The sequence below is a fragment of the Cytobacillus sp. SAFR-174 genome (assembly GCF_051964675.1).
Lineage (GTDB): Bacteria > Bacillota > Bacilli > Bacillales > Cytobacillaceae > Cytobacillus.
In genome coordinates this window covers 115,343-171,739 of the sequence record NZ_JBQCMZ010000005.1, presented here as the reverse complement: position 1 = coordinate 171,739, position 56,397 = coordinate 115,343, and the positions used below count along the sequence as shown (strand labels likewise).

58 protein-coding genes, 1 tRNA gene, 1 other RNA gene and 1 riboswitch (2 of these 61 only partly in view) are annotated in these 56,397 nt (G+C 43.8%); of the genes, 9 read left to right on the top strand and 51 right to left on the bottom strand.

The features are described 5' to 3' along the window. The 4 genes from ACTHRG_RS07505 to ACTHRG_RS07490 form a co-directional block, all read right to left on the bottom strand. Positions 1–3,063, bottom strand: partial view of an MMPL family transporter gene (locus ACTHRG_RS07505; protein WP_076258900.1) — the 5' portion only. 66 nt of this gene lie to the left of the window's left edge; only the first 3,063 of its 3,129 coding nucleotides appear in the window; it begins with the start codon at positions 3,061–3,063; its stop codon lies beyond the left edge, outside the window. Positions 3,064–3,139: 76 nt separating this feature from the next. Further along, the gene (locus ACTHRG_RS07500; RefSeq protein WP_076258903.1) at positions 3,140–3,589 is read right to left on the bottom strand and encodes a MarR family winged helix-turn-helix transcriptional regulator; all 450 of its coding nucleotides are present in this window, start codon (positions 3,587–3,589) and stop codon (positions 3,140–3,142) included. 231 nt (positions 3,590–3,820) lie between these two features. After that, the gene (locus ACTHRG_RS07495) at positions 3,821–4,456 is read right to left on the bottom strand and encodes a DUF4352 domain-containing protein (protein WP_076258906.1); all 636 of its coding nucleotides are present in this window, start codon (positions 4,454–4,456) and stop codon (positions 3,821–3,823) included. A 67-nt stretch (positions 4,457–4,523) separates the two neighbouring features. Next, positions 4,524–5,900, bottom strand: a complete 1,377-nt coding sequence (locus ACTHRG_RS07490; RefSeq protein WP_440230946.1) for an alkaline phosphatase — start codon at positions 5,898–5,900, stop codon at positions 4,524–4,526. A 171-nt stretch (positions 5,901–6,071) separates the two neighbouring features. Between ACTHRG_RS07490 and ACTHRG_RS07485 the strand changes: the two genes are divergently transcribed. Then, positions 6,072–6,608, top strand: coding sequence for a flavodoxin family protein (locus ACTHRG_RS07485; protein WP_440230945.1), 537 nt, complete (start codon positions 6,072–6,074; stop codon positions 6,606–6,608). A gap of 35 nt (positions 6,609–6,643) precedes the next feature. Here ACTHRG_RS07485 and ACTHRG_RS07480 read toward each other — a convergent pair whose 3' ends face one another. From ACTHRG_RS07480 to ACTHRG_RS07455, 6 genes are all read right to left on the bottom strand, one after another. Beyond that, complete coding sequence (locus tag ACTHRG_RS07480; RefSeq protein ID WP_440230944.1) at positions 6,644–7,744, bottom strand: mechanosensitive ion channel family protein; 1,101 nt, start codon at positions 7,742–7,744, stop codon at positions 6,644–6,646. A gap of 100 nt (positions 7,745–7,844) precedes the next feature. After that, on the bottom strand, positions 7,845–8,213 hold the full coding sequence (gene crcB / locus ACTHRG_RS07475) for a fluoride efflux transporter CrcB (RefSeq protein WP_440230943.1): 369 nt from the start codon (positions 8,211–8,213) through the stop codon (positions 7,845–7,847). Further along, positions 8,210–8,587, bottom strand: a complete 378-nt coding sequence (locus tag ACTHRG_RS07470) for a fluoride efflux transporter FluC (RefSeq protein WP_440230942.1) — start codon at positions 8,585–8,587, stop codon at positions 8,210–8,212. Before ACTHRG_RS07470 ends, crcB begins: the two co-directional genes overlap by 4 nt. 60 nt (positions 8,588–8,647) lie before the next feature. Continuing rightward, positions 8,648–8,708, bottom strand: a riboswitch (Fluoride riboswitch). 59 nt (positions 8,709–8,767) lie between these two features. Further along, positions 8,768–9,205 carry a hypothetical protein gene (locus ACTHRG_RS07465; protein ID WP_440230941.1) on the bottom strand — a complete coding sequence of 146 codons (438 nt, stop codon included), beginning with the start codon at positions 9,203–9,205 and terminating at the stop codon, positions 8,768–8,770. A gap of 41 nt (positions 9,206–9,246) precedes the next feature. Then, positions 9,247–9,396 carry an anti-repressor SinI family protein gene (locus ACTHRG_RS07460; RefSeq protein WP_083675351.1) on the bottom strand — a complete coding sequence of 50 codons (150 nt, stop codon included), beginning with the start codon at positions 9,394–9,396 and terminating at the stop codon, positions 9,247–9,249. Between the two features lie 46 nt (positions 9,397–9,442). Next, positions 9,443–10,048, bottom strand: a complete 606-nt coding sequence (locus tag ACTHRG_RS07455) for a TetR/AcrR family transcriptional regulator (RefSeq protein ID WP_440230940.1) — start codon at positions 10,046–10,048, stop codon at positions 9,443–9,445. 160 nt (positions 10,049–10,208) lie between these two features. Here ACTHRG_RS07455 and ACTHRG_RS07450 point away from each other — a divergent pair, with 160 nt between their 5' ends. After that, the gene (locus ACTHRG_RS07450) at positions 10,209–10,616 is read left to right on the top strand and encodes an LAGLIDADG family homing endonuclease (protein WP_076258923.1); all 408 of its coding nucleotides are present in this window, start codon (positions 10,209–10,211) and stop codon (positions 10,614–10,616) included. 107 nt (positions 10,617–10,723) lie between these two features. Here ACTHRG_RS07450 and ACTHRG_RS07445 read toward each other — a convergent pair whose 3' ends face one another. From ACTHRG_RS07445 to rpoN, 14 genes are all read right to left on the bottom strand, one after another. Beyond that, a complete protein-coding gene (locus ACTHRG_RS07445; protein ID WP_076258925.1) occupies positions 10,724–10,972 on the bottom strand; it encodes a PepSY domain-containing protein in 249 nt (82 codons plus the stop codon). A gap of 538 nt (positions 10,973–11,510) precedes the next feature. Beyond that, positions 11,511–11,847: a transfer-messenger RNA gene (gene ssrA / locus ACTHRG_RS07440) on the bottom strand. A 152-nt stretch (positions 11,848–11,999) separates the two neighbouring features. Further along, the gene (gene smpB, locus ACTHRG_RS07435; RefSeq protein ID WP_440230938.1) at positions 12,000–12,467 is read right to left on the bottom strand and encodes an SsrA-binding protein SmpB; all 468 of its coding nucleotides are present in this window, start codon (positions 12,465–12,467) and stop codon (positions 12,000–12,002) included. Between the two features lie 149 nt (positions 12,468–12,616). Then, positions 12,617–14,941: a ribonuclease R gene (gene rnr, locus ACTHRG_RS07430; protein WP_076258928.1), complete on the bottom strand. Its 2,325-nt coding sequence runs from the start codon at positions 14,939–14,941 to the stop codon at positions 12,617–12,619. Between the two features lie 36 nt (positions 14,942–14,977). After that, positions 14,978–15,724 (bottom strand): alpha/beta hydrolase, encoded by a 747-nt coding sequence (locus tag ACTHRG_RS07425; protein WP_076258930.1) that lies wholly within the window; start codon positions 15,722–15,724, stop codon positions 14,978–14,980. A gap of 178 nt (positions 15,725–15,902) precedes the next feature. After that, positions 15,903–16,136, bottom strand: coding sequence for a preprotein translocase subunit SecG (secG, locus tag ACTHRG_RS07420; protein WP_035329304.1), 234 nt, complete (start codon positions 16,134–16,136; stop codon positions 15,903–15,905). A gap of 185 nt (positions 16,137–16,321) precedes the next feature. Then, the gene (gene eno / locus ACTHRG_RS07415; RefSeq protein WP_048008419.1) at positions 16,322–17,617 is read right to left on the bottom strand and encodes a phosphopyruvate hydratase; all 1,296 of its coding nucleotides are present in this window, start codon (positions 17,615–17,617) and stop codon (positions 16,322–16,324) included. Between the two features lie 64 nt (positions 17,618–17,681). Further along, positions 17,682–19,217: a 2,3-bisphosphoglycerate-independent phosphoglycerate mutase gene (gpmI, locus tag ACTHRG_RS07410; protein WP_440230937.1), complete on the bottom strand. Its 1,536-nt coding sequence runs from the start codon at positions 19,215–19,217 to the stop codon at positions 17,682–17,684. After that, the gene (gene tpiA, locus ACTHRG_RS07405; protein ID WP_440230936.1) at positions 19,210–19,971 is read right to left on the bottom strand and encodes a triose-phosphate isomerase; all 762 of its coding nucleotides are present in this window, start codon (positions 19,969–19,971) and stop codon (positions 19,210–19,212) included. The genes gpmI and tpiA overlap by 8 nt, the downstream gene beginning before the upstream one ends. A gap of 73 nt (positions 19,972–20,044) precedes the next feature. Then, positions 20,045–21,229: a phosphoglycerate kinase gene (locus tag ACTHRG_RS07400; RefSeq protein ID WP_440230935.1), complete on the bottom strand. Its 1,185-nt coding sequence runs from the start codon at positions 21,227–21,229 to the stop codon at positions 20,045–20,047. Between the two features lie 263 nt (positions 21,230–21,492). Further along, the gene (gene gap / locus ACTHRG_RS07395; RefSeq protein ID WP_440230934.1) at positions 21,493–22,500 is read right to left on the bottom strand and encodes a type I glyceraldehyde-3-phosphate dehydrogenase; all 1,008 of its coding nucleotides are present in this window, start codon (positions 22,498–22,500) and stop codon (positions 21,493–21,495) included. 45 nt (positions 22,501–22,545) lie between these two features. Further along, positions 22,546–23,568 (bottom strand): sugar-binding transcriptional regulator, encoded by a 1,023-nt coding sequence (locus tag ACTHRG_RS07390; protein ID WP_076258943.1) that lies wholly within the window; start codon positions 23,566–23,568, stop codon positions 22,546–22,548. Between the two features lie 135 nt (positions 23,569–23,703). After that, positions 23,704–23,952 carry a glutaredoxin family protein gene (locus ACTHRG_RS07385; protein WP_076258945.1) on the bottom strand — a complete coding sequence of 83 codons (249 nt, stop codon included), beginning with the start codon at positions 23,950–23,952 and terminating at the stop codon, positions 23,704–23,706. Positions 23,953–23,969: 17 nt separating this feature from the next. Next, on the bottom strand, positions 23,970–25,301 hold the full coding sequence (gene rpoN, locus ACTHRG_RS07380; protein ID WP_440230933.1) for an RNA polymerase factor sigma-54: 1,332 nt from the start codon (positions 25,299–25,301) through the stop codon (positions 23,970–23,972). Positions 25,302–25,349: 48 nt separating this feature from the next. Here rpoN and ACTHRG_RS07375 point away from each other — a divergent pair, with 48 nt between their 5' ends. Beyond that, complete coding sequence (locus ACTHRG_RS07375) at positions 25,350–25,580, top strand: hypothetical protein (RefSeq protein WP_440230932.1); 231 nt, start codon at positions 25,350–25,352, stop codon at positions 25,578–25,580. Positions 25,581–25,625: 45 nt separating this feature from the next. On the opposite strand, the gene ACTHRG_RS07370 is transcribed toward ACTHRG_RS07375, so the two are convergent. Next, positions 25,626–25,697, bottom strand: a tRNA-Arg gene (locus tag ACTHRG_RS07370). 306 nt (positions 25,698–26,003) lie between these two features. Between ACTHRG_RS07370 and clpP the strand changes: the two genes are divergently transcribed. After that, positions 26,004–26,609: an ATP-dependent Clp endopeptidase proteolytic subunit ClpP gene (gene clpP / locus ACTHRG_RS07365; RefSeq protein WP_440230931.1), complete on the top strand. Its 606-nt coding sequence runs from the start codon at positions 26,004–26,006 to the stop codon at positions 26,607–26,609. A gap of 42 nt (positions 26,610–26,651) precedes the next feature. Here clpP and ACTHRG_RS07360 read toward each other — a convergent pair whose 3' ends face one another. From ACTHRG_RS07360 to ACTHRG_RS07300, 13 genes are all read right to left on the bottom strand, one after another. Continuing rightward, on the bottom strand, positions 26,652–26,909 hold the full coding sequence (locus tag ACTHRG_RS07360) for an HPr family phosphocarrier protein (protein WP_009331822.1): 258 nt from the start codon (positions 26,907–26,909) through the stop codon (positions 26,652–26,654). A 29-nt stretch (positions 26,910–26,938) separates the two neighbouring features. Beyond that, positions 26,939–27,889: a DNA-binding protein WhiA gene (whiA, locus tag ACTHRG_RS07355; RefSeq protein ID WP_048008414.1), complete on the bottom strand. Its 951-nt coding sequence runs from the start codon at positions 27,887–27,889 to the stop codon at positions 26,939–26,941. 118 nt (positions 27,890–28,007) lie between these two features. Continuing rightward, positions 28,008–28,985 carry a gluconeogenesis factor YvcK family protein gene (locus ACTHRG_RS07350; protein ID WP_197247033.1) on the bottom strand — a complete coding sequence of 326 codons (978 nt, stop codon included), beginning with the start codon at positions 28,983–28,985 and terminating at the stop codon, positions 28,008–28,010. Continuing rightward, entirely contained in the window at positions 28,982–29,875 is an 894-nt protein-coding gene (gene rapZ / locus ACTHRG_RS07345) for an RNase adapter RapZ (RefSeq protein ID WP_048008412.1), read from the bottom strand. The genes ACTHRG_RS07350 and rapZ overlap by 4 nt, the downstream gene beginning before the upstream one ends. A gap of 27 nt (positions 29,876–29,902) precedes the next feature. Beyond that, positions 29,903–30,361, bottom strand: coding sequence for an 8-oxo-dGTP diphosphatase (locus ACTHRG_RS07340; RefSeq protein ID WP_035329286.1), 459 nt, complete (start codon positions 30,359–30,361; stop codon positions 29,903–29,905). A gap of 336 nt (positions 30,362–30,697) precedes the next feature. After that, a complete protein-coding gene (gene trxB, locus ACTHRG_RS07335; RefSeq protein ID WP_061791823.1) occupies positions 30,698–31,648 on the bottom strand; it encodes a thioredoxin-disulfide reductase in 951 nt (316 codons plus the stop codon). A 127-nt stretch (positions 31,649–31,775) separates the two neighbouring features. Then, positions 31,776–33,275, bottom strand: a complete 1,500-nt coding sequence (locus ACTHRG_RS07330; RefSeq protein ID WP_440230930.1) for a tetratricopeptide repeat protein — start codon at positions 33,273–33,275, stop codon at positions 31,776–31,778. Between the two features lie 462 nt (positions 33,276–33,737). Beyond that, positions 33,738–35,201: an alanine/glycine:cation symporter family protein gene (locus ACTHRG_RS07325; RefSeq protein ID WP_440230929.1), complete on the bottom strand. Its 1,464-nt coding sequence runs from the start codon at positions 35,199–35,201 to the stop codon at positions 33,738–33,740. 143 nt (positions 35,202–35,344) lie between these two features. After that, positions 35,345–36,847, bottom strand: a complete 1,503-nt coding sequence (locus ACTHRG_RS07320) for an aldehyde dehydrogenase family protein (RefSeq protein WP_394580709.1) — start codon at positions 36,845–36,847, stop codon at positions 35,345–35,347. 20 nt (positions 36,848–36,867) lie between these two features. Further along, entirely contained in the window at positions 36,868–37,761 is an 894-nt protein-coding gene (gene dapA / locus ACTHRG_RS07315) for a 4-hydroxy-tetrahydrodipicolinate synthase (protein WP_048008407.1), read from the bottom strand. 31 nt (positions 37,762–37,792) lie between these two features. Then, positions 37,793–38,746 carry a proline racemase family protein gene (locus ACTHRG_RS07310; RefSeq protein WP_163142479.1) on the bottom strand — a complete coding sequence of 318 codons (954 nt, stop codon included), beginning with the start codon at positions 38,744–38,746 and terminating at the stop codon, positions 37,793–37,795. Continuing rightward, the gene (locus ACTHRG_RS07305; protein ID WP_440230927.1) at positions 38,743–39,780 is read right to left on the bottom strand and encodes a proline racemase family protein; all 1,038 of its coding nucleotides are present in this window, start codon (positions 39,778–39,780) and stop codon (positions 38,743–38,745) included. Before ACTHRG_RS07305 ends, ACTHRG_RS07310 begins: the two co-directional genes overlap by 4 nt. Continuing rightward, positions 39,780–41,006, bottom strand: coding sequence for an NAD(P)/FAD-dependent oxidoreductase (locus ACTHRG_RS07300; protein WP_440230926.1), 1,227 nt, complete (start codon positions 41,004–41,006; stop codon positions 39,780–39,782). The genes ACTHRG_RS07305 and ACTHRG_RS07300 overlap by 1 nt, the downstream gene beginning before the upstream one ends. 164 nt (positions 41,007–41,170) lie before the next feature. Here ACTHRG_RS07300 and ACTHRG_RS07295 point away from each other — a divergent pair, with 164 nt between their 5' ends. The 4 genes from ACTHRG_RS07295 to ACTHRG_RS07280 all read left to right on the top strand — a co-directional run bounded on the left by ACTHRG_RS07295 (position 41,171) and on the right by ACTHRG_RS07280 (position 44,693). Next, positions 41,171–42,781: a sigma-54 interaction domain-containing protein gene (locus tag ACTHRG_RS07295; protein WP_076258973.1), complete on the top strand. Its 1,611-nt coding sequence runs from the start codon at positions 41,171–41,173 to the stop codon at positions 42,779–42,781. Positions 42,782–42,857: 76 nt separating this feature from the next. Next, positions 42,858–43,133 carry a (2Fe-2S)-binding protein gene (locus tag ACTHRG_RS07290; protein ID WP_061793390.1) on the top strand — a complete coding sequence of 92 codons (276 nt, stop codon included), beginning with the start codon at positions 42,858–42,860 and terminating at the stop codon, positions 43,131–43,133. After that, a complete protein-coding gene (locus tag ACTHRG_RS07285) occupies positions 43,126–43,458 on the top strand; it encodes a (2Fe-2S)-binding protein (protein ID WP_076258977.1) in 333 nt (110 codons plus the stop codon). The genes ACTHRG_RS07290 and ACTHRG_RS07285 overlap by 8 nt, the downstream gene beginning before the upstream one ends. Continuing rightward, a complete protein-coding gene (locus tag ACTHRG_RS07280; protein ID WP_440230925.1) occupies positions 43,455–44,693 on the top strand; it encodes an NAD(P)/FAD-dependent oxidoreductase in 1,239 nt (412 codons plus the stop codon). Before ACTHRG_RS07285 ends, ACTHRG_RS07280 begins: the two co-directional genes overlap by 4 nt. A 31-nt stretch (positions 44,694–44,724) precedes the next feature. Here the strand turns inward: ACTHRG_RS07280 and hisIE are convergent, their stop codons facing one another. The 13 genes from hisIE to hprK all read right to left on the bottom strand — a co-directional run bounded on the left by hisIE (position 44,725) and on the right by hprK (position 55,742). After that, a complete protein-coding gene (gene hisIE / locus ACTHRG_RS07275) occupies positions 44,725–45,366 on the bottom strand; it encodes a bifunctional phosphoribosyl-AMP cyclohydrolase/phosphoribosyl-ATP diphosphatase HisIE (protein ID WP_341081261.1) in 642 nt (213 codons plus the stop codon). Next, positions 45,363–46,121, bottom strand: a complete 759-nt coding sequence (gene hisF / locus ACTHRG_RS07270) for an imidazole glycerol phosphate synthase subunit HisF (protein WP_206840175.1) — start codon at positions 46,119–46,121, stop codon at positions 45,363–45,365. The genes hisIE and hisF overlap by 4 nt, the downstream gene beginning before the upstream one ends. Then, entirely contained in the window at positions 46,115–46,852 is a 738-nt protein-coding gene (gene hisA, locus ACTHRG_RS07265) for a 1-(5-phosphoribosyl)-5-[(5-phosphoribosylamino)methylideneamino]imidazole-4-carboxamide isomerase (protein WP_341081264.1), read from the bottom strand. Before hisA ends, hisF begins: the two co-directional genes overlap by 7 nt. Further along, complete coding sequence (hisH, locus tag ACTHRG_RS07260; RefSeq protein ID WP_341081266.1) at positions 46,849–47,487, bottom strand: imidazole glycerol phosphate synthase subunit HisH; 639 nt, start codon at positions 47,485–47,487, stop codon at positions 46,849–46,851. The genes hisA and hisH overlap by 4 nt, the downstream gene beginning before the upstream one ends. After that, positions 47,488–48,075, bottom strand: a complete 588-nt coding sequence (gene hisB, locus ACTHRG_RS07255; protein ID WP_341081269.1) for an imidazoleglycerol-phosphate dehydratase HisB — start codon at positions 48,073–48,075, stop codon at positions 47,488–47,490. Positions 48,076–48,090: 15 nt separating this feature from the next. Further along, positions 48,091–49,362: a histidinol dehydrogenase gene (hisD, locus tag ACTHRG_RS07250; RefSeq protein ID WP_440230924.1), complete on the bottom strand. Its 1,272-nt coding sequence runs from the start codon at positions 49,360–49,362 to the stop codon at positions 48,091–48,093. A 15-nt stretch (positions 49,363–49,377) separates the two neighbouring features. Continuing rightward, the gene (gene hisG, locus ACTHRG_RS07245) at positions 49,378–50,022 is read right to left on the bottom strand and encodes an ATP phosphoribosyltransferase (RefSeq protein WP_335686993.1); all 645 of its coding nucleotides are present in this window, start codon (positions 50,020–50,022) and stop codon (positions 49,378–49,380) included. Continuing rightward, the gene (locus ACTHRG_RS07240; protein ID WP_076258989.1) at positions 50,019–51,203 is read right to left on the bottom strand and encodes an ATP phosphoribosyltransferase regulatory subunit; all 1,185 of its coding nucleotides are present in this window, start codon (positions 51,201–51,203) and stop codon (positions 50,019–50,021) included. Before ACTHRG_RS07240 ends, hisG begins: the two co-directional genes overlap by 4 nt. 219 nt (positions 51,204–51,422) lie before the next feature. Next, positions 51,423–51,974 (bottom strand): acyltransferase, encoded by a 552-nt coding sequence (locus tag ACTHRG_RS07235; RefSeq protein ID WP_076258991.1) that lies wholly within the window; start codon positions 51,972–51,974, stop codon positions 51,423–51,425. Next, positions 51,971–52,618, bottom strand: a complete 648-nt coding sequence (ppaX, locus tag ACTHRG_RS07230) for a pyrophosphatase PpaX (protein WP_076258994.1) — start codon at positions 52,616–52,618, stop codon at positions 51,971–51,973. Before ppaX ends, ACTHRG_RS07235 begins: the two co-directional genes overlap by 4 nt. After that, on the bottom strand, positions 52,608–53,555 hold the full coding sequence (locus ACTHRG_RS07225) for a nucleoside recognition domain-containing protein (protein WP_076258997.1): 948 nt from the start codon (positions 53,553–53,555) through the stop codon (positions 52,608–52,610). The genes ppaX and ACTHRG_RS07225 overlap by 11 nt, the downstream gene beginning before the upstream one ends. A 19-nt stretch (positions 53,556–53,574) precedes the next feature. Continuing rightward, positions 53,575–54,399, bottom strand: a complete 825-nt coding sequence (lgt, locus tag ACTHRG_RS07220) for a prolipoprotein diacylglyceryl transferase (RefSeq protein WP_076258999.1) — start codon at positions 54,397–54,399, stop codon at positions 53,575–53,577. Between the two features lie 407 nt (positions 54,400–54,806). Further along, positions 54,807–55,742, bottom strand: coding sequence for an HPr(Ser) kinase/phosphatase (hprK, locus tag ACTHRG_RS07215; protein ID WP_061793405.1), 936 nt, complete (start codon positions 55,740–55,742; stop codon positions 54,807–54,809). 353 nt (positions 55,743–56,095) lie between these two features. Between hprK and ACTHRG_RS07210 the strand changes: the two genes are divergently transcribed. Continuing rightward, positions 56,096–56,397, top strand: the 5' portion of a protein-coding gene (locus ACTHRG_RS07210) for a PTS transporter subunit EIIC (protein ID WP_076257473.1). 1,078 nt of this gene lie beyond the right edge of the window; only the first 302 of its 1,380 coding nucleotides appear in the window; the start codon lies at positions 56,096–56,098; the stop codon falls past the right edge of the window.

Sequence of the window (56,397 nt, the reverse complement as noted above, 5' to 3'; positions counted from 1 at the left end):
AAATAGCGGAAGCACGACCAGTGCGTAAAGCATCAATCCGATCAGAACGATGGACGCGATCTGCAATAGCGACAGCATTCCGGACGGCATCATAGCAGCGAATGTTCCGCCCAGGATTACAGCAGCTGAAATAATAACAGTACCCATCTTTTTCATGGATAACAGCATTGCATCTGCGATTGAAAGGTCACGATATTCATTAAATCGGTCCATTAAGAAAATGCTGTAGTCAACCCCAAGCGCAACGAGAATAACGAAAGCAAAGAATGGAACCGCCCAGCTGATGCCTGTATACCCAAGCAGATTCACAAAAATCGCTTCGTTCATTGCCATACTTGTATAGTAGGTCAGAATCAATGAACCAATTAAATAGATTGGCATGATGATAGACCTGAAAAGGAACACAAGGATGATGGAAATGCCCAGCAGCATCAATACGACTGTACGGGAATAATCCTGATCAGACATTGTGCTTAAATCAGCATTGGTACTTGTAATCCCGCCTACTGCGACAATCGCATTTTCAAGCTTAGTCCCCTTTGTCGCTCTTTCCACAGCTTCCTTAATTTCATCTACCTGGTTAATGGCTTCATTAGAATAAGGATTTGCTTCAAGCACAACATCCATTGTCATGACTTTACGGTCCTCAGACAAATAGACATCAAACACCTGGGCAAACTCTTCATCCTCCAAAACTTCAGGCGGCAGATAGAAACCATCCATATTATCTGAGTTTGAAAGACCTGCCAGGTAATTCTGTGCAGAACCGAGTCCTTCAGATACCTGCTCAAGCCCATCTGCACTCTGGCCAAGGCCATCTGTCAGCTGGCTGATTTGTCCGCCAAGATCGCCAAATCCGGCAAGAAGCTGTTCCTGCCCGCCATTGATTCCGGCTAAACCATTTGTCAGCTTTGGAAAATTATTAACAATTTGTCCCTGGCCGTCTGCAAGCTGATTAAGTCCTGCCTGCTGGGCTTCGATTCCATCGATCAGCTGCTGGAGTCCCGAAGCTAATTCCTTTTGGCCGGATATGGCGGTTCCGAAGTTTTTATTTGCTTTTGCCAAGCCGTTTTGCAGCTGTGTTAAGCCCCTATTAGCAGCATTGATACCCTCTGAAACTTTTGGAAGCTGCTGCTGCAGGCCAGCTACTTGACCTTTGATTGCTTGATATTGAGGGTCTTGGGCCAGCTCAGGGTCCTTGGTTTCAACATAGCCAAACAGTGCATCATTCGCCTGTTTAATGCCATCCGATAGCTGATTTAAATTCGTCTGGATTTCTGTATAGCCCGCCATTAAGGAAGGAATGGCCTCTTCTGCTGACTGATACCCAACTAGCAGCTGTTGATAACCGGCAAGAAGCTCTTCGGCACCAGCTTTGGATTTTTCCAAACCATCTTTAATTTGATCTGAACCTGCCGACCCTTGACGTATACCATCTTCGATTTTTGCCAGGTTCGTCTGAATTTCACCTAGACCCGACTTGATTTCATTGGTGCCGGAAATCAAATCATTAATTCCTTTTGTGGCATCCTGCAACTCAGGTTCTGATTTGGATAGTTCGCTGCTTGCTTCATTCAAGCCATCCGAAATTTTGTTCAGTCCATTTTTCCCTTCCCCGAGGCCTTCTTCAAGCGTTTCAGCTTGTTTGGCAACAAAGAAGTCTTCAATGGGCTCACCAGTTGGTCTTGTAACAGAGCGAACCGTGTCCACTAAATCTACTTTTTCAACCTCTCGGCTGATTTTCTCAGCCAGGCCTACATATTCTGCTGAATCCATTTCCTCATCGTTTTTCAAAACGATCTGCGTTGGCATGGATTCTCCCGGCCCAAAGCTGTCAGCTATTGCATTAAACGCCTTAATGGAATTAACATCTCCGCCGATTTCCTCAAGGGAGTTGTAGGAAAGTTCTCCGTCATATGTTACCAGGAATGGCACACAAACAGCTGCCACGATAAGCAATGCCAGGAATGGACGCGCCAGCGAGAATCGGCCGACCGTACCCCATAGCTTGCTTTCCCCATGCTCGGCACTCTTTTTCGAAGGCCAAAAAATTTTCTGTCCCAGCACTGCCATAAAGAATGGCACAATGGTAAATAAAGCAATTAAGAGAATGGCTACACCAATAGCAACAGCTGCAGCTGACTGGTAGAGAATAAACTGTGAGAAGCCAATTGCCGCAAAGCCAATCATAACAGCAAGGCCGCTGAAAAATACTGTGCGCCCCGCATTTCGATATGTTGCCACAATGGCGTCTGCTGTGCTTTCGTTATAGGAAAGTTCTTCTTTAAAACGGCTAAGCAGCAGGATACAATAGTCTGTTCCAATCCCAAACAGAATCGCTACAAGGAAAATCTGGGTATAGTTCGAAATTGGAAAATCAAGTCTATCCACTAAAAATGCCACAATGGATTGTGAAGCAAGATAAGTGAATCCCACTGTCAGGAGCGGAATAATTGGCGCAACCACTGATCGGAATACCAGCAGCAAAACGACTAGAATAAAGACAACTGTGATTCCTTCCGTCTTTTTCAGCCCTTCCTGCGAACTGTTCATAAGATCTTCATTGATCAGCCATTCACTCGTATAATAATGATCTACCTTTGCATCATCAATAGCTGAATAAAGCTCTTCACTAAGTTCAGCTGGCTCTCGGTCGTTCCAGCTTACGTTGACAGAAGCTAGAATCGACTTGCCATCCTCTGAAACAAGCTGGTCTTTCAAGCTTTCTTCATTAAAATGGCTAAGAACTTCTGTAATGCCCAATTCGCTGCTTCTGTCTTCAAGAATGCGGATAGCTTTCTCCGCTTCTTTGATTTCTTCTCCTGTGAGCTTTTTATCATTATGAAAAACAAGTGCGATCTGGGTCTCGTCCCCGCCGCCTTCCTGTTTCTGCACTTCTTGCATGATATCCCCGGCAAGTGTGGATGAATATTCTTCAGGCACAGTAATCTGCCCTTTATCACGGACCAGATCTGTCATGTTTGGTGCTGCCATAAACAAGCCGGCAGCCACTGCGATCCAGACGACAATGACAAGCCATTTTCTTTTAATAATTGAATACACTATTTTATCCCCCGCTTTGTTTTCTGATAAAGTGAAAGCTCAATCATCGGAAACTTTCCCCCGCTGATTGTTAGTCTTACTGCCCGGTAGACTGTGATAGTACTTTATCCAATTTTTCAAAGGTTTCAATGAACTGCTGGATTTCAGCCTGATCAAATCTGTTTATCAGTGACTCTACAAGATTATGAATCTTTTCTTCTGCTTTGACGTACAGCTCATTTCCCTTTTCGGTAAGTGTCAGATAGACTACCCTGCGATCATTTTCATCACGTGTCCGTTGAATCAGACCCTTTTCCCACATGCGCGTAATCATTGCGGTGATCGCACTCTTTTTTACATCAAACACTTCCGCAAGCTCTGACGAAGTACAGGAACCTGCCTGATTTATGTACCTCAGAGTAAAATGCTGATCATTGGTCAGATCGCTGCCAATCTGATTTTTTACAAGTGACGCAGCCTTTTTCTCAACAGAAAAAGAAACGGCAATATACCGGTCGACCAAATCCTTAATGTCTGGCACACTCACTTATATATTCACCTCACAGTGTGATTATTCTATCGTTTAACTGTTCAACTACTTAACTATTAACGTAGTTAACTTTAATATAGGGAAGGATTGTTGTCAATTTAACTTTATCAACTGGAATAAAATAAAGTTTACCTTGCTCATTTGCGATAACAGCGAAGTTTTTCTAATTCATTGAGTTTGAACTTATCGGCGAAACTAAAAAAAGACCCCATCTCTGGAGCCTTGTCCTTAAAATTCGATTTTAATCTTTTCTGCATCTTCAATCTTGTTCTTATCACCACCAAACACGTCGCTGGTAGTTATTTCAATACTTTTCAGATCCGATTTTTCAATAATAAAGCCAACATTGCCGGCTTTGGTTTCGTTAGGCTCCATTTCTTCGTTAAGCCCATCAAGATAAATATCTTTCTCCCAGGTTATTTGCTCGCCTTCGCTTGTTTCCAGGATGGCTGCCGGGGCAAAATTCACTTTTTGATCAGAGGTGTTCTTTATTTGCACAAAAACCTTAACAAAATCGAATTCCTCGTCATGGGTCAAGGTGTGAAAATAGTCTACCAGACTGTAGTCAGGCTTCAGATGCATCACTTTGGCATCAGTTATTTTCATTTCGATTGGGCCAATCTTATAATTTCCGTCTACAGTTTTTGCTTTTTTTAACGTGATTTCACCTTTTTCATCTATGTGAGTCTTCCCTTCTTTCCACAGCTGCCGGTCGTCCGGAACCTGAGGGTTTGGGGCATAATTTTTCACCGTTTCGTTTTCCGCCGGAACTTCTGCCTTAACCTCAGCAGGCTGTTCCGGGGAATTTGAGCAGCCGAACAGGACAATGGATAAGAGAGTAATCATTGTAATTAGTTTTTTCATGATGATCCCCCTTCAGTTGGTGTAAAAAAGTTCCCGCTGCATTCCGAAAGCAGCGGGAGATAAAAATTTATTTATCTTCAATCTTTACTTTAGACTTTAATATCTCAAAGATCAGTTTAGCCTGGTCAGTATTCTCAATTTGCCCTGCAAATCGGTCGCTGGCTGGGCCAAATGCGTAGACAGGCACATCTTCACCTGTATGTCCTCCTGTTGTCCAGCCCGTATGGGAGCGCTGGTTGAAAATTTCTTCAATGGCATTATCGATGTCAGATGCCTTTTTTGTTTCAGCAGCTTTTTTAACAGATTGAATTTCTTCTTCTTTTAAATCAAGATCAATATATTCCTTTAACGTTTCTTCCACACCGGCTCCATTGGCAATTTCCTGAGCCATGAAATCTGGTGTGCGCTTCGCTGCTTTAACTGGCTCGCTGAACCAGTTGTAGTTGCCATCTGAACCGATGGAATAGCCGCCAGTTGAATGATCGGCAGTTGCCACAACAAGGGTGTGCTTGTCCTTCTTGGCAAACTCGATCGCTGCTTTGAATGCTTTCTCGAAGTCTTCCATTTCACTCATTGCGCTGACGATGTCATTATCATGGCCTGCCCAGTCTACCTGACTTCCTTCTATCATCAGGAAGAAGCCGTCTTTATCTTTGTTCAAACGCTCGATTGCAGAAGCAGTCATATCTTTCAATGAAGGTGTGTCTTCTGTGCGGTCAATCATTTTTGGCATTCCGCGTTCTGCAAACAGACCAAGGACTTGTTCATTTTTATCTGCCAATAATTCTTTACGGTCTGTTACATAGCTGTAACCGTCCTTCTTGAATTCCGCCGCGATGTTTCTGTCTTTGCGGACAAGCAGATCAGTTCCTCCGCCAAGAAGAACATCTACCTTGTGCTTGCCATTGATAAGTTCATCATAATAATCATCGGCAATGGCATTCATATTCTGCCGGCTTTCGTCATGCGACCCGAATGAGGCAGGAGTGGCATGCGTAATTTCTGATGTAGCTACAAGACCAGTCGCTTTTCCTTGCTCTTTCGCTGCTTCCAAAACAGTTTTTACCTCAGAACCGTCATTATCAACAGCAATGGCATTGTTATATGTTTTAATACCCGCAGACATCGCTGTCGCTGCAGAGGCAGAGTCAGTTACATTTTGTTCAGGATCTTCAGGGTAAGTCATTTGCTGGCCAACCAAATATTTATCTAACTCAGTACGTTCAACAAATTTTGTGGTGGGATCGTCTTTTAAATAGCGGAATGCAGACGTGTAGGAGACGCCCATCCCGTCGCCGATAAGGAAAATAACATTTTTGATTTCTCTTTTATCTGATTGTCCTTTAGCTTCTGTTTGCTGTACTGAACCCATAAGTCCGCCAAGCGCAACTGCAGAAGCAGCAAGGATTGGAAGCGTCTTTTTTGTAAATTTCTTATATTTCATTCTATGAACCTCCCTTTGTTAACTTACACGTAGTAGTATAGAATCCTAATGTAAATGAGAGATTAATAGAATGTAAAAATGAATTAACACTTATGTAAAGATGCTTTTTTTGCTTCCACAAATATTTTTATGTAAAATTCATACAAAGAGATAGTCGAAGGAGAGATTTCAATGAAAGTATTGGCTTTGCTGGGCAGTACCAGAGAAAATGGGAACTCAGAGTATTTGGCAAAGAGGATTGTGGAAGGGACTGATTACACCCTGGTAAAATTAGCAGACCTGCATATCGAACCGATTGTGGATAAAAGGCATGCAGATGGCGGCTTTACAACGGTTAATGACGACTATGAACAATTAGTGAAACACATGCTGACACATGATGTTTTCGTATTCGCCACCCCTTTATATTGGTATGGAATGAGCGGCCCCATGAAGGATTTCTTTGATCGCTGGTCACAGTATCTAAGGGATGAGCGCTTTAATCTGAAAGAAGAGCTGGCAAAGAAGAAAGCTTACGTTGTTATTACCGGCGGCAGCAGTGCGAAAGTAAAAGGACTTCCTCTTGTTCAGCAATTTCAATACATTTTTGATTTTGTCGGGATGGAATTTGCGGACTATATCATCGGGAGCGGAGTAAAGCCGGAAGAAGTGAAAGAAGATTCTTTAGCATTAGCGAAGGCCGAACAATGGAATAAGATATTTTCATAATAAGAAGGCGGACTCAAGGTCCGCCTTCTTATATATTACGATTCCTGTCTCACCCTGGAATCTTTTTTCAGCTGATTTTCCCCATCAGGGTCTAAATACAACTTCCTGCTTGGCATAGCAACATAAACACGCTCATTTTCAAGAATGTCCATGATCTCAAAATTGATTTCTTCCTTAATTTTAAGGAATTCGCCCCAATTTGTCGTTTTGGTGAAGAAGTAAAGGAAGATATCGAGCCCATTTTCTTTGTAGTCGTCAAAAGTAACAAGAATGGTTTCCGGATGAATATCCGGATGATTTTTTAACAGATACTCAATCTGCCCGACGACATTTGCCAATTGATCTTTGGTTGTATCATGGGTAACACGCAATCTGAAACTGATTTGCCTCTTCCCCATTTTGCTCCAGTTGGTAATGGATTCATTTGCTAAAGTTGCATTAGGAACAGTAACAAGCGCCTGGGAGAAGGTTCTAACCCTGGTGCTTCGAAAAGAAATGTCTTCAACGGTTCCCTCGACACTTGGTGTCATAATCCACTCACCGATTGTGAACGGCTTTTCGGTAATAATGACGAAGCCGCCTAACAAATTGCCAAGTACGTCCTTAGCGGCAAAAGCAATGGCAACTCCGCCTAACCCGAGTCCTGCCACAAAACCATTCACATCATAGTTAAATTCTTGAGCAACAATGCTGATGCTAATAGCCACAATTACGAATCTCAATGCCTTTGAAATGAACGGAATGAGAATATCATCAATTTCCAGATCGTACTTAACCTTTAGGCTTGTGAAAAGGGCTGAAGATGCCGATGCCATATTGTACAAGCCCCATGTGAGCATGATAATGACAGATGCTCTAATAATATCCAGGAACAGTGAATTATGCTGATTCAGATAAGGAAAATAACCAACAGAAACATAGATTCCTATAATAATGAATAAAAACTGAATCGGCTTTTGGAATGAAACAAATACGTGTGAGAAAAAGTCATTTGGGGCTTTTCTGCTAAGCCTTAATAATAGTGTAAATACATATTTGGCAAAAAGCTTCCGAAAAATTAAAAACAGCAGGAAAATTCCAATTGATATTCCCAAGTCCACTAATATATCTTCTTTCATGTAAGTCTCCCAGAACATATGAATAACCTCCTTGATGCTATTTGTTATCATAACATAATTCTGTAAGACAGGTTATCATACGATATTCCCTAAAAAACGCATTGGAAAAACCTTCTCTTCATCCGAGGAGCATTCCCAGTTCAATACCGAGAAAAGCCAAAAGAATTCCTCCGCCATAACTCAATATATTATATAGAATAAACTCCTTTTTCCTTTTCTCCATGTGCAGCTGTATCGCTTCCAGCTTAAAGGTAGAAAAAGTAGTGAAAGCCCCCATAAATCCTGTGCCAAGCAGCATTATAAGGCTGCCTTTTATCCCTGAGCCCACCATGATTCCGAGAAAGAGTGAACCCATTAAATTAATTATGAGCGTGGCAGCAGGGAAAACCGACACCAACCTTTTACTAATAAACTGACTGACCCAAAGCCGGGAAATCGCTCCAAAGAAACCGCCTATCCCCACTAGAAGAATATGAAATGAACTCATCCCGTTTCTTCTCCTTTCCTGACCCTAAAACCCAATCGGCTCATCCATAATCCGCCAATGATGCTGGCTGCGATATACAAAACGGCCAGGGCTGTTTTTCCATCGAGAAAGAGTGCTGCCGTTTCAACGCTTAATGTTGAAAAGGTGGTAAAGGATCCCACAAAACCAGTTCCGAGTGCTGTTTTTATATGAGCCGGCAAAGAAAAACGAACCATCAGCCCCGTCGTCAGCCAAGCCAGGAGAAAACTTCCCAGAAGATTAACCGTCAAAGTGGCGAAAGGAAAAACGGCACTTTCCTGAAAAAGAAAAACACCCATGCTGTAACGTAATGCGGCACCTAAAAACCCTGCTGCGCCAACCAGTATATAAACCATCCAGAACCCTCCATTTCCCTTAGTTTACCCAAAACAAAAAGACTCCTGCCAGTTACCACATAACTGACAGGAGTCATTAGCCAAAAGGCGGTTAAAGGTGAACTCCATCACCTAATTAGACGTATCTTTACTAACACTATAAAACATATTAACAAGGATTAAAAGACCTTTATCCCTAATTCAGTAAGAATTCCCCTTTTTTATAAACAGCAAAGAAAGCAGCAGACCATATAACAGATGGCCTAGAAGCCAGAAAAATAGGGCAGGTAAAGATGTAAGTTCAGGGGTTCGATCGGATAATGCAGTTGTCGGATAAAGCAGAACTCCTATGGAAAAGGTGATGAATAATGTACGGACGATGATTCGGGTCCTGTTCCAGCGGTATTTTTTTATTATTAATAATAAGCTGATTGCCACTATAACTGAAATGATCAGATGAAATCCAAATTCGATTAATTCGGGAAAATGATAGTTTTTTAAAATCGGAAAGTAATCCACATTTAATAGCAATGTGTACACTTTTATACCAGTGGATATCTCAATCATTTTCAAGAATAACCCCAGAAAAATACCAGATAGCAATCCTGTAAATGCACCCAATACCCAAAGTCTCCGCATTGATCCTATCCTTCCCATTAATCGCAGGATAATCAAGCTATTTATGATTTTTCCTGAATCCTGCCTTTATTAGACCCACTTTTGGATTGTTTAATAAAGTCCTGTATTTCCTCAATTGTTAACCCCAGCTGTTTGGCTGTCAATATGAGCTCTACCCATTCTTTATCAATTTTCCCCTCACAGGTTTCCATTCCCTTTTCCACTCTCCCGTAAAGATTCTGTTCCCCTAAGAAGTCTTCATTGAGTGCTGCTTTTATTAATCATTCCATATAGGAATAAATGGACAACTTCTTTTGCTAAATCTTCTGGAGCCTTTATCCCTTTAAATAATCTGGTTAATGTCAGACGTTCAATAATCCCCGTCAGACTCTCTGCGACAGTTCCCATATCAATATCTTCCCTGAAGTATCCTGCCTGCTGCTCTGACAAGAGGTTGGCTTCAATTTGACCAGCAAGTATCTCCTTAAATTCGTCGGCATCCGAAGCCATAAAAAATCCGATGCGGGTCAAATGCTGATTTTCCCTAAAAAATGAAAAGATAGCAGACAGACCTGAGGTTATTCGTTCAGGCAATGATGACAAATCAACACCTGTTTCCACGCGGCTCCTGGAAGTAAGCTCAGAAATCCGTCTGCGAAACAGGTCGACAAGCTCCTGGAAAATAGCATCTTTGCTTTCAAAGTAAAGGTAAAAAGAAGGCTGTGTCAAACCTGCCCTTTTCACAATATCGCTGATTTTTGTATGAAAATAGCCTTTCTGCGCAAATTCCTCCGCGGCAACTTCAAGAAGCAATGCGCGGCTCTGCTCCCCGCTGGCTCCTATTTTCCGTCCTCTGTGCCCCATAAATAACAGCTCCGTCTGCATTATATTACTCAGAAGTATTATCTACCATCACTATTGGGAAAGTCAACCAATTATCTGAATTTTTTATTAATAAACAGAGAAAGTTATGTTATACCCAAAAAGGGAACGTACATTCTTATTTTACACTGGGGGATGGGAAATGGAAAGTTTTGAAGCAGCTTATATTGCAGGAATTATCGATGGTGAAGGAACAATTACTCTAACCAGAATGCATGCGAGTGAGCATCGCCGACCTTGCATAACTATAGCATCTACTGATAAGGAGCTGTTAGACTATTTACAAACATTAGCAGGCGGGACAATTATAAATAAAAAGAATTACAAGCCAGGTATTCACAAAAATTCCTTTTCTTTGAATATAAAACAAAAGGAAAAAGTTATGTACTTGTTAAAACAAATATCACCTTATTTAAGAGTGGACAAAAAGAGAAATCGGGCTTTTTGGATCCTTGATAATTATGATAGAGTAACTCCCAGAAATGGAAAATATAATGTAAATAAGTTAAAACAGAAGATTTTATTTGAAGAAGATTTTTTTAAGATATAAAAACAGTCATACTAAAAGGCAGCAAAGGCTGCCTTTCTTCACTCCTCTTGAATATAAAATGAATGCCGGATGCAATTTAAACCTAAAGTCCAGCCTATAGGGGAGTATTAATCAAAATCATTTTCTTCTTCAATCTTTAATACTTTTCCTGTTTTTGCAATAATCTCTACCTCGAATATTCTGTTATCGGGTGTTAAAATGAAAACTTCATAAACTAAGACACCATTTTCTAAATCCATATCTACATGTTGAATTTTTCCCGGTACATTTTTAAGGGCAATTTCTTGAGCTTGTTCCTTCGTAATTCTTTGTCTATACATGGGTATTTGGTTGCCATAATAATAATTTTCATACATTAACATTTCCCTCCTACATAGTTCAACCTTATTTATCCGTATGTATTGGACAAACTCTATGTGCTTTTCCATAATTTCCTTTTACTAACCTGAATTTTAAAGAGGTGCGGCAATCCTTTGATACATTGGCTCTTCAGCTTAATAAGGAATTAGTTACTCCGAAAAATAAATTAAAGCATAAGCTTTCCAAAAGGAAAACTTATGCTTTACATTAAAAGACAAATAAAAAACCACCAAATATGTATTTGGTGGAGACGGTGGGACGTGCACTTCCATGCTTTCGTCATGGCACTGACTATATCTTGAACCTGTCTTAACAGGTCCTTCGGCGTATTATGCGAAATATATATTTACCTGAGATCAGGCAGGATTTCGCATCCTAGTACTACCACTTCTGTGGCAGCCTATAAGTCGATACACGGCTGTTGGATTGCTCCACATACCGCTCGGCATTGCCTTATCGCCAGTCAGGCGACTTAGGTTTCACCGATAAAGCCGAATTTTCACTTGTGTGTTGCCACACAAGGCGACTAATAATTAATCGAACCCACGTCCAGAAATATCGGCACTTAAGCTTCTACGAGTGTAGTCGATATATTCGCGATTCACTGATCCTTATGCCTATCGACGGGCGTCCGGCCAGCTAGCCTGGTTGTTCTCTTCCTTCATCCTCAGGCGGTGGAATCCGGCGTAGCCCACTAAGAGTGAGTCCGCTACCCTACCACATGGGCGATGGAGGGGCGAACCGCTAAAGGCCTATTAGGCAGCTAAAGCGAAGTTGTTTTGAGTTTTGCCAGTTATAGGCTTTGACGTTTTAACGAGGCCGATCCCCTCGACTCGCAACCTAAGCTCGAACTATCCCTGTCGAATCCGTAGCGTCCCCATTATAATAGGTCTGCGCCGAATCTTATTCAGCACGCTGACGTTCGGATAAGCTCGAAATAGATGAGCTAAAGTTTGTGTCACTCGCTGTGACAATTACTATTATAGCACACTGAGCAAATTTTTCAATTGTAAGGTTCTGGATTTACATTTTCTGCCTTTCGCGGAAAGCACGCTCAACTTCACGCTTGGCTTCTTTCTTCTTCAGATCCTCACGCTTGTCATATTTCTTTTTACCCCTTGCCAGGCCAATTAAAACTTTTGCATAACCATTCTTGAGGTACATTTTTAATGGAACGATCGAGTAGCCGACTTCCTTCGACTCACCAATCAGCTTGCTGATTTCTTTTTTGTGAAGTAGAAGCTTTCTGGTCCTTAGCGGATCGTGATTGTAGCGGTTTCCCTGCTCATAAGGACTGACATGCATGCCGAAAAGATAGATTTCATTGTTTTGAATTCTGGCATATGAGTCCTTCAGGTTCACCTTGCCCGCTCGGATCGATTTAATCTCCGTCCCCTGCAGAACAATTCCCGCTTCATATGTTTCTTCTATAGCATAGTCATGATAGGCCTTTTTATTTTGCGCAACCATTTTGCCAGTTCCTTTTGGCATGTTGAATCCCCCTTTGCTCCCCTTTCCTGTTATCAGGAAATGCAGCATCCGTTCTCTAGCGGTTCCTCTATTATAGCAAAATTGCGTGCCCCTCTCAACGAGGAGCCCTGCCGGGAAGGAAAGAGAGAGCCTTTAAGGCCCTCCCGCTTTTACCGCTTCTTTTTCTTCCGCTTTGCTTTTGGCGCATTTTCGTAATGCTTTTTCTCTTTTTTCTTTCTTGGGCCGCCTGAACTGTTTCCTTTGCCCTGATCAGACTTCCCTCTGCGCGGCTTTTTCTCGGTGCTGCCAGTCTTGAACACTTTTGGCGCTTCCCGGGTTTCCCGTCTGCGGGTTCCCTTCATGCCGACGATTTCGAAATCAATCGAGCGTTCATCTTTGTTTACATTAACGACACGGACTGTAATCTCGTCGCCAATGCGGTAGACATTGCCTGTACGCTCCCCGATCATCGCCATCTGGCGCTCGTCATAGCGGTAATAATCGTCTGTCATATAGCTGACATGAATAAGTCCTTCAATCGTGTTTGGAAGCTCAACAAACATGCCAAAGTTTGTAACAGAGCTGATGATCCCATCATATTCCTCGCCGATTTTATCAGCCATATATTCCGCTTTCTTCAGTTCATCTGTTTCCCGTTCTGCTTCAACTGCTCGGCGCTCCATATTGGAAGAGTGCTCGGCAATATCAGGCAGCTGTACATTCCATTTTTCCCTTGTCGCCTGATCCAGCTTGCCTTCAATTAAGTAGGTGCGGATAAGTCTGTGGACAATTAAGTCCGGGTAACGGCGGATCGGTGATGTGAAGTGTGTGTAAAACTCTGTTGATAACCCGAAGTGCCCAAGGCTCTCTTCAAAGTATTTAGCCTGCTGCATAGAACGCAGCATCACTGTGCTGACAACCATTTCTTCCGGTTTTCCCTGAACCTCTTCAATGATTCCCTGTAGGGCACGCGGGTGAACGGAATTAGCTGTTCCTTTTACGATATAGCCGAAGTTTGTAATAAACTCAAAAAATCTTCTAAGCTTATCTTCTTTTGGATCTTCATGGATACGGTAAATGAACGGTACTTCCATCCAATGGAAGTGCTCAGCAACCGTTTCATTGGCTGCGAGCATAAACTCTTCAATCAGGCGCTCTGCAATCGAGCGCTCGCGCAATGCGACTTCTGTCGGGTTGCCCTCTTCATCCACAATGACCTTCGCTTCTTTAAAATCAAAGTCGATGGCTCCTCGATGCATTCTCTTTTTTCGCAGGATTAGTGAAAGTTCCTTCATCAGTTCGAACATCGGCACAAGCGGCTGGTACCTGTTGATAAGTTCTTCGTCCTGCTCTTCTAAGATCTTATTCACATCTGAATAAGTCATTCGTTCCGTTGTTTTAATCACACTCTGGAAAATCTCGTGGTTGACCACTTCCCCATCCGATGTGATTTCCATCTCACAAGAAAGGGTAAGCCGGTCCACTTTCGGATTCAATGAACAAATGCCATTTGATAAGCGATGCGGGATCATCGGGATTACCCGGTCCACTAAATACACAGAGGTTGCCCGCTCTTCCGCTTCCCTGTCAATCGGGGAATCCTCACGGACATAGTATGTGACATCGGCAATATGAACGCCAAGCTTGTAATTGCCGTTATCCAGTTTTTTAACCATTACTGCATCATCAAGATCCTTTGCATCCGCACCGTCTATTGTGACAATAACTTCATTTCTCAAGTCACGGCGGTTTTCAAGCTCACTTGGATCAATTGTATCCGGCGTTTCTTCAGCCTGCTTAAGCACCTCATCAGGAAACTCAAGCGGAAGGCCATGCTTGTGAATAACAGAGAGAATATCCACACCGGGGTCGTTTTTATGCCCAAGTATGTCGATCACTTCTCCTTCTGCACTCTTTCTGCCTTCTGGATAAGTGGTCAGTTTCACAACGACCTTATGCCCTTCAACCGCACCTTTTGATGCTGCTTTGGGGATAAAAATATCGCTGGCAAACTTTTTGTCATCCGGGATAACAAAACCAAAGTGCTTGCTTTCCGTATACGTTCCAACAATTTGTGTCACACCGCGCTCTAAGATGCGGACAATCGTGCCTTCCCGCCTCTGGCCGGAACTCTCAGACGTCACACGCGCGAGAACAATATCTCCATTTAAGGCATTATTCGTTTCATTGGGCGGGATAAATATATCATCCATTCCCTGCTCTTCCGGAATGACAAACGCAAATCCCTTTGCATGGCCGGAAAGCTTCCCGCGGATCAGGTTCATTTTTTCAGGCAGGCCATAGCGATTGCTTCTCGTTCTGACGACAAGCCCTTTTTCCTCCATGACAACAAGCGCCTTAACGAAATCTTTGAAGCCTGTGGAATCCTCTATTCCAAATGCGGCTTCCAGCTCCTGGACCGTCAATGGCTTATAGGCTTCATCCTTCATATAATGAAGCAGCTTGTCGATCAGCTGTTGTATATTATTTTCCATATCTTCATCCCTCCTCAGGGAGATTTTCTTTTGTTATTATTCTTCCCACTCAAGCTTTTCTAAAAACTCATATACATCTTCATGCAGCTGGTCACGCTCTTTATCAAGAGTAATGACGTGGCCGGATTCTTCGTACCACTTGAGCTGCTTTAGGTCATTCTCCACTTCATTAAAAATGATATTCGCGCTGTCCGTGTTGATCATATGGTCATGTCGTGCCTGAACAACAAATGTCGGGGAGTAAATCATATCCACATGATTGCGCACATCCGCGATCAGCTCCTGGAGTGCCTTTAATGTATTCATCGGTGTTTTCTGGAATTCTTCCATTTCCTGCTCAATTTGGTCTTCCGTCTTTCCTTCAAGTCTTTTATATTCTCTTGCGTAGCTCAGAATTCCTTCATACATGACTTCTTCGCTTTTTATGTACATAGGTGCGCACATCGGGACAATACCCTTTACAGGTACAGTGTAACCCAATTTAAGGGAAAATACGCCGCCAAGTGAAAGTCCGGCCACTGCAATTTCTTTATGCCCCTTATTTTTCAGAAATTCGTACCCTTCCATCACATCTTTCCACCAGTCTTCCGGGCCTGTATGAACAAGCTCTTCGGGCGGAACCCCATGCCCCTTATATTGCGGTGCATGGCATGTGTAGCCCTTCGTTTCAAGAAACCTTGCCATCATTCTGACATCTGCTGTATTTCCGGTAAAACCATGCAGCAGCAGGACTGCTCTTTTTCCATCTCCAAATGTAAACGGTTTTGGTGCAACAACTCTCATTGATAAAACTCCTTTTACCTTATGATTCCTATAATTTTATTAATCAAACGTTTGATTGAACCTGCATTCCTTATTTTTAGCAAACAGCGGGGGAACATGCCAATAAAAAGCTTTCTTAGCCAAAACTGCCGAAGAAAAATAAAAGCCTGACCTTCTGAAGGCCAGGCGCTGCGTTCATTTATATCGCAAAATAAGAAACTAACACAGTAAGCACAAAGAATAAGACAGAAAGAACAACCGTGATGCGGTGAAGAACCAGATCAATACCGCGTGCTTTTTGCTTTCCAAAAAGCTGCTCTGCTCCCCCTGAAATCGCACCGGATAGACCTGCGCTTTTACCAGATTGAAGGAGTACAACTACAATAAGGCCAATCGAAACAATGACTAAAAGGGTAATCAATAATGTATGCATGAAGCCACCTCCTGAAAACGTACAATCACATTATTCTTAATTTATCACATTTTGGTGGTATTCACAATAAGATTTTGAGGTTCGCACAAGAGCTGAAAATAAAATCTTTTTTTGTGTGTTCAGGCAGTCTTGACCAAACCATCAAAAAAGCAGCCGCCCCACCCGGGACGGCTGCACAAGCAAGATTACTTGCTCAAGTTATAGAAAGATTTTAAGCCATCGTATACAGCTAAGTCGCCAAGCTCGTCTTCGATGCGAAGAAGCTGGTTGTATTTAGCGATACGGTCAGTACGGGACATTGAACCAGTTTTGATCTGGCCAGCGTTTGTTGCAACAGCGATGTCAGCGATTGTCGCATCTTCTGTTTCACCTGAACGGTGGGATACAACTGCAGTGTAGCCGGCACGCTTCGCCATTTCGATTGCTTCGAACGTTTCTGTTAATGTACCGATTTGGTTTACTTTGATCAGGATTGAGTTGCCTACTCCCTGCTCGATTCCTTGAGCAAGCTTCTTCGTGTTAGTAACGAACAAGTCGTCACCAACAAGCTGAACTTTTCCGCCGATGCGATCAGTTAATAGCTTATGGCCTTCCCAGTCGTTTTCGTCAAGACCATCTTCAATTGAGATGATAGGGAACTCGTTTACAAGCTCTTCGTAGAAGTTAACCATATCTTCTGAAGTTAAACCAGTGCGGCCTTCGCCTGCAAGATCGTATTTGCCAGTTTCTTTGTTGTAGAACTCAGAAGAAGCAACATCCATTGCAAGATAGATGTCTTTGCCAGCTTCGTAGCCAGCGTTAGAGATTGCTTCGATGATAACTTCAAGAGCTTCACGGTTAGAACCAAGGTTAGGAGCGAATCCGCCTTCGTCACCTACAGCAGTATTAAGACCTTTGCCAGATAAAACTTTTTTCAATGAATGGAATACTTCAGCACCCATGCGGATGGCTTCCTTGAAAGTAGGAGCTCCTACAGGCATGATCATGAATTCCTGGAAGTCCACGTTGTTGTCAGCATGAGATCCGCCGTTGATGATGTTCATCATTGGTGTTGGAAGCTGCTTCGCGTTGAAGCCTCCAAGGTAACGGTATAAAGGAAGTCCTACAGACTCAGCAGCTGCATGTGCACAAGCCATGGATACGCCAAGGATTGCGTTTGCGCCAAGCTTTCCTTTGTTTTCAGTTCCATCTAACGCGATCATTGTGCGGTCGATGCCAACCTGGTCTGTTACATCCAAGCCGATTACAGCTTCTGCAATCAGGTTGTTCACGTTGTCTACTGCTTTTTGAACACCTTTTCCAAGATAACGGGACTTGTCGCCGTCACGAAGTTCTACTGCTTCGTGCTCACCAGTTGATGCTCCAGAAGGAACAATCGCGCGTCCAAAGAATCCTGATTCTGTTAAAACTTCAACTTCAACTGTTGGGTTACCGCGTGAATCCAATACTTCACGTGCATATACTTGTTCGATAAATGGCATAGTAATTCTCTCCTTTATGATAAAAAATTGTAATCGACAATATTCGGGTGGTGCCTGTCACCAGTTATTTTTTCAGTAATGAGGTTCCTGTCATTTCAGCCGGTTTTTCCAGTCCAAGCAGGTCCAGAACTGTTGGAGCAAGGTCTCCTAAAATTCCGTCTGTACGGAGTTCTGCGCCGTCCTGTGTGACGATGACTGGAACCGGGTTTGTTGTGTGGGCAGTCATCGGGCCGCCTTCTAGCGTAACCACCTCATCGGCATTTCCGTGGTCAGCTGTGATGATCGCTTTTCCGCCTTTTGAAATAATCAGGTCAACAATTTTGCCAAGGCATTCGTCAACCGTTTCAACCGCCTTAATCGTTGGCTCAAGCATGCCTGAGTGCCCCACCATGTCCGGGTTGGCAAAGTTCAGGATGATTGCATCGAAATTGTCAGCTTCCACTTCCTTCAGCAACGCGTCCGTCACTTCATAAGCACTCATTTCAGGCTTAAGGTCATAGGTAGCTACTTTCGGTGAGTCAATCAGGATCCTCTCTTCGCCAGGGAATTTCTCTTCCCGTCCGCCGCTCATAAAGAACGTTACATGAGGGTATTTCTCTGTCTCTGCAATGCGGAGCTGTGTTTTTCCGTTTTGCGCTAAAACCTCACCCAGGGTATTATCAAGGTTTGTCGGTTTGAAGGCAACATATCCGTCAACCGTTTCACTGAAGTGGGTCAAACATACGAAATATAAGTTTTCAGGATGTCCAGGCCCTCTATCAAAGGAGCGGAAGTCTTTATTTGTAAAAGTATTCGAAATCTGTATTGCCCTGTCCGGACGGAAGTTATAGAAAATAACTGCATCATCCTTCTTAATTGTTGCAACCGGCTTCCCATCTTCTGCAGTAATGACAGATGGAATGACGAACTCATCAAAGATACCATTTTTATAGTTATCTTCAACTAAATCCATGGGATCGCTATAAGCAGGGCCATCGCCATACACCATGGAACGGTAAGACTTCTCAACACGCTCCCAGCGTTTGTCGCGGTCCATGGAATAATAGCGGCCGGAAATCGTCGCAAATTCGCCGACTCCGTATTCTTTCATTTTTTCCTGCGCTTCTTTAATATAGCCTGCTGCGGTTTGCGGGCCAACATCACGTCCATCCAGGAATCCATGAACATAGACATTCTTCACGCCTTCCTCAGCAGCCATACGAAGGAGCGCAAATAAGTGCTGGATATGGCTGTGTACGCCTCCATCTGAAAGAAGTCCCATCAAATGAAGATCCGTGCCATTCTTTTTCACATGATCAATCGCAGAACGGAACGTTTCGTTTTTCTCAAACTGTCCTTCACGAATGGCCACGTTCACTCTTGTTAAACTCTGATATACAATCCGGCCTGCACCGATGTTTAAATGTCCTACTTCCGAGTTTCCCATTTGCCCTTCCGGAAGACCTACTGCTTCGCCGCTTGCTGTCAGCGTTGCGTTAGGGTAGGTATTCCAGTAACGTTCGAAGTTTGGCTTCTTTGCCTGGGCAACGGCATTTCCCATCCGCTCGCCCCGCAATGCGAAACCATCTAAGATGATTAATGCAACTGGAGATTTACTCATTCTTGCCTGCCTCCAATAATTGAAGAAAGTCTGTAGGCTGTAAGCTTGCGCCGCCAACAAGAGCTCCATCAATATCAGGCTGGCTCATATATTCTTTAATGTTTGCAGGCTTTACGCTGCCGCCGTACTGAATGCGGACTGCATCTGCCGCAGCCTGTGAAAATTGCTTAGCAACAACAGAGCGGATATGTGCACATACCTCATTCGCATCTGCTGAAGTTGAAGATTTGCCAGTTCCGATTGCCCAGATTGGCTCATATGCAATAACAGTCTGCTTTACCTGCTCTTCAGTTAAGCCATTTAACGCCTTCTCAACCTGTGAGCCTACAAGATCCATTGTTTCGCCGTTTTCCCGCTGTTCTAGCGATTCACCGACACAAACGATTGGAGTTAAGTTGTGTTTGAATGCAGCCAAGGTCTTTTTATTAACAGCCTCATCAGTCTCATTAAACATCTCACGGCGTTCTGAATGGCCAAGGATTACGTATTTCACCCCAAGATCTTCAAGTGCCACAGGGCTGATTTCACCTGTAAAAGCGCCGTTTTCTTCAAAGTGCATGTTCTGGGCGCCGATTTCAACATCTGAATCCTTTGAGTTTTCGACAAGACGCTCAAGGAATAAGGCAGGAGCACATACAACTGTATCTACCTGCTCCTTCCCAGGAACTAAGCCGTTAATTTCTTCAAGAAAGACTTTCGCTTCCGGAAGTGTTTTATGCATTTTCCAGTTTCCTGCGATAATTGGTTTACGCATGTTGCACGTCCTTTCATGCATTTTTATTAGTGTCCTATATTCGACAAATTTCGGGTGGTGCCTGTCACCAATATTATTTATCGTTTAAAGCAACTACACCAGGCAGGGCTTTTCCTTCCATAAACTCAAGGGAAGCGCCTCCGCCTGTTGAGATATGGCTCATGCGGTCTGCAAGATGGAATTTTTCAACTGCAGCTGCAGAATCGCCGCCGCCAATGACTGAATATGTATCATTTGCTTCTGCTAAAGCCTCAGCCACTGCTCTTGTACCGCCTGCAAATTTATTTAATTCGAATACACCCATTGGTCCGTTCCAGATAACAAGCTTTGAATTCTGGATTACATCGCTGTAGATATCGCGTGTTTTAGGTCCGATATCAAGTGCTTCCCAATCAGAAGGAATTTCTTCGATTGCTACAGTTTTAATATTGGCCTCTTCAGAAAAATCGTCTGCCACAACGACATCAACAGGCATGTAGAAGTTCACGCCTTTTTCTTTCGCTTTTTCCATAAACGATTTGCCAAGGTCAATTTTATCTTCTTCTAATAGTGACTTTCCTACTTCATGGCCGTTTGCTTTTACAAATGTATAAGCCAACCCTCCGCCAATGATCAGGTTGTCTACCTTTTCAAGAAGGTTTTCGATTACGCCAATCTTATCTTTCACCTTTGCACCGCCGATAATAGCTGTAAATGGGCGTTCAGGATTTGAAAGAGCTTTTCCAAGTACATCAAGTTCTTTTTCCATCAGGAGTCCTGATACGGCAGGAAGATGATGCGCAATTCCTTCCGTTGAAGCATGCGCACGGTGTGCTGCTCCGAATGCATCATTTACATAGACATCTGCAAGCTCAGCAAATGCCTTTGCAAGTTCAGGATCATTCTTTTCCTCGCCAGCATAGAAACGCACGTTTTCAAGGAGAAGAACCTCGCCTTCACTTAACGCGTCAACCATAGCTTTTACAGAATCGCCATATGCTTCATCCGCCTTCTTTACTTCTTTGCCAAGAAGCTCGGACAAACGCTTTGCTACTGGTGTTAAACGCAATTCTTCAACAACTGAACCCTTCGGACGGCCCAAATGGCTGGCTAAAATTACTTTTGCACCCTGGTTCATCAAGTATTCGATCGTTGGAAGAGCTGCTTTGATGCGAGTCTCATCTGTTACCTGTCCCTCTTTCATGGGAACATTGAAATCAACCCGGCAGAATACACGCTTACCTTTTAACTCCACATCTTTAACGCTTTTTTTGTTCATAGCAAAAGGACCTCCTTACCAGAAAAGCGGAAGCTCCTTGCCTGACGGCTCATAGACCTCAAGCCTCCAGGTTCCGGAGCTAAGCACCATCCCGGTTAAATAGTTTTACTTAAAACAAAAGGGAGAGGGAATGTTTCCCTGCTCCCCTTTTACCCTTATCCATTATAGACGTTAGCGAATTGAATATCCAACAAGTTGAGGTGTTTTTCCGGAGAAAAAATTCATCTTATGAATGCTTCGCAAAACGAATATTTTTGTGAAAATTAAAGTCCTTTTTGAGCGATGTAATCAACAAGGTCAACTACACGGTTAGAGTAACCAGATTCGTTATCATACCAAGAGATTACTTTTACCATGTTGCCTTCCATAACCATAGTAGAAAGTGCATCGATTGTAGAAGATGCAGGGTTTCCGTTGTAGTCTCCAGATACTAATGGCTCTTCGCTGTATGCAAGGATGCCTTTCAGATCGCCTTCAGCAGCTGCTTTAAGAGCATTGTTTACTTCTTCAGCAGTTACGTCTTTGTCAAGCTCAGCAACAAGGTCTACAAGAGAAACGTTTGGAGTTGGAACACGCATAGCTCCACCGTTCAATTTGCCTTTTAGTTCAGGCAATACTAGAGATACTGCTTTTGCAGCTCCAGTAGTTGTAGGAATGATGTTTTCTGCTGCTGCACGTGCACGGCGGTAGTCCTTGTGAGGCAAGTCAAGGATTTGCTGGTCATTTGTATATGAGTGAACAGTTGTCATCATACCGCGTTTGATGCCGAAGCTGTCGTTCAATACTTTTGCAAATGGAGCCAGGCAGTTTGTTGTACAAGAAGCATTAGAGATTACATGATGGTTTGCAGCATCATATTTCTCGTGGTTAACACCCATAACAACTGTGATATCTTCGTCAGATGCAGGAGCTGAGATGATTACTTTCTTAGCACCAGCTTCAAGATGTTTCGCAGCGTCAGCACGCTTTGTGAAACGTCCAGTAGATTCTACTACTACTTCTACGCCAAGATCTCCCCATCCTAATTGAGCAGGATCGCGCTCTGCAATAACTTTTACTTTATGGCCGCCAACAACAAGATAATCGCCGTCAACTGTTACTTCTTCATTTAGAGTTCCGTGTACGGAATCGTATTTTAAAAGGTGTGCCAGCATGTTTGCATCTGTAAGGTCATTTACTGCTACAACCTCTACGTTAGGGTTTTTAAGAGCTGCACGGAAAACAACGCGCCCGATTCTTCCAAATCCGTTAATACCAACTTTAACTGCCATGATTATTTCCTCCTTGAAAAGGTAGATTTTATATTTGAAAAGGGATTACCCTTTTATCAACTGTTTTGCTGCACCTTCATCTGTCACTAAAATGGTAGAGGATGGTGCCCGTTTCATGTATGCAGCGATGGCTTTTGCCTTTGTGGAGCCGCCTGCCACTGCAATGACATGTTCAATTTGAGATAGGTCATCCAGCTGAAGGCCGATGGTCTGAACCTTATGTACAACCTCGCCGCCTTCGTTGAAGTAATAGCCAAATGATTCACCGACTGCTTTGGCTTGCTTGATTTTAACCAAATCTTCTTCACTGGTTTTGCGGCGTTCCGCCATTGTAATAGCGTCCCCAATCCCGTGCAGAACCATGCTAGCCGATTTGATCTGGGTGATTACTTCTTTAATATTGGGTTCTTTAATAATGCTTTCATACATCTCCCTGCTTACCTGGTCCGGCACATACAGGACACGGTGCCTGGAATCAGTATGATCAGCCATTTTGGCACAAATGGTGTTAGCCTGGTTTTTAACATCTTCGCCTATTCCGCCACGCGCCGGCACAAACAGCCAATCGCGTTCAGCAAGATCAGGAGTCAGCATCTCCGCTACGGCTGCCATTGTGGATCCGCCGGTAACTGCGATGATATTTTTTCCTTTGAGCCTTGATTTCATACACATTGCTGTGGCTCTGCCAAGCTCCTGCTTCACCCATGGAGATTCATCGCTGTTTCCGGAAACAATGATCGCCTGGCGTATGCCAAGCTTTCGTGATAATTCCTGCTCCATTACGGCTATACCCGAAATATCTCTCATTATTCCTTCAAGAGCTTCGAGTAATTCTTTGCCATCGGAAGAAAGGCTCATTCCTGTACTTGAAATGCGGATCAGGTTCTGGTCTTTTAGAAATTCAACCTCACTTCTCAGCACTCTTTCCGTCAAACCCATACTGACTGCAAGGCTTCTTCTTCCAACCGGCTCCATCAGCCCTATATAATGAAGAATCCCATAACGCTTCTGCATAACCGCAAGCATATCAGGCAATAATCTTTTTTGAATATCAATTAGTGAGTACATCCGGAAAGCTCCTTCATCATATGTGGTCATTTTTTGTCCCGCATAGACATATTATGTCCCACTTACCGTAAAAAAAATCACCCTTGCTTCTCCTCAATAATAGCAAGAGTGAGTATTGAAATCAACTGATAAAACTCAGTTTTTTTCTGTAAGCGCTTCACCTACTGTAATGGGATCAATATGCCCGAACTGCACTTCACGCCCATCAATTTCAACAACCGGAATCATGAGTCCGTACTTCTCAGTCAGGTCATCGCTCTCATCAATATCTTTTTCAATTAACGTAAATTCATATTCTTTCTCCAATTCAACTAATACACTCTTAGCTTTATCACACAGCGGGCATCTGCTGCGTGTGTAAAACACTAACTCTGGCTGTTTCAATCAGCAAATCTCCTTTGTCAGTCATACCTTTTCCGTTTGGATGATGACGGGATGCCCAGCTGATCCCGATATTTTGCAATCGTCCTTCTGCTGACTACCATCCCCTCTTGTTCCTTCAGCAGCTTCACAAGCTCCTGATCGGATAAAGGCTTTTGTTTATTTTCTTTTTCTATCATTTTACCAATAATCGTCTTGACCTGCTGTGAAGACGTATTCTCATCAGATGTCGTTTTGATCGTGCTGGAGAAGAACGATCTCAGCTCATACGTCCCAAATGGCGTTTGCGCATATTTTTCCCGGACAGCCCTGCTCACTGTTGATTCATGAATGTCGAGTTCATCTGATATTTCCTTCATCGTCATCGGCTTCAGATATGCAGGGCCTTTAATGAAAAAGTCCTGCTGCTTTTCAACGATTTTAAGAGTCACATTTGCAAGAGTCTCTTTCCTTTGCTCAATGCTTCTTATAATCCACTGATAATCCTGCTGCTTTTCCTGCAGGAAGCGGCTCACATTTCGATCACCACTAGCCGAGAACTTTTTATAATAAGGTTCATTAAAACTGATTTTAGGAAGCACTTCATCAAACACACTGACAGAAAAAGAGCTGCCATCCCACTGAATAATCACATCCGGTGTTATATAGGCGGATTTTTCACTTTGGAAGGATGAAGCAGGCCTTGGATTCAAGGTCTGAACAAGGTCGAATACTGCCTGTATGTCCTTAAGCTCCACACCGAGCTGTTTTGCGATTTCTTTCCATTTCTTCTCAGCAAAAAGGGTAAAGTATTCATCTATAATCATTTCAGCCAGCTCATTCTCTTCCGGCAATCTCTTGAGCTGCAGGGACAGGCACTCCTGAAGATTCCTTGCTCCAACGCCGGCAGGCTCGAGTTCCTGAAGTTCTTCAAGCATCTGCTCCACTTTCTCAAGGGGCATCTTAAGAGAATCGGCTGACGCCTTTAGATCCGCCCGGAAGTAACCGTTTTCATCAAGGCTGTCAATAAGATGCTCAATCACTTTTTGTTCATCCCTGTTTAATTTCAAATGAAGCTGAGATTTCAAATATTCATCAAGCAGCACGGTCTTTCCGCAGCCAATCTGCTCAATCCAATTTATTTTATCTTTTTCGGCTTTTATCCTCGTCGGTTTGACACGGTCATAACGGGGATCCATCGTCTGGACATGACCGGACTCTACTTTTAAAAGGGGATTTTCAAGCGCCTTGCTTTCCAGGAAAGCAGAAAGCTCCTGTGTGCTGTATTGCAGAAGGGCAATCGCCTGCGTCAGCTCCTGTGTCATTGTTAATTTCATTGTCTGCTGCTGCCATAACCCAGCTTTCAAATTCATCGTACATTCCCCCTGTCCCCATTTTACAATATTCACAGAAAATGTTGTATGGAAATATCCTGGCAATTGCCAGTCGCACCGGCACTTCTTTCTGAATACTTCACAATATGCATTGCTGAGGGGGGAATATTCATTTTTTATGGTGAAACCTGCGGATTTTTAACTTCAGGCTTAAATTTAGGTGCGGATAGAGGAATTTTATTTGCGGATATGGCCCATTTACTTTCAGATAAATATTTTTATGGGCGTATGGGCTGGATTTATTTACGTATAGCCTAAAATATAAAAAACTCCCTGTCCATATCAGACAAGGAGTTTTGCTAGCGCCCTCGGCAGGAATCGAACCCACATCTTAAGAACCGGAATCTCACGTGCTATCCGTTGCACCACGAGGGCATAGATTTTATTAATCGGCTGACCAGGCGATCAGCCGCTACGATAACTAATTATATGCTATGTTTATTCACTTTGCAAGCCTCCTTTTAGTTTTAAAAATCGGAACAATGGGTATCATGGAATGAGATAGCACAGCACAGAAAAAAGTGTCGAACGAATCCGTGGCTATTTCCATGCGATTCGTTTGACCTTAATTGACCATCAGTGTATCATGATAATACATAGGAGTTAAAAAATTTTCTTTACTTGGAAGAACATGCTTGTTCATCATGTATGTTGACCTTATCTTGAAGGAGGAATTGGAAAATGAACTTAATCCCTACAGTTATTGAACAAACAAATCGCGGGGAGCGTGCTTATGATATTTACTCCCGCCTTTTAAAAGACCGCATCATTATGCTCGGAAGCGGAATTGATGATAATGTGGCAAACTCCATTGTTGCCCAGCTGTTATTCCTTGAAGCAGAAAACCCTGAAAAGGACATTTCCATTTACATTAATAGCCCTGGCGGAAGCATTACAGCCGGTATGGCTATTTATGATACGATGCAATTCATCAAGCCAAAGGTACAAACCATTTGTATCGGTATGGCTGCATCCATGGGTGCATTCCTTCTTGCAGCGGGTGAAAAAGGAAAGCGTTTTGCTCTTCCAAACGCTGAAGTTATGATTCACCAGCCACTTGGCGGTGCACAGGGACAGGCGACTGAAATTGAAATCGCTGCAAAGCGCATCCTTTTCCTTCGCGAAAAATTAAACACGATCCTTTCAGAGCGTACTGGACAGCCGCTTGAAGTCATTGCAAAAGATACAGACCGCGATAACTTTATGACAGCTGAGAGAGCTCTTGAATACGGTTTGGTTGACCAGATCATTACCAGAAACTCTCTAGATGAGAAGAAGGATAATTAAAAGACATAAAAAACAACTCGCATCTTCCCGATGCGAGTTGTTTTAGTTTTCCTTCTGAATATAATTTGCCAGCGCTTCGAGGGCTTCGTTTTCGTCGTTCCCCTCAGCCTTCAGGGTAATGACTGATCCTGAGCTTACAGCCAGGCTCATTAGCCCCATAATGCTTTTCGCATTTACCTTCTTTCCATCCTTCTCCAGGAAAATGTCCGATGAAAACCGATTGGCCTCTTGTACGAACAATGCTGCCGGACGGGCCTGCAATCCTGTCTTCAGCTTAACTTCTACCTGTTTTTCTGCCATTGTATATCTCCTCCCTGCTGATGCCTCTATTAGTGAGCATCTATGGTGCTGCCTGCTCTGAGTTTTTCAGCGATTTCATCTATTTTTCTTAATCGGTGATTAATGCCTGATTTGCTGATATTTCCGCCTGAGACCATTTCCCCAAGCTCTTTTAAGGTGACATCCTGGTATGCTACACGCAATTCGGCTATTTCCCTCAGTTTGTCGGGCAAAACCTGAAGTCCAACCGTCTGGTCAATAAACCGGATATTCTCCACTTGCCGCAAGGCCGCCCCGATGGTTTTGTTTAAGTTCGCTGTTTCACAATTCACGAGCCGATTGACCGAGTTTCTCATATCGCGGACAATCCGGATGTCTTCAAACCGGAGCAGAGATGCGTGTGCCCCGACAATATTCAGGAATTCCGTTATTTTTTCGGCTTCCTTTAAATACGTGATATAGCCTTTTTTCCGTTCAAGCGTTTTGCTGTTCAGCCCGAACGTATTCATCAGTTCACAAAGGGAGTCGTTATGCTCCTTGTAAAGTGAAGCGATCTCCAGATGATAGGAGGAGGTTTCCGGATTATTAACCGATCCCCCGGCAAGGAATGCACCGCGCAGATAAGAACGCTTACAGCATTTCTTTTTTATGAGCTCTTTGGAGATATCGTGTGTAAATACGAATCCCTCACTTAAAATTTTCAGGTCATCTAGAATCATGCTGGCCTGTTCCGACAGCCTGACAATATATACATTGTTCTTTTTCAGCCGCATTTTTTTCCGGACCAGGAGCTCGACCTGAACGCTGTAATTCCTTTTAATCAGCGTGTAAATCCTTCTTGCAATGGCTGCATTTTCCGTCTGAATATCAACGATCAATTTCCGGCTGGAAAAAGAAAGTGAACCATTCATCCGGATCAAGGCGGACAATTCCGCTTTGCCGCAGCAGTCTTTTAATTCCAGGTTCGTCAATTCTTTTTTCGTTTCCGAAGCGAAAGACATCCCTTCACCCCCTATCCGTAAAAGTGCTTAGCCAGAGATATATAAAAAGATATTCTTCACTGAGCAAACGTATGCACAGTTTATTTTTTACTGGCAAAAGCCCTTTTACATCTTTATATTACGCGTTAAAACGCCTATTGGTTTCATGTAAAATTAAATTATAAAGCATTTGGGCAACCTCTTTTGTATCATGGCGTATGATCCCGCCTTCGTGGCTGACAATTTCACCGTGCATAATATCAAGGCCCAATTCGGCAAGAGCACCTGTATCATACACAACAGGCCTCGCCATTTCCTCGCTGTACCGCTCCTGAATATGGGCAGGAATTTCTTCATTGTTTACCAGGATGGTATTAATAAAAGCACAGCTCATATGATCATAAAGTGCTTTTACATGGTCACTTGCTGTATAATCGAGCGTCTCGCCTGCCTGTGTCATTAAATTGCATATATAGACTTTTTTTGCTTTCGCTTGACAGACCTCACGTCCGAGCCTGGGAACAAGCAAGTTTGGAAGAATACTTGTATATAAGCTTCCAGGGCCAATGATGATCATGTCAGCCTGTCTGATTGCCTGCAGTGATTCAGGCAGGGCTTTAATATTTTTAGGAGTTAAAAATACCCGCTTGATTTTTTTGCCGGAATAAGGAATCTTTGATTCTCCCGATACGATAGTCCCGTCTTCCATTTCAGCGTGAAGGACCACACTCTGGTTCGCAGCCGGCAGCACCTTTCCCCTTACATTTAACACCTTGCTCATTTCCTGAATCGCATGAACAAAATTTCCTGTAATCGAAGTCATTGCCGCGAGAATTAAATTGCCAAGCGAGTGCCCGGACAATTCATTGGATGTCGCAAAGCGGTGCTGGAACATCTCCTCAATGAGCGGCTCTACGTCTGAAAGAGCGGCCAGCACATTGCGGATGTCACCGGGTGGCGGGATATGAAGATCATTTCGCAATCTTCCTGAGCTGCCGCCATCATCGGCTACTGTCACAATGGCAGTAATATCAACAGGGTACTGCTTCAGTCCCCTTAAGAGGACAGGCAGCCCCGTTCCTCCGCCGATGATGACGATTCTTGGCTGTCGGTTCATTTGATGTTTTCCTTTCTCCTGTCGATGTCACGGTGGGTAATTGCTGTATTGTAATCCTTGCTGAAGTAGTCTGCAATATATTCCGTCAGCGCTACCGAACGGTGCTGGCCTCCCGTACATCCAATTGCCACCACCAATTGAGCCTTCCCTTCCCGCTTATAATGCGGAAGCATAAAGCTCAGCAGCTCCGTAACCTTCTCAAGAAATTTACTGGTTTCCGTCCATTTCAGCACATAGCCTGACACCTCTTCATCTAATCCTGTCTTCGGCCTCATATGTTCAATATAATGGGGATTCGGAAGGAACCGGACATCGAATACCAGGTCGGCATCAATTGGAATTCCATGCTTAAAGCCAAAAGACATGACGTTAACCGTAAATATGGTTTTTTTATTCAATGAGAATTCCGTAAGAATTTTCTCGCGCAATTCCCTCGGTTTCATTTGTGATGTATTATAAATCAGCCGGGCTCTGCCTTTTAATTCTTCGAGCAGCTCCCGCTCAAGCTTGATGCCTTCAAGAGGCAATCCCGATGGTGCAAGGGGATGGAATCGTCTTGTTTCTTTATATCTTCTGACGAGTGTCGAATCATCCGCATCAAGATATAAAATCTGCGGAGTGACCCAGGATGTCTCGGACAATTCATCGAGCGCCTTAAACAGGTGGTCAAAAAACTCACGGCCGCGCAAATCCATCACCAATGCCACCTTATTCATTTTATTCCCGGATTCCTTCATAAGTTCAAGGAATTTAGGAAGCAGCGTCGGCGGCAAATTGTCTACACAGAAGAAGCCAAGATCTTCAAAGCTTTGGATGGCTACTGTTTTCCCTGCCCCTGACATTCCCGTAATAATCACCATTTGAGTATCATTAACTGCACCCGTACTCATTTTTGTTTCCCCCTGTATCTGTCAAATTCAGCTTGGATCCAGCCTGTAACTAAGTAATTCAAAATCCGGCGTATACGTAAATGTTCCATAAATCATTCCCTGGCCATGAATCATATACTCCAGAATATGCGAATCACCGGCAGCCATCGGCAGATTCTTTATCTCTGAAAACGGATGCCAGCGAAGCTTGCCTTCCTCTGATTCATCCAGGTTCAGCCCATCAGAAGCTGTAGCCAGAAAAGTAAACATCATCCACTCCTGTACAACCTTTTCGCCATCCTTCATGATGAACGTAAAAATGCCCTTAATATTCGGATTGCGCAGATAGATGCCTGTTTCTTCCCTGAACTCACGTATGCACGAGTCCCTCACTGATTCACCCGGCTCCATCTTTCCGCCCGGGGCCACCCACCAGCCTCTTCTAGGCTTTTGTAAAAGCAATACTTTATCGTCTTTCAGTAACACACAGTTCGTGACTCGCTGCAACACATTTCACCTCTAATTTCCAAAATCATACCGCTGCCGCCTTTTTCATGAAAGTTAAGGCTGGCTAACGTACTTTTCTTATTCTTTTCATTATACTATTTTTGTCTTAGAGCCACAATGAATACAGATTTCTAAAAAACTTATTCAAAACACACTGTATTTACGCAAAAAAAGAGCACAGGCATGGGCCTGTGCTTTAAAAAGGATTATATCTTTAAAAGGGGGTCAATTTCTATTCCTATACTACCCGATTTTTATTTCATCAAGGTTACAGGAGAATTAAAACCGCATGACTTTTTGTAAAACTTTTCAACCAGTGGCTATTTTTTCTAAAAATTATTTCTTCTCTTTCAGGCTTTCCATTAATTCTTCCACATAGTGCTGAGCGCTTTGGGCAGCGATGCTTCCATCACCTGTAGCTGTAACGATTTGGCGAAGAGATTTTTCGCGGATATCTCCTGCTGCAAAAATGCCTTCCACCTTTGTTTCCATTCTTTCGTTTGTTTCGATATAGCCATTGCTGTTCGTGATGCCAAGGCTTTCAAATGGCTTGGAAAGGGGAACCATGCCGATATAGATGAATACACCATCTGCCTTGAATTCTCTTTCTTCGCCGGTTTCAGCAGAAACAAGTGTTACGCTTCCCACTTTTCCGTCCTTATCGTTAACTTCCTTCACTGTCGTGTTCCAGATGAAGTCAATTTTGTCATTGTCGAACGCACGCTGCTGCAGGATCGCCTGCGCACGAAGCTGGTCCCGTCTATGAACGATAGTCACTTTTGAGGCGAAACGCGTCAAATATACGCCTTCCTCAACAGCAGAGTCACCGCCGCCGACAACCACAAGCTCTTTGCCTTTAAAGAATGCTCCATCACAGACTGCACAATAGGATACGCCGCGTCCGCCAAGCTCTTTCTCACCAGGAATACCAAGCTTTTTGTACTCGGCACCAGTAGAAATAATGACTGAGCGTGTTTTATATTGTTTCGATCCGGCAACAACCGTTTTGTATTCTTCGCCGTCAATGATTTCTTTAATATCTCCATACGCATATTCAGCGCCAAACTTCTTCGCATGATCGAACATTTTCGTGGATAAATCCGGCCCTAAAATATGGCCAAAACCAGGATAGTTTTCCACTTCTTCTGTATTGGCCATTTGTCCGCCCGGAACACCGCGTTCGATCATTAGAGTAGACAAATTTGCACGAGATGTATATACAGCAGCAGTCATCCCTGCCGGTCCTGCGCCAGCGATAATGACATCATAAATTTTTTCTTCAGTCACTGCGATTCACTCCTTAAGTAATCAGAAATCCAGTAATTAATCAAACACTTTATAAGTACGCATATTATAGTATGACCTTCTTACTGTTATCCTATAAAATTGGCACGTGTTCCGTCCAAATATCTGCTCACTGAAGGCGGTCATTCACCGATTTTACATATTTGCCCATCGTCGAAGCGGAAATGCCGTATCTTCCTGCAATGTTTGACTGGGAAACCTTTTCGTTCCGAAGCTTATGCCAAACATACTCAATGGCTGCAGCCCAGGCATTTTTGTTTTTAATATTTTGCCGGTTATTTGTCAATTCTGCAAAAATAGTAAACCACATTAAATACAGTCCAGCTTCCACCGTGCCGATCGGGTGGAAATTTTCATAAAACAGCTGGGCTGTTTCGTGCGCAGCCTGAACCTGGGCAGGCGGTTCCTGCTCAGTTTTAACGAAAGAAAGGTACTCCTTCTCCACAGCTGAAAACTTATTGTTTTGTAAAATAGCTTCAGAGGTGAGAATTTCATCTCTTCTGCTGGATACGGATGTTAGGAAGAGGCCGAATAACCGCTCTTCAATATAGTCGCTTTCCAGCTTTTTCAATATGGAAGAGTAATGGTCTTCAAAGCCGCTGCTGGTTACCTTTTCATCATTCCAGGGCTCGAAGCCTTCTTTTTCCGGATTAATTTCAATTGCCTTCTTCCATGCTGATTTCGCCAGCTCTTCACGCCCTGTGAAATAGGCGGAATAGGATAGCCAGTAATAAAATGGTCCATCCCCTTCAAAGCCCTTCTTCTGAAGCTTGCGAAGCCATGCAAAGGAAGCCTCATACTCGCCGGTCAGAGCGAAAGTCGCACCCAGCTTGAACTGATGTTCAACCGAAAGCGGCTTAATCTTTTTCAGAGCTTCTTTTAACAAGCGCACCTGCCGGAAATCCCGCTCGTAAAAAGCAAAGACCAGCTTGTTGCAGAGCGCATGAAGATTACCCGGATTTTCTTCCAGTACCTTCTCTAAAATATCTGACGCCTTTTGCACTTCTCCCAGGTAAAAATACGCCAGGGCCAAATTATTGTATGCGGACCAATACTCAGGATACTCATCAATAACAGAGTTCAGAATCTCAACCGCTTTTGGAAAATGGCCGGACTCCAGTAATTCCCGTGCATGTTCCTGCTTCGTAATCAAATCATCCTGCTCGTACAGCTCGTCATCCAGATCATCCGCTTCAAGCGTAAGAAGCTCCAGCAGATCCTCTGTATCTTCCGTAAACTCTCCATCCTGATCTAAATCCAGATACGTATTGGCATGTGTATAAGCATCTTTAAAAAGGCCCATATGAGCATAGTTGTTGGCAAGGAAATAATGGCATTCCGACATATCCTCATCAAGCTCTTCCAATATCATATGAAGCAGCTGATTCGACTCCTGATACTCACCCATTTCTGAATGAACAATTGCAAGCTGGCAGACAATCATCGGTTCACCCGGCTCAAGCTGCATAGCCCGCATTAAATATTTCTTCGCTTTATGAAAATCCCTGCGGTGGTACGCCTTAATCCCTTTGGAAAAATAGTACTCACCATTCGGGATAAATGACAGTAACTTTCCCTTTTGGTGTCTAGCTTTAGAGTCTTTACTCATGAAATCCTCCATAAATGTTAGTAACTAAAGTAGTATATCACACGAACAAGCCTATGGAGAAGGGAAGAAATGACAATACTATTTTTAAGCGGGATTTTTTATTGGAAATCTTATCACGGTTATGTTTTAAAGGTTTATTGCGTTGATTTAGCGGTGATGGTGTTTACTTCGGAAATTAAGCGGCAGTTTGGCTGAGGAAATCTATTAATCGTCGTCTGGATATAATGAGGAGACCTCTTTTGATATTTTATAGAAGCATAAGATGTCAGCTTTCTCGAAAATTATTTTATGTATCATCTTTAGTAAGTGAGGATTGGGAATCCAGCTGCTGAAATAAACATGGTGACAGCCTGGAGGACCGGCTTTTCCCAACTTGGGCTCCAGCAGTTATCAGTGAAGCTGCCACCATGTGCAATAAGAATTTAAAATGGAATGTGTTCTTTGTTTCCGGCTGTATTTCTCTTAAATTGCCTTCTTGCCTTTTGAATTCCTTTCTTTCGCTTTCTCTTCCCAGAAATCTGCACCTTTAATGCCAAGTTTAACAGGATCGAAGACTGGTTCAATGCCTGCTTTCCTCTGTTCTTCATAATCTTTAAATACTTTTAAGGCTGTTTTAGTCAGGAAAAGAATAGCGACTAAGTTAAGCCAGGCCATGCTTCCGAATCCAAAGTCTCCGAGCGCCCATAATAGGGATGCATTTTCGACACTTCCCAAGTAGATCATTCCTAAGAAAACAATCATCAAGCCTGCTTTAAGCCCTTTTAGCCTTCTCTTTCTGCCAAGGTAAACAAGGGTTGTTTCAGAAATATAGTAGTAAGCCATCAGAGTTGTAAAGGCAAAGAAGAAGATAGCAATTGCAACAAACAAACCGCCAAATCCAGGGATAACGCTCTCAACGGCCGCCTGTGTCCACATTGGTCCAGCTTCTACACCCTGGATATTTTCAACAATCGGCTGCTTTCCTTCTGGAGTAACGCTGTACATGCCGGTAATTAAAATCATAAGTGCAGTAGCTGTACAAACAATGATGGTATCAATATAAACAGAGAACGCTTGAACAAGACCTTGCTTTGCCGGATGGGATACATCTGCTGCGGCTGAACTATAAGTCCCTTCCCCTACACCAGCAACGTTAGAGAATACGGCTCTCTTAACGCCCCATGCAATCGCTGCACCGATAATACCGCCGAACATTTCGTTTGCACCAAATGCACTGGAAATAATCAGCCAAAGCATTGCTGGAATTTCTGCTGCATTTGCAAATAAAAGAACAAAGGTGATAACCACATACCCTAAGGCCATAAAAGGGACAACTTTTTCCGCAACATTGGCAATTCGCTTAACGCCGCCAAAAATAATGATGCCGAGTAATACAACAAGAATGATTCCAGTGATGCTTTTATTGAGACCAATGGTATTTTCAAATCCAACAGCAATCGTATTGGCCTGAATACCTGGAACTAAAATTCCGTAGCTGAGGGTAACAACAATCGCCACAAATACTGCGAACCATTTCATATTTAAACCTTTTTCAATAAAATAAGGAGTTCCGCCCCGGTATTGATTACCATCTTTTACTTTATAGATTTGAGCAAGAGTGGATTCAATAAAGGAACTTGCTCCTCCTAATAAAGCCATGATCCACATCCAGAAAACCGCTCCCGGACCGCCAAATGCAATCGCAGTAGCAACCCCGGCAATATTTCCAATACCGACACGGCCGGCTAAAGCCATTGAAAACGCCTGGAAAGAAGACACACCGGATTCTGGGTTACCCTTTTCAAAAAGAAGTTTAATCATTTCCTTAAAATATCTAAATTGCACAAAGCGTGTCATAATGGAAAAGAACAATCCAGCACCAAGCGCGAAAGCTACCAATCCAAGGCTCCAAACCATCCCCGACGCTTTATTCACTAATTCTTCCATCTTATCCCACCTTTTTATACTTTAAGTAGATAGTTCCATCTCTTCCAATCTGTAAATTAGTAATATTCAGATAAATACAGGCAGAATGGGACAAAACACTGTCCCACTCCCATCAATCCGTGCCCAGTTTGTCCCATTGGTCCTTATAAAAACTCATCATGCTTGATGTTAACAAATACACTTTTCACTTCCGTATAGTTCTGCAGGCCATACTCTCCACCCATTTCGCGGCCGATTCCTGATTGTTTGTAGCCGCCGAAAGGCATTGTTTCCCATTCAAGTCCAAAATCATTAATCCAGACTGTACCTGATTGCAGCTTGCTTGCAATGTAATGCCCCTTTTTCATACTTTCTGTCCAGACACTTGCAGCTAAACCATAGTCACTATCGTTCGCCCGTTTAATGACCTCATCAATCGTATCGAAAACGAAAATGGACATGACCGGACCAAAGATTTCTTCACGTGCAATAACCATATGATCTTGTACGTCAGCAAAAATGGTTGGCTGTACAAAATATCCTTTTTCAAATCCTTTATTCCCGCCTGTCACGAGTCGCGCCCCTTCTTCCTTCCCTTGTTCTATATAATTAAGAACAGTTCGATGCTGTTTGGCTGACACAAGCGGGCCCATATCCGTTTCGGGGTTCATTCCATCCCCCAGCTTCATTGCTTTCGCCCGTTCTGCTAAGGCTTTTACTACATGATCATATATGTTTCTCTGGACAAATACACGTGTACAGGCACTGCAGTTTTGTCCATGATTGTACATCGTTCCGTTAAATACCCCTTCAATTGCTTCCTCAAGATTAGCATCTTCTAAAACAATGGCTGGCGATTTTCCGCCAAGCTCCAGCGTAACACCTTTAATTTGATCTGCAGCTTTTTTCATTACTTCTTTTCCGACAGCCGTTGATCCTGTGAATGCTATCTTATCGACATCTTTATGTGCAGTAATCGCTTCTCCCGCAATCCTGCCCGATCCCGGAACAATATTCACAACACCATCCGGGAACCCTGCTTCTTTAAATAGCTTACCTGCGTAGAGAAGAGATAATGGTGTCTCAGTTGCCGGTTTAATCACAACCGTACATCCGACTGCAAGTGCAGCTCCGAGCTTCCAGGCAGCCATGGCGAGCGGGAAGTTCCATGGAATAATTTGGCCTACAACCCCAACCGGTTCGTGTACCGTATAGGTTACATAATTCTTTGAAACCTGAGTTGTCTTGCCAAATATTTTTGTGGCCCAGCCTGCGTAATATCTAAAATGCTGGATTGTTCCGTCAACATCATCTGCCAAAGCGACCCTGCAGGGCTTTCCGTTATCCAATGATTCCAGTTGAGCGAGTTCTTCCCGATTTTCTTCTAAGAGATCCGCAAATTTATAGATTAGATGAGAGCGTTCTGCGGCATCCATCTTTGTCCATTCGCCTTCATCAAATGCTTTCCTTGCAGCAGCTACCGCAGCGTTAATATCATCCTCTTGCGCTTCACTTACTTCCGCAATGACCTCTTCGTTTGCCGGATTAACGACGGGAAACGTTTTACCACTAAGCGCCGGTACATAGCTGCCGTTAATGTATAATCCTTTCACACCTTCCAGGAATTCTTGAACTTTTGGTTTCAGATTATAATTTGTCGCTTGCATGTTCTCACTCCTTCACTATTTTAGTTTTTTACTGTCTCTAAACTTGCAAGCAGGTCTTTTAGCTTTTGATCTTCCTCCGGTGATAGGCCTAAACGAGGGTACCGCGCAGGCCCGCCAGCCTGGCCAGTCAATTCCATGGCTCTCTTCACAATTTGCACATACTTTCCAGATCCTTCAAGGAACGCGCACAGTGGTAAAATACGATCATTGATGGACCAAGCTTCTTCAAACTCACCTTTTTGGAAGTGGTTATACATATCTGTAACCAGCTTTGGCACGATATTTCCTGCAACAGAAATCCACCCAGTTGCTCCAACCAAGTAGGACTCCATTACAAGCTCTTCAGCACCGCAGAATACTTCAAAATCTCCTTTGCCTTTTCTTGCAAGATCTCTCACCTTGCTGATTTCACCGCTTGATTCTTTAATGTGAGTCACATTTTCGCAATCCTTGCCAATTTGAAGCATTAAATCTGCGCTCATATTTACACCGGAAGTAAATGGGTTGTTATAAAGCATGATTGGAAGATTGACACTGCTGGATACCTCTTTAAAATGATGGTAAATTTCATTTTCCTTTGGCTTCATGTAAAAAGGGTTAATGATTAAAGCAGCATCAGCTCCATGTACTTCAGCTTGCTTTGTATACTCAATTGTTTCCCTTGTTGTTTCCGCAGCAGTACCCACGATAACAGGGATGCGGCCGCCGGCTTCCTTCATAACCGTTTCTACCATCTGGTATTTTTCTTCTCTTGACAGACTGACAAATTCACCAGTACTACCATTGATGACGATACCTGCCACACCTTGATCGACAAAGTAATTGACATTATTCTTTACTCCGCCCCAATCAATTTCCTGCTCCTGTGTCATTGGTGTAATTAATACTGGATAAGCTCCTCTAATTGCAGTCATTTTAATTTTCCTCCCTATTTTTAATAGTTTCTTATTTTAATAAAAACCCTGCGAATAATGGATCTGCCGGGTCTAATACATATGTCTGCATACCCGTAATAAATCCGCGGGCTGAAAAACTAAACTCGTAACCTGCTTCAAATTGTGCTGAAAGCTCGGCTGTCAATTTGCCGTTGAAAATGCTTTCATTTTCAATTGGGCTATCAGGAGGTATATCACCATTTTCTATTAGATAGCTGCAACAGGCAGCTAGAGTTCCAAATCCTGGAGAACGCACAATATAACAATCCGGACGGAAGGTTACCGTTTTGATTTTGCCTTCATTTTTTTGCGAATGATCCATCAAGATCACTCTGCTGAAGGCATGTTTGCCTTCTAAGGCTTCAATCACCTTCTGCCCCCATTGATTTATGACTGGAAGGTCCTCCATCTCAATCTCAAAAGGCAGCTCTGCTTTATCAAAAATCGCATAAAGATGATCGGCTTGGACTAGAGATACTTCTGTCTTTAAATCTAAATAAGACACTGGCACTTTGGTTTGCATAACCTGGCATGGCTCGTTTTTTAATTTAACTAATTTCACTTCATCATCTTTCATCGTTGCAGCGACACCAATAACACCGCTGATTGTTTCAAGTATGTATTCACCTGAAGACTTGGCCTTTAGCTGGCCACACTCTAATAATGCGGTTATGACAGCAGCGATTCCGCCATATTGCAGCGGAACGGTTCCGTTATGGTCGAAAAAAATAACAGCTGCATCGGCTTCGCTTTTAAAAGGCGGAACGACCAGACAACCCATTAGTCCAGCAAATCCGCGGGGCTCATTTAAAAGAAAATTAATTTCCTCCTCATAGGCAAGCGAAAATTGCTCATTCAGCTCCTGTATACTTGAATAATGAATAAGTGGGCCATCCTTAATAATTCGATATGCCTCACCTGCTACGTGTACATCAGTTGCTGTGTAAGACTTTTGAATTTTCATTTCACATCCTCCATTTCATGTTCCATTGGGGGAATAAGTAAAAAGCCCTCTTTAAGCGGGTCTTCCTCGTTATAAAAGAACCGGTGCATTCCCATTAGCCAGGCTGAACCTGTGATTCTTGTAATAACAGCCTCTACACCCTGAACATCTGCTATTTCAAGTATTTCTCCGCGGAATAAAGAGCCAACTATACTCTCATGTACAAATTCTTCTTTGATCCCTATCTCCTTTTTGGAATAGAGGACAGATAATTTAGCCGAAGTGCCTGTACCGCATGGTGAACGATCAATCCCGCCAGGAGGGACAACAACCGTATTTTTCACATCTGCTTCTTCATGGGTTGGCTCAGTGAAAAACTCAATATGGGTCAGACTGCGAATAAATGGATATTGCGGATGAACGACATCCGTTTTTTCGTTAATTGTATTTCTAATTTTGATAGCCTTTTCAATGATTTTTGAAGAATTCTCCGGTGTCAGTTCTAATCCAACAGATTGGGCATCAATGATTCCATAGAAGTTGCCTCCATAAGCAATATCTGCCTCAACGATTCCAATTCCCTCAACATCAACAGAGACACTCTTTAACAGGAAGGCCGGGACATTACAGAAGGAAACCTCTTTTGCTTTTCCGTTCTCTACCTTAATCTCTGCCTTAACAAGGCCGGCTGGTGTATCAATTTTTATCGCAGTTACTGGCTCTTGAACAGGTATTAGCCCCGCTTCAACCAATGCTGTACAAACACCGATTGTGTCATGTCCGCACATTGGCAAATATCCGCCGGTTTCGATATATATAACACCGATATCTGCTTCCGGATGACATGGATCTGTCAAGAGTACTCCTGACATGACGTCATGTCCTCTTGGTTCATTCATCAGGAGCTTGCGGATCCAGTCATATTCCTTTTGCATATGAAGCATTTTTTCGGACATTGTCGCTCCTTTTAGCTCTGGGAGTCCACTAATCAATGTCCTCGTGGGGTTTCCGCCCGTGTGTGTATCAATGGTTGTAAAAACTCGATTTGCTTTCATCAGGTACTCACCCTTTCCTTAAATCGAGAAAATCTCAGCGGCTCAATTGGGATGCAAGTTTCCTTTTCATTAAGCATTTCCTCTATTACTTTTCCAGTAACAGCGGCAAGGCTAATTCCGTCTCCCTCATGACCTGCTGCAATATAATAGTTTGGAATCCCCTCTACTTCTGACACAATTGGCAAGTGATCCTCCGTCCATGGCCGCAAACCAGCATAGGAACGTATGACCATCATGTCAGCCATTTTCGGATAAAATCGAATGGCCCGATTGGCAATGCATTTAATAATTTCATTGTTGATCTTTGTATTAAACCCAACAAATTCCCGGCTGCTTCCAATCAGGAAGTTTTGACTTTCAGTTGGTTCAAAAACAAGGGCTACTCCGTATATTTCAGTAATGGGGTCAACCTGGCGCCTGCCGCCAAATTTTGATATTAAGTAGCCAAATTCCATCACTTTTCTCGGTCCTACAAATTCCTGGCGTGATGCGACAATTATGTGGCCTTTTCTTGGTTTAATTGGAATAGACAAGTCCAGCATCTCTCCGATATATGGAGCCCATACACCTGCAGCATTAATAACATAGTTCGCGGTGAAAGTGCCATTAGATGTTTCAACGGTAAATGTACCGTCCGGCTCCCTTCTCATTCCAGTAACCTCAGTTTGTTTATGGGCCTTAGCGCCCATCTCCTTTGCCCCCTCAAGAAGGTTAAAGGCAAGAAGGTATGGATTAACAGTTGAATCTGTTGCACATTCTAAGCCGCCTAATAAATCATCAGCAAAATACTTTGAATCCTGGCGAATGTCCTGTCTGTCCAGCATCCTGAACGGCAAGCCGGCCTCCTTTTGCCGGTCAACCCACTTTTGTGCGGCTTCCATTTCTTCTTCTGTCTCACAGACAAGGATGCTTCCAGGTGCACGATATTCAAAAGGCTGCTTCAAATCTCTGCTTAATTCATCTACTAACTTCTGACTGACAAGTGACATTTGACTATCAAAGCCAGGATCTTTATCGATAGCTAAAATATTCCCGTCACAGCGGGATGACGTGCCACTGACAAATTCACCTTTTTCGATAACTGTTACATTTCTTCCTGATTTAGAAGTATAATAGGCAATTGCACAGCCTATGATTCCCCCGCCTATAACCAGAACGTCACAATGATTTCTCACAAAACCAACTTCCCTTCGTCTTGTTACATCATTTTTTAATGCAAATAACATGCCAACTTTTATAACCTTACTCAGAAATAAGAATCTTCTAATAATTATCCTTCTAGCCCAAACAGAGATTTTTTTGTTTTGTTCTTAATTGTCAAAAAATTTGATAAAATAGTGTATAAAATATTAAACAGTGTATAAGAAAATTTACACACTAGGAGGCTGTCATGTTTGAATTACCTTCAGTCAAAGAAATAATTGAAAATAATTTCATCTGTCTTAACACAGATAATGAAAGTGCCTTAGTCAGTGTTTATTTAGATGATACCTTTGCTTCATTAGCTGATGCCTGCAAGCGTCATGCAGCCGTTGCCGTTGTAAATTCAAGCGGTCAAGTACTCGGCTCCATCACAAATGAACAAATCATTGATTTTTTGCATGATTCCTACAACCAATTAAAGGCTTTCTATGAAGCTGTCATCCATACATCGGACGCTTCAGTCACAGTGATTGATGCTGATGAACGTGTCCGCACATGGACAGAGGGAGCCGAAAAAATCTTCTCTGTAAAAAAAGATGAGATTGTGGGCAAACCAATAATAGAATTCTTTGAACATCAGAATCTGCAAATCCTGGAATCCTTGTACAAAGGAAAAAGAATCCGGGGAAAGCATCACCAGCCAAGATCTGATCTATTTGTCTTAATAAATTCAAACCCCGTTCACTTTAATGGACGAATTATCGGGGCTGTTGTATCGGAAACTGATGTGACAAGCCAGGTGGTTCTTAATGAGAAATTATTTAATATGTCGACTGAGGTTCACCGTTTAGAACAGGAAATGGCGAAATACAGACCTTCAGATCCCTTTAGATACATTAAAGGGAAAAGCGCGGTGATGGAAAAGACTGTAGAAATGGCGAAAAAGGTGTGCTCTGTCCGGTCAACTGTATTGATTTTAGGAGAAAGCGGAGTCGGCAAGGAGGTCTTTGCCAAATCCATTCATGAGGCAACTGAAGGACCTGAAGCACCATTTATATCAATTAATTGCGGTGCTATTCCAGCTTCATTATTTGAAAGCGAATTATTTGGCTATGAACGCGGGGCCTTTTCGGGTGCAGATCATAGAGGAAAAAAAGGAAAAATTGAGCTTGCTAGAGGGGGAACTCTTTTCCTGGATGAAATTGGCGAAATGCCTTTGGAAATGCAGGTCAAGATGCTTCGTGTGCTTCAAGAAAGAAAATATTACAAGGTTGGCGGTGAAAAAGAGATTGAAGCAAATTTCCGGGTAATTGCTGCAACCAATAGGGATTTAAAAGAATTAATAAACGAAGGCCAATTTCGGGAGGATTTATATTATCGGCTGAATGTTGTCAGTTTAAAAATCCCGCCTTTAAAAGAACGCTGTGAGGATATCGTTGAACTCATTCATTACTTTTTAAATGATTTTTCACTGCGCTATCAGCGGCCGATCCATCATTTTTCACAGGAAGTTATGCAGGAAATGCTTCATTATGATTGGCCGGGCAATGTTCGGGAACTGCGTAATGTGGTTGAACGGCTGGTTGTTTTTGCAACAGATGGAGTCATTCGAAAAGAATATTTGCCATTCCACTCAGCAATGAGCTATCCAGCTGCATCTGATATGGATCTTCAGGAAAACAGCATAGAAATAAAAACGGGCATTGTGCCGCTTCAGGAAGAAATGGATCGGCATGAAAAGCAAGTGCTCGAAAAAGCATTGGCATTAACCGGCGGCAACAAATTAGAATGCTCGAAAAAACTGGGAATCACCCGAGCGACTCTTTACAATCGTCTCAAACGTCTTGGCTTAAGCTGATTTAATATCCAGGCTTCAAAGTTGGTACGATTTTTGCATTGTATTTTTGCATATACCTGAAGAGGAGGATTTCCAAATGAGTAACAATGAGGCACTTGTGATCTGCCGCTGTGAAGAGGTTACCTATGGGCAGGTTTTCGCAACTGCAAAAGAACATCAGTGTACATCCAGGGAATTGAAGCTTAGAACAAGAGCTGGAATGGGATTTTGTGGAGGACGCACTTGCAGGGTCATGGTCGATCGGATTATTGAAAGTATCGTCCCTAATACAGGCGAAGGTGAAATTCCCTTAAAATATCAGCCTCCAATTCGCCCTGTAACTTTTGGAACGGCAGGTGATAATAATGGCTAGAATTATAGATCATCCGGTTTTAGGCAAATTAGATGATAGAAAAAAGATTCCATTCACCTTTGATGGAAAAGAATATGAAGCATATGAAACTGAAACAATCGCGGCAGCTCTGCTGGCAAACGGTGTGAGAACACTGCGGGTTCATGAGGAGAGTGGAACACCAAGAGGGTTTTATTGCAATATCGGCCACTGTATGGAATGCCGTGTACATGTTAATGGGCAGGCCAATATAAGAGCCTGTTTAACGGTTGTGAAGGAAAAAATGGCTGTTGAAAGAGGAAAGCATCATCCTAATCTAGTTAAAAGGATGGTGGAGAATCAATGACAGATGTAATCGTAATTGGAGCTGGGCCAGCCGGTTTAGCTGGTGCCATAGCCTGTGCTGAGTATGGCTTAAAAGTAACCGTCATTGATGAATTTGTCAGGCCAGGCGGAAGATTAATCGGCCAATTGCACCAAGAACCATCTGGAGAATGGTGGAATGGAATAAAAGAATCAACTCGTCTGCACAACGAAGCACTGAAACTATCAGTAGATATCCGCTGCGGCGTTTCTGTATATAACCTTGAAAAAGATAAGGATTGCTGGAATGTTCATACTAATACAGGAACACTGATAGCTCCTTATGTACTGGTAGCAACTGGTGCAGCTGAGTTCCCAATTCCTGTGCCAGGCTGGACTCTTCCAGGTGTTATGTCCATCGGGGCTGCTCAGGTCATGACGAATGTTCATCGGGTCGAGGTTGGGAAAAAAGGCATCATTATTGGTGCAAACATTCTAGCATTTGCAATTTTAAACGAGCTCCAATTAGCCGGAATTAATGTGGAACATATTGTGCTGCCTGAAAAGAGTCCGCTTAGCCAAAATGCCGGAGAACCAGAGGAAGTCTTGAAGTCACTTCTAAATGCGGCCCATCTTGCCCCGTCACCAATCTTGCGTTTCGGCAGCCGCTTTATGAAAAATAGAGGTTTCCGCAAATTAGGAATGAAATTTTACCCTAAAAGCGGCGTGAAGGTGAATGGAACACCATTGCAGCTAAGAAAAGCAGCACTTGAAATTCTTGGTAAGGATCAGGTGGAAGGCGTCCTCACTGCAGATATTGATGCGAATGGTAACGTAATCAAAGGTACGGAAAAAATATACGAAGCAGATTTCGTGTGTATCGCAGGTGGCTTGTATCCGTTAGCAGAGCTTACAGCAGTTGCCGGCTGCCCATTCCATTACGTACCAGAACTTGGGGGACATGTTCCGCTTCATTCTGAAAAAATGGAAACTCCGCTCGAAGGATTATTTGTTGCCGGGAATATCACTGGCATTGAAAGCGGAAAAATCGCCATGGCCCAGGGAACAGCAGCAGGGATTTCGATTGCTAAATACGCTGGAAAAGGCAGCACTGACATCACCAAGAAGCTTGAACAGGCACTGAGAAACATTCATACAGTCCGTCAAAATGCTGCCATCCAATTCAACCCTGAAATTGCAAACGGCCGGAGGAAGATCTATGAACTTTGGGACGATCTTTATGGGAAAGAACAGGATTCTTTACAGGAGATAGGATGAAATGATAATCATACGTAAAAAACCGCCCTCCCTATTCGGAGGCCGGTTCTTTCTTGTCATGCCGTTTATTAAGCACTTTTAAGACTTCGCTAAAAGGCAGGTCCTGCTCCCGGAGCAGCACCATCAAATGATAAATCAGGTCAGCCGCTTCCCATTTCAGTTCGTCCTTATCACGGTTTTTCGCAGCGATGATGACTTCTGCGGATTCTTCGCCGACCTTCTTCAGGATTTTATCCACGCCTTTTTCAAAAAGATAGGTCGTATAGGCTCCTTCTGGGCGTGTCTTTTCGCGTTCTTCAATGACGTTTTCAAGAGTATTAAGGATTTCGTAATCAGATAAACCGCCTGATTCTTCCCCGTATACTCTTTCCTCAAAGCAGCTGACTGTTCCCTTGTGGCAGGCAGGTCCAGCTGGTTCAGCCAATACCACAATGGCATCCTGGTCACAGTCAAGCTTCATTTCTACAATTTTCTGCTTGTTTCCGCTTGTTGCCCCTTTGTGCCAGAGCTCATTGCGGGAACGGCTGAAAAACCAGGTCTCCCCTGTTTCCGCTGATTTTAAAAGAGATTCCCGATTCATATAGGCTAACGTTAATACCTCTTTTGTTTTCGCATCTTGCACAACAGCAGGGATCAGTCCCTTCTCATCAAACTTCACACTCTCGATATTCATCGGACAACCACCCCTTTTTCCTTAATATAGGATTTCACTTCTGCCACAGATGTTTCTTTATAGTGAAAAATAGATGCTGCCAGTGCGGCATCTGCTTTCCCATCAATAAATGCTTCAGCGAAGTGATCGGCATTTCCTGCGCCGCCAGAAGCGATTACCGGAATCGAAACCGCCTCGCTGACTGCTTTTGTCAGCTTGATATCAAAGCCTTTTTTCTCTCCGTCCGAGTCCATGCTTGTGAGTAAAATTTCTCCGGCGCCGCGCTCAGCCGCTTCACGGGCCCAGGCAATGACTTCAAGATCAGTTGGTGTCCGGCCGCCATGTGTGTACACACGCCAGGAACCGAGCTCTTCATCATATTTAGCATCAATCGCCACAACGATACACTGTGACCCGAAGAAATTTGCCCCTTCTGTAATTAAATCAGGATTGTTTACGGCAGCTGTATTAAGAGAAACCTTATCAGCCCCCGCCCGCAAAATTCGTTTCATATCTTCCAGCGCGTTAATCCCTCCGCCGACTGTAAAGGGAATGGCCAGCTCAGATGCAACAGCCTTCACAACTTCAACCATTGTTTTCCGTCCTTCATGAGAAGCGGAGATATCGAGGAAAACCAGCTCGTCAGCTCCCTGCCCATCATAAAAGCGGGCAAGTTCAACCGGGTCACCTGCATCACGCAGCTGCACGAATTGCACCCCTTTTACTACACGGCCGTCCTTTACATCGAGACAGGGTACGATGCGCTTCGTCAGCATGATTCCTTCACCTCTTTCAGGGCTTCCGATACGGTAAATCGGCCTTCATATATTGCCTTTCCGACGATGGCCCCGGCAACACCTTCAGATGCATATTCCTGAAGTTCCGCCAAATCAGCCAGCTGACTGACCCCGCCGGAGGCAATTACACTTTTGCCGCTTTCCCGCGCAAGCAGGCGAACGGCTTCAACGTTAGGACCTGAAAGCATGCCGTCTGTTGCAATATCCGTAAAAATAAATGTCTCAGCACCAGCATCAGCAAACCTTTTCCCAAGGTCAACCGCCTTGACTTCAGATGTCTCAAGCCAGCCATGTGTAGCCACATAGCCATTTTTCGCATCAAGTCCGACCGCTATGGCTTTGCCGTATTTACGGATCATGTCAATAGCAAACTCAGGATTGGAGACGGCGATGCTTCCAATGATTACGCGTGTTACACCATTATCAAGGTAATGAAGGATGTCTTCTTCTGTACGGATTCCCCCGCCAATCTGGACAGAGGCGCCAAGTTCACGGGCAGCCTGGATAACATACTGATCATTAACCCGCTTCCCATCCTTTGCCCCGTCAAGATCGACCATATGAATCCAGTCTGCTCCTTCTTCAGCAAACTTTTTAGCCATATCAAATGGGGAGTCGCCATACACCGTTTCCTTATCGTAATCCCCCTGCAGGAGCCGGACGCACTTGCCGCCTCTCATATCGATTGCCGGATAGATGGTAAAACTCATTTCACAGACATCCTTTCTTCAGCCAGCTCGGTAAAATTGCGTAAAAGCGCCATGCCGAGCGAACTGCTTTTTTCAGGGTGGAACTGCATGCCGAACACATTGCCTCTGCCAACCACTGCCGGCACTTCTACATCATACAAACTCCTGCTGATAACTACTTCTTTATCATCTGTATCTACAAAATAAGAATGGACGAAATAGACATAATTTTCATCAAGCCCTTTTAAAATCTGCGAACCCTGCAGGAATTCAAGACGGTTCCAGCCCATATGCGGAACTTTGTACGTTTCACCTTCTGCTGTTGCACCGGGAAACCGCCTCACATGGCCAGGCAGAAGCTGCAACCCTTCTGTCAGTCCATTTTCTTCACTGCTTTCAAATAAAAGCTGCATGCCAAGACAAATGCCAAGGAGCGGCTTGCCTGTATCAGCGAACTCCTTAACCAGATCTGCCAGGCCAGTAGAATTTAAGATACTCATTGCATCTTTGAAAGAGCCGACACCCGGTAAAATTAAAGCGTCTGCTTTCAGGAGCTCGGCTTTATTTTCAGAGAGGAAATAAGGGACTTCCAAACGTTCAAGTGCTTTACTGACACTGAACAAATTCCCCATTCCGTAATCGATGATGCCGATCATTTACAACATCCCTTTCGTTGAGGGAACTCCCTTAATCCGCGGATCAATCGTCGTTGCTTCATCCAGCGCACGAGCTAGCGCTTTGAAAATCGCCTCAATGATGTGGTGTGTATTCTGTCCATAATGAACGATGACATGCAGGTTCATTCTCGCTTCAAGCGCAAGTTTCCAGAGAAACTCATGCACTAGCTCTGTATCAAATGTCCCAACCTTTTGGCTCGGGAACTCGGCACGCATCTCCAGGTGAGGGCGGTTGCTGAGGTCAACAACCACTTGAGCCAGCGCTTCGTCCATCGGAACAAAAGCATTTCCATAGCGCTTAATGCCTTTCTTATCTCCTAAAGCATCTTTAAGTACTTGGCCAAGGCAGATGCCAATGTCCTCTGTTGTGTGGTGATCATCAACGTCTGTATCGCCATTTGCAAGGATGTTCAAGTCAAATTGTCCGTGCTTGGCGAATAGGTCCAGCATATGTGTCATAAAAGGCACGCCTGTTTCCAGATCGCTTTTGCCTTCTCCGTCTATATTCAGGGATAGAGTGATATTCGTTTCATTGGTTTTACGTGAAATTTCAGCAGTTCTGGCCATGATTATTCCTCCAGCTTATTTTCTTAGTCTTGTCTCAATGGATCTGGCATGGGCTTCCAGGCCTTCCAGACGCGCAAAAGCCGCAATTTTTTCGCCATTATCCTTTAATGCTTTTTCGCTGTATAAAAGAATGCTTGATTTCTTTTGAAAATCTTCCACATTAAGCGGGCTCGAAAAACGGGCTGTCCCGTTTGTCGGCAGGACGTGGTTTGGCCCGGCAAAATAGTCGCCAACCGGTTCAGGGCTGAATCTTCCGAGGAAGATCGCTCCTGCGTGACGAATCCGTCCAAGAAGCTCCATCGGATTCTCTGTTAAAATCTCAAGATGCTCAGGAGCAAGACTGTTAACCGTTTCAACAGCTTCATCCATGCTTTCCGTCACATAAATAGCTCCGTAATTGCTGATGGACCCAGCGGCAATTTCCTGGCGGGGCAGCTCGGCAAGCTGGCGATCCACTTCTGCTGACACCGCTTCTGCCAATGCAGACGATGGTGTCACAAGGACTGCGCTTGCCATCGGGTCGTGTTCTGCCTGTGATAACAGATCGGCCGCTACCTCATCTGGCTGTGCCGTTTCATCTGCAAGAATCGCAATTTCACTCGGACCTGCGATCATATCTATATCAACATCCCCAAAAACTTCGCGTTTTGCGAGGGCAACGTAGATGTTCCCCGGACCTGTGATCTTGTCGACAGGCCGGATCGATTCAGTTCCATATGCCAATGCAGCAATCGCCTGAGCTCCGCCGACTTTATAGATTTCTTCCGCACCGGCGATGTGTGCTGCTGCCAGAACAGCCGGAGGCAGCTTTCCAGTTTTTTTATCAGGAGGAGAAGTAATGACGATTCTCTTGACCCCCGCAACGTTTGCCGGAATCACATTCATGAGTACAGATGACGGGTATGCCGCCGTTCCGCCCGGAACATACAGGCCGACTGAATCAAGCGGTGTGATCTTTTGGCCAAGGACTGTGCCGTTCTCTTCTGTTGTCATCCAGGAAGGACGGAGCTGTTTTTCATGAAAAGACCGGATGTTCCCGGCAGCTTCTTTAATGATCTCAAGGATTTTTCCATCCACTTGACTCAAAGCTTCGTTTATTTCAGCCTGTTGTACCTTCAATTGATCCAGAGAGATCCCATCAAATTTTTCTGTGTACTCTTTTAATGCTTGATCGCCGTTTTTGCGGACTGATTCAATAATATTTTTTACAATCGCCCGCTGTTCTTCTGTTCCGTTATCAACAGACCGTTTTATTGAAATCTGGTCATTTACTTTTAAAATTTTCATAGACCTCTACATCCTTTAATAACGAATTTCTTCTCCAGCTATTACTTCCGTAAGACGTTCAACAAGTTCACTTATGCGTTCATCCTTTATGCGGTAGCTGACTGGATTGACGATCAATCTTGATGTGATTCCGACAATGGTTTCGTATTCTACGAGCCCGTTTTCTTTCAGTGTTCGGCCGGTTGATACGATATCCACGATCCGGTCCGCCAGCCCGATCATCGGAGCCAGTTCTATGGAGCCGTTCAGTTTAATGATTTCCACCTGCTCCCCCTGCTCACGGAAATACGCTGCTGCAATCTGCGGATACTTTGTAGCAATTTTAGGAGCAACATCATTCAGCCTTGTGTTTGGCAGTCCAGCAACCGCGAGATAGCAGGCACTGATTTTCAAATCAAGGAGCTCGTAGACATCCCGCTCTTCTTCAAGCATGACGTCCTTTCCGGCAATCCCAAGGTCTGCTACCCCATGTTCCACATACGTTGGCACATCCATCGGCTTTGCCAGGATAAAGCGGAAATTCTCTTCCGGCACATCGATGATCAATTTACGTGAATCATCAAATTCCGGCGGCAATTGAAAGCCTGCACGGCGGAGCAATTCAGCTGCTTCCTCAAAAATGCGGCCTTTTGGCATGGCAATCGTTAAAACATCACTCATTTTATGCTCTCCTTTCCAGCTTTTCCGACTAAAAAGGTAATGTCCTCGTACTGGCTGGTGCAGGCATCGATGTCCTTAACACCGCTAATATCCTGCAGGACCACTTTCTTTCCGGCAGAACGTTCTTCCTTCGCAAAATCGAATGCCTCTTTGCGGCGCTCCGGACTGTATAAAATGCAGTAAACAGGTTCTGCCTCATTGCTGTCTTCGAGCGCTTCAAGCAGGCGGTCCAATCTGATGGCAAAGCCGGTTGCTCCCGTATCTTTTCCGAACTTTTGAAGCAGCAGATCATAGCGTCCGCCATTTCCGATCGGGAAACCAACATTTCCTGCATATACTTCAAAAAGAATACCCGTATAGTAGCTCATATGGCTGACGAGCGTTAAATCAAATTTAACTGTGCCTTCCTGGCCGTAGTCCTGCATAATAGCCCAAAGCTGTTCAAGCTCAGCTAATGCCTTTTTTCCTGTGCCGTTTTCCAGAAGGCCATAGGCAATCTCAATGACTTCTACCCCGCCCCTTAATTTTAGGAAATCAAGAAGCCTTTGTTTATCAATGGACGAAAGAGCCAGACTCTTTACATGCTCCCTGTACCCTACATAATTTTTCTCATATAAAAACCTTGTCAGGTTTTCCACTCTTTCTTCCGTCCCTAAAATCTGCTGGAAGAAGTCACGGACAAATCCGATGTGGCCGGCTGAAAGCTGAAAGTTCTGCAGCCCCGCTTCTTTTAAAGCAGAGATCATGAGCGCCATTCCTTCGCCATCCGCACTGATCGTATGATCGCCAATACATTCTACACCGATTTGCTCAAACTCAGCCGGCCTGCCGCCCTCCCGCTGCTGTGCGCGGTAAACATTGGCGGAATACGCAAGCCTGATCGGCAGCTCGTCTTTTAAGAGACGGGATGCTGCCACCCTTGCAATTGGTGCTGTCATATCCGGCCGGAGCACCAGGGTATGGCCCTGCTGATCAAGCAGCTTGAACAGCTGCTGATCCAATATCGCTGAAGCAGCTCCGACTGTTTCGTAATATTCAAGTGCAGGCGTTTCGATAAACTGATAGCCCCAGCGTTTCATTTCCTCCTGGATGGATGTACGGACTGCAGCTTTTCTTTCGTATAGATCAGGTAATGTATCTCTCATGCCTAACGGCTTTTCAAACATAAATAATCGGCTCAAACCATTCACCTCTATGACTTAAAAATTCCGAATCCTTTAGTTCGCTAATATGGTAGTAGATTGAAGTTATATGTAGTTTAACGCGCATTCACCACGCCGTCAACCAAAAGAGACTGAAAAATAAAAAAGACTCCTTTTTTTAAAAAGGAGCTTACTTATATAGTTTGTTCTTTTTTCTATAGGTTATTTGAAGTTATTAATTATAAAAACTCCGCCAGCCTAAGCAAGCGGAGTTTTATTATTATCTGCACCATATATCGGATCGTCCGCCCAGCGAGCGGCAAGCTCTTCCTTTGTATAGATGACACGCATCGGGTTGCCGCCGACAAAGGCTCCGGCCGGAACATCTTTATGGACAAGCGTTCCGGCTGAAACAATGGCTCCATCACCAATTGTGACACCCGGCAGTATAGTTGAGTTTGCGCCAATCATAACTTCACTGCCAATATCAACCCGGCCAAGGCGGTATTCCTTAATCAGGTATTCATGAGCGAGGATTGTCGTGTTGTAGCCAATGACCGTGTTACGGCCGACACTAATTTTTTCCGGAAACATAACATCCAGCATCACCATTAGTGCAAATGATGTCTGGTCCCCCACCTTCATTCTCAGGAAATTACGGTAGAGCCAATTTTTCATGCCCAGAAATGGCGTGTAGCGTGCAAGCTGGATCACAATAAAGTTTTTGACCACCTTCAGGAACGGAACCGTTTTATACACATGCCAGAGAGAATTGCCTCCCTCTACCGGAAAACGCTCCGTTTTTCTCATTGGTTTTCTGCCTCAAGGATATCGAGCAGGTCAGCCATATTGTCCAGCATATAATCCGGTTCAAAGCGCGCGAGGAATTCACGGCCTTTCGCTGTCCAGGCAACACCAGCTGTTTTGGTGCCGGCGTTTTTTCCGCCATCGATATCGTGTGAATTATCGCCAACCATAATGGCTTCCTCCGGCTTCGCATCCAGCAGGCTCAACGCCTTCAGGATTGGCTCCGGATCGGGCTTTGGCTTATCCACATGATCAAGCGTGACAACCACATCGAAAAACTGATCAAGATTAGTCAGCTTTAAGCCCTTTTCAACTACATTGGAAACTTTTGTCGTAACAATGCCCAGTTTATAGCCTGATTCTTTTAAAGTCCGGACCGTTTCAAACACGCCGTCAAATTCCTTCACCAGCACGTCGTGGTTCTTAATATTGTACTCCCGGTAAACCGAGATCATTTCCTCCACTTTTTCAGGGTTGATGGTCTCAAATGTTTCATGCAGGGTCGGCCCCATGAACGGAAGTACATCTTCCCGCTGATAGCGGTCAGGATAATATTTTCCGAGCGTATGCAAAAATGAGGAAATAATCAATTCGTTTGTGTCAATCAGTGTTCCATCTAAGTCAAATAATAATGTGTTAATGCTCATATGTTGCTTCCTTTCTTTTTGCCAGATCAGCACGGTTCCAAATCATCGCCACCACCAGTGTCAGAATGATCGCCACACCCAGGCGGATCAGCAGAAGCGGCAAGACCGGAATGCCAAGCGGCACAAAAATCAAAGTATCTTCAACGACTGCGTGGCAGGCTACAAGGAAAATAAATGCGATCGTTACATCTTTTTTGCTGACGCCATCTTCCTCTACAGCCTGGATCATGACACCCGCCCCATAGGCAAGGCCAATCACCAATCCGGCTGCAAGAGTTGTAGACGTATTTTCTTTCATTCCAAGTGCCCTGGTCACAGGCGCCATCCATCTTGAAAAGACAGCAAGCCATTGCTTATCTTTTAAGATCTGAATAATGATCATCAGCGGGATGACGATGATAGCAAGCTGAAGAATGCCAAGCAAAGCCGTCTGCAGTGCATCCAGCAGGATTGGCCCTGCCCCAGATACCTGCTCTTCTTTAGCCGGAATAAATCCGTACTTAGCCGTTTCCGATCCACCCTGCCAAACAAGGTTGATGACAATGGCGCTTAACAGCGCCAATCCGAAACGGACGGTAAGAACGACCCAAAGCTTAACGCCGACCTTCAGCGCCACTCCCGTTTCAATCAGCATATTATGTGAAAACGACAGCATGACGGCAATAATAAACACTTCTTTAACCGTTAGATCGAGCGTAAGGATAGCTCCAATCCCGGCATACAAATTCAAGAAGTTCCCCAAAACAAGCGGTATGGCTGCATCTCCTGACAGCCCAATCAAGTTCATAAGGGGCGTGATCAGCTTGATAACCCATGGAAGCACTGGCGTATGCTGCAGCAGTGCCACAATCAGCGTAACCGGGAATATGACTTTCCCGAGTGTCCATGTTGTTTTTAAGCCGGCCATCAGCCCCCTTTTGGATGATTCAACCAGCATTTCTACTCTCCCCTGTGTGTTATTTCCCCTCGGCTTTATCCAAATAACGAGCTTTGGCAAGACCTTCTGCTCTTCTATAAAAAATCAGAACCAGCGCCACAATAATAAGAACGATAGATATTGTCTGAGCAATTCTTAAATTCTCAGTAAGCATCAGGCTGTCTGTCCGCAGGCCTTCTACGAAGAAACGCCCGATCGAGTACCAGATGACATACGAGAGAAAAAGCTCCCCGCGCCTTAAGTTTGCTCTTCTTAATAATATAAGGATGATAAATCCAATGATATTCCAGACGGATTCATATAAAAATGTCGGATGATAATAAGCTCCGTTAATATACATCTGGTTAATGATAAATTCAGGCAGATGCATATTCTCCAGGAATGCCCGGCTGACTTCTCCCCCGTGCGCCTCCTGATTTATGAAGTTTCCCCAGCGGCCGATTGCCTGCCCCAAAATGATGCTTGGCGCTGCAATATCAGCAAGCTTCCAGAATGATATTTTCTTTTTCTTTGCAAAAACATAAGCGGTGATGACAGAACCTATCAAGGCTCCATGAATGGCAATTCCGCCATTCCATATTTTGATGATTTCACCCGGGTTCTCCGAGTAAAAATCCCACTGAAATATAACATAATAGATCCTGGCGGAAATAATCGCAATGGGAATGGCCCACAGCATTAAATCGGCAAAGATGTCTTTAGGGAGTCCCCTTCTTTCCCCTTCCCTCATCGCGATAATGAGAGCCAGTGCAATGCCGAGGCCGATAATCAGACCATACCAGTGGACCTGAATCGGCCCAAGGGAAATGGCAATCGGATCTAACGGCTGAATATTGTTTTCCATGATCACTTCTCCTTCCGAAAAGCGCAAGGCGCCCGGTTATCGGCGACAAGCATAAGACAAGCCGGCATGAAGGTTGTTCTTTAACCTTTGTGCCGGATTGACAGAAATGTTGAGGCGACTGCCCAGGGACGACTAGCATAAGACGGTCCCTGTAAGAAGGTGTTTTTTCCTTCTGGAAGGGAACGGCTTATGACCTCGAGTCCCTAGGAGCCGAAACAAGACAAGCTTATGACCTCGAGCCGATGGCGCCTGGAGCTAGACAGTTATCAAATTTGAAAGATATAATTTCTATTAATTCTATGAAAGCGCAAGGCGCCCTTTATCTAGTTATTTTGAAGCCTGATAAAAGATTAGCAGCTTTCAATCAAACGTTTGATTGAAAAAATGATTGATCTGTTTTTAACAGCTTAACGATCATCATGGTCTCCATCCTCAATTACATCAGACAGTCGGTTCGTGAACTGTTCCGCTGCATTCATTCCCATTCTCTTTAAGCGGAAATTCATGGCAGCCACCTCAATGATGACAGCGAGATTTCGTCCTGGTCTTACCGGAATGGTCAGCTTCGTAATCTCCGTATCAATGATTTTCATTTTTTCTTCATCAAGGCCTAGACGATCGTACTGCTTTTTCGGATCCCACAGCTCCAAATTCATAACCACAGAGATTTTTTTATAGCTGCGGACAGCTCCAGCACCGAACAGTGTCATAACATTGATAATGCCGAGACCGCGGATTTCAAGCAGATGTTCGATCAATTCCGGTGAATTTCCCACCAGGTAATCTTCATCTTCCTGCCTGATCTCCACACAGTCATCCGCAACAAGGCGGTGTCCGCGTTTTACCAGTTCGAGTGCCGTCTCGCTTTTACCTACTCCGCTCTTACCTGTTATCAGCACCCCTACCCCATAAATATCAACAAGGACGCCGTGAACAGCTGTTGTTGGAGCAAGCTTGCTTTCCAGGAAATTGGTCAGCAGACTGGAAAAACGGGTTGTTTTTTGCTTGGAGCGAAGCAGCGGAACTGATTCTCTCTCGGCTGCTTCAATCAGTTCTTCAGGGATATCAAGCCCTCTCGTCACGATTATGCCGGGCGTAATATCTGTACAGAGGCGTTCAAGCCGGATTTCCCGCTCGGAATTTGTTAACGTTTCAACGAAAGACAGTTCCGTTTTTCCGATCAATTGAACGCGTTCAGCCGGATAATAATCAAAATAACCTGCCATCTCCAAGCCCGGACGTGAAATATCACTGGTTGTAATCGGCCGGTTTATGCCTTCCTCTCCGGCTATCAATTCAAGCCCGAACTTTTCTATAATATCTTTCGTGCGCACTTTTACCAAAATAAGTTCCTCCTTTAATGCTGGCACTGCCGGATGATCTCTTTATATGTAACTCTTTAATTAAGTTCATACTGAAGTTCACTTTATTTTAGCACTTTTTAACCCAGAACCAAATTTCTTATATCTATTTTTTCAAAAATTAACACTAGTCCCATATGCTTAATCCTGTATAAAAAGGACAATTTTCATGATTGTTCTGCGTATAAATATGATGACATGCCCGAATAAAAATATATATAAATGGTATAGACAACTAGACTTAACCTTGGTAATATGGGTATGTAAGCGAATTCATTTATTTCTTTAGCTCTTATTACGTTCATTTATTTTAGAAAAAGAGGGGGAAAAAGCTCATGCGTAAAGAAGAACGCTTGGCGAAAGAGATTACGGAGCAGTTAGGCGGCACCGGCAATATTGCGGAACTGGCCTCCTGCATGACCCGTCTTCGCGTGAAGCCGATCGATGAAAGCAAAGTCAACCTGAATGGCATCAAGGATATTGACGGCGTTATGGGTGTTGTGGAAGCAGAAACACTCCAAATCATTCTCGGGCCCGGGATCGTCACCAAGGTAGCTGACGAAGTTTCCAGAATGACAGGCAAAAATGTTTCTTCCGTTGATGAGGACGAAGAGATTGACACTTCATTGGAAGGACT

What these genes read in the sequence shown, in the direction of transcription:
- crcB (WP_440230943.1), bottom strand. Translation starts at nt 8,213, where the DNA reads ATGAGTTCATTTCATATTCTTCTAGTGGGGATAGGCGGTTTCTTTGGA.
- ACTHRG_RS07280 (WP_440230925.1), top strand. Translation starts at nt 43,455, where the DNA reads ATGACAGATGTAATCGTAATTGGAGCTGGGCCAGCCGGTTTAGCTGGT.
- ACTHRG_RS07360 (WP_009331822.1), bottom strand. Translation starts at nt 26,909, where the DNA reads ATGGCAGAAAAACAGGTAGAAGTTAAGCTGAAGACAGGATTGCAGGCC.
- ACTHRG_RS07285 (WP_076258977.1), top strand. Translation starts at nt 43,126, where the DNA reads ATGGCTAGAATTATAGATCATCCGGTTTTAGGCAAATTAGATGATAGA.
- ACTHRG_RS07485 (WP_440230945.1), top strand. Translation starts at nt 6,072, where the DNA reads ATGAAAGTATTGGCTTTGCTGGGCAGTACCAGAGAAAATGGGAACTCA.
- ACTHRG_RS07235 (WP_076258991.1), bottom strand. Translation starts at nt 51,974, where the DNA reads ATGAGAAAAACGGAGCGTTTTCCGGTAGAGGGAGGCAATTCTCTCTGG.
- dapA (WP_048008407.1), bottom strand. Translation starts at nt 37,761, where the DNA reads ATGACTGCAATTAGAGGAGCTTATCCAGTATTAATTACACCAATGACA.
- ACTHRG_RS07375 (WP_440230932.1), top strand. Translation starts at nt 25,350, where the DNA reads ATGGAAATATCCTGGCAATTGCCAGTCGCACCGGCACTTCTTTCTGAA.
- ACTHRG_RS07330 (WP_440230930.1), bottom strand. Translation starts at nt 33,275, where the DNA reads ATGAGTAAAGACTCTAAAGCTAGACACCAAAAGGGAAAGTTACTGTCA.
- ACTHRG_RS07290 (WP_061793390.1), top strand. Translation starts at nt 42,858, where the DNA reads ATGAGTAACAATGAGGCACTTGTGATCTGCCGCTGTGAAGAGGTTACC.
- hisIE (WP_341081261.1), bottom strand. Translation starts at nt 45,366, where the DNA reads ATGAATATCGAGAGTGTGAAGTTTGATGAGAAGGGACTGATCCCTGCT.
- ACTHRG_RS07495 (WP_076258906.1), bottom strand. Translation starts at nt 4,456, where the DNA reads ATGAAAAAACTAATTACAATGATTACTCTCTTATCCATTGTCCTGTTC.
- ACTHRG_RS07305 (WP_440230927.1), bottom strand. Translation starts at nt 39,780, where the DNA reads ATGAAAGCAAATCGAGTTTTTACAACCATTGATACACACACGGGCGGA.
- ACTHRG_RS07390 (WP_076258943.1), bottom strand. Translation starts at nt 23,568, where the DNA reads ATGTACTCACTAATTGATATTCAAAAAAGATTATTGCCTGATATGCTT.
- hisG (WP_335686993.1), bottom strand. Translation starts at nt 50,022, where the DNA reads ATGAGTGATGTTTTAACGATTGCCATGCCAAAAGGCCGCATTTTTGAG.
- tpiA (WP_440230936.1), bottom strand. Translation starts at nt 19,971, where the DNA reads ATGCGTAAACCAATTATCGCAGGAAACTGGAAAATGCATAAAACACTT.
- rpoN (WP_440230933.1), bottom strand. Translation starts at nt 25,301, where the DNA reads ATGAATTTGAAAGCTGGGTTATGGCAGCAGCAGACAATGAAATTAACA.
- ACTHRG_RS07460 (WP_083675351.1), bottom strand. Translation starts at nt 9,396, where the DNA reads ATGGAAACCTGTGAGGGGAAAATTGATAAAGAATGGGTAGAGCTCATA.
- ACTHRG_RS07470 (WP_440230942.1), bottom strand. Translation starts at nt 8,587, where the DNA reads ATGGTTTATATACTGGTTGGCGCAGCAGGGTTTTTAGGTGCCGCATTA.
- ACTHRG_RS07445 (WP_076258925.1), bottom strand. Translation starts at nt 10,972, where the DNA reads ATGTATGAAAATTATTATTATGGCAACCAAATACCCATGTATAGACAA.
- ACTHRG_RS07325 (WP_440230929.1), bottom strand. Translation starts at nt 35,201, where the DNA reads ATGGAAGAATTAGTGAATAAAGCGTCGGGGATGGTTTGGAGCCTTGGA.
- ACTHRG_RS07295 (WP_076258973.1), top strand. Translation starts at nt 41,171, where the DNA reads ATGTTTGAATTACCTTCAGTCAAAGAAATAATTGAAAATAATTTCATC.
- rnr (WP_076258928.1), bottom strand. Translation starts at nt 14,941, where the DNA reads ATGGAAAATAATATACAACAGCTGATCGACAAGCTGCTTCATTATATG.
- ACTHRG_RS07300 (WP_440230926.1), bottom strand. Translation starts at nt 41,006, where the DNA reads ATGTTATTTGCATTAAAAAATGATGTAACAAGACGAAGGGAAGTTGGT.
- ppaX (WP_076258994.1), bottom strand. Translation starts at nt 52,618, where the DNA reads ATGAGCATTAACACATTATTATTTGACTTAGATGGAACACTGATTGAC.
- hisH (WP_341081266.1), bottom strand. Translation starts at nt 47,487, where the DNA reads ATGATCGGCATCATCGATTACGGAATGGGGAATTTGTTCAGTGTCAGT.
- ACTHRG_RS07465 (WP_440230941.1), bottom strand. Translation starts at nt 9,205, where the DNA reads ATGCGGAGACTTTGGGTATTGGGTGCATTTACAGGATTGCTATCTGGT.
- ACTHRG_RS07310 (WP_163142479.1), bottom strand. Translation starts at nt 38,746, where the DNA reads ATGAAAATTCAAAAGTCTTACACAGCAACTGATGTACACGTAGCAGGT.
- hisD (WP_440230924.1), bottom strand. Translation starts at nt 49,362, where the DNA reads ATGAAAATTTTAAAAGTAAATGACCAGATTTCAATAAAACGGTCTGTT.
- hisB (WP_341081269.1), bottom strand. Translation starts at nt 48,075, where the DNA reads ATGGCCAGAACTGCTGAAATTTCACGTAAAACCAATGAAACGAATATC.
- gap (WP_440230934.1), bottom strand. Translation starts at nt 22,500, where the DNA reads ATGGCAGTTAAAGTTGGTATTAACGGATTTGGAAGAATCGGGCGCGTT.
- whiA (WP_048008414.1), bottom strand. Translation starts at nt 27,889, where the DNA reads ATGTCTTTCGCTTCGGAAACGAAAAAAGAATTGACGAACCTGGAATTA.
- ACTHRG_RS07400 (WP_440230935.1), bottom strand. Translation starts at nt 21,229, where the DNA reads ATGAACAAAAAAAGCGTTAAAGATGTGGAGTTAAAAGGTAAGCGTGTA.
- ACTHRG_RS07480 (WP_440230944.1), bottom strand. Translation starts at nt 7,744, where the DNA reads ATGTTCTGGGAGACTTACATGAAAGAAGATATATTAGTGGACTTGGGA.
- lgt (WP_076258999.1), bottom strand. Translation starts at nt 54,399, where the DNA reads ATGGAAAACAATATTCAGCCGTTAGATCCGATTGCCATTTCCCTTGGG.
- gpmI (WP_440230937.1), bottom strand. Translation starts at nt 19,217, where the DNA reads ATGAGTAAATCTCCAGTTGCATTAATCATCTTAGATGGTTTCGCATTG.
- clpP (WP_440230931.1), top strand. Translation starts at nt 26,004, where the DNA reads ATGAACTTAATCCCTACAGTTATTGAACAAACAAATCGCGGGGAGCGT.
- rapZ (WP_048008412.1), bottom strand. Translation starts at nt 29,875, where the DNA reads ATGAGTACGGGTGCAGTTAATGATACTCAAATGGTGATTATTACGGGA.
- ACTHRG_RS07350 (WP_197247033.1), bottom strand. Translation starts at nt 28,985, where the DNA reads ATGAACCGACAGCCAAGAATCGTCATCATCGGCGGAGGAACGGGGCTG.
- ACTHRG_RS07455 (WP_440230940.1), bottom strand. Translation starts at nt 10,048, where the DNA reads ATGGGGCACAGAGGACGGAAAATAGGAGCCAGCGGGGAGCAGAGCCGC.
- ACTHRG_RS07320 (WP_394580709.1), bottom strand. Translation starts at nt 36,847, where the DNA reads ATGCAAGCGACAAATTATAATCTGAAACCAAAAGTTCAAGAATTCCTG.
- secG (WP_035329304.1), bottom strand. Translation starts at nt 16,136, where the DNA reads ATGCATACATTATTGATTACCCTTTTAGTCATTGTTTCGATTGGCCTT.
- smpB (WP_440230938.1), bottom strand. Translation starts at nt 12,467, where the DNA reads ATGCCAAAAGGAACTGGCAAAATGGTTGCGCAAAATAAAAAGGCCTAT.
- eno (WP_048008419.1), bottom strand. Translation starts at nt 17,617, where the DNA reads ATGCCATTTATCGAACAAGTATATGCACGTGAAGTATTGGATTCACGC.
- ACTHRG_RS07425 (WP_076258930.1), bottom strand. Translation starts at nt 15,724, where the DNA reads ATGAGAGTTGTTGCACCAAAACCGTTTACATTTGGAGATGGAAAAAGA.
- ACTHRG_RS07450 (WP_076258923.1), top strand. Translation starts at nt 10,209, where the DNA reads ATGGAAAGTTTTGAAGCAGCTTATATTGCAGGAATTATCGATGGTGAA.
- hisF (WP_206840175.1), bottom strand. Translation starts at nt 46,121, where the DNA reads ATGCTGACGAAGCGCATCGTACCCTGTCTCGATGTAAAGGACGGCCGT.
- ACTHRG_RS07225 (WP_076258997.1), bottom strand. Translation starts at nt 53,555, where the DNA reads ATGCTGGTTGAATCATCCAAAAGGGGGCTGATGGCCGGCTTAAAAACA.
- ACTHRG_RS07490 (WP_440230946.1), bottom strand. Translation starts at nt 5,900, where the DNA reads ATGAAATATAAGAAATTTACAAAAAAGACGCTTCCAATCCTTGCTGCT.
- hisA (WP_341081264.1), bottom strand. Translation starts at nt 46,852, where the DNA reads ATGAGTTTTACCATCTATCCGGCAATCGATATGAGAGGCGGCAAGTGC.